The sequence below is a fragment of the Arthrobacter sp. P1_A5 genome, assembly GCF_056406825.1.
Genome location: NZ_JBFTZL010000013.1, coordinates 1 through 43259, shown reverse-complemented (window position 1 = coordinate 43259; position 43259 = coordinate 1). Strand labels below are relative to the sequence as shown.

Here is a 43259-nt window from a genome sequence, read left to right as displayed (position 1 = left end):
CCTCTCGGCGGTGCCGTCCTTCCGCCCGTCGGTGGCCGCCTGGGCGCGGACGGCCGCGGCGGTCGCCCAACGCCACCCGGAGGGTGTGCCGTCGCTGGGGATTCCCACATGGTTTTACGGTCATGAACCACCGAACTTCTTCGCCACGCATGTGGCCAAATACTTCGCGAATGCCATCCGGGAAGCCATCCTGCTTGAACTGTGCAACGGCGGGATCGTCTTTTTGCCGGGTTCGGGCGGCACGGTCCAGGAGATCTTCCAGGACGCCTGCGAGAACTACTACGCCGCCCCGGAAACCGTCACTCCCATGGTCCTGGTGGGGCACGAGCACTGGCTGCGGCGATTCCCGGCCTGGCCCCTCTTGCAGAGCCTGGCGTCCGGGCGCCGGATGGAGGGAAGGATCTTCCTGGTCGATACGGTCGAAGAAGCCCTGGAGGCGCTGGAGCGCTAGGGGGTCAGAGATCCTTGCGGCACTGGGCGTGGCCGAGCTCGTAGAGTCCGTTCAGGTCGCCGGCGGCAAGCCCGTCCGGGGCTCCGATCTCGGGGTACATCAGCTGGGCCGGGTCATCGACATGCTCCAGGCCCATCACATGGCCGAGCTCGTGCAGGATCACGGCCGTGGCATAGGCCGCTCCCTCGGAGCGGTCCAGGTCTTCCGCGAGTTGCGGGGCGTCCAGCTCCAGGCTGCCGGTGACGAAGCTTTTGGGGCCGTCGCCGAAACTGAAGTGTGTGCTTCCGCCCGTGCCGATCACCGGGCCTTTGAGCTGCGGTGCCTGCTCCGGGGTGGTCCAGGCGATCAGCAGCGGCGCCCACCGGTCCCCGTAGAGATCCTTTTGGTAGGGCGCACGTGTGGGCGAGGGGGCCTCGGACGTGGGGCCGTCATTGATGAAKGTGATCCCGGTGGCCTCGGAGATCGTCCGGATCGAGTCGTCCACGAGCCGCTCGGCACCCGGCGGGGCCAGGGCGGCATTGATGACGTAGTGCAGCGGGCGGCACGGCGAGTAACCCACCGGAGTGCCGTCGTCATTCGTTGCGAGGAACTTGTACGAGGTGCTGGCGGCCTCCGGTTTCCGGGCCGCGCCGAGGGGGTGGTCCTGCTCCTCGAGCCCGGGCGGGGGAGTGTCCGTCCGGTCTTCGCCGGCCGGCACGGCAGGCTGGCCGGATTTCTGGCCAACCTGCGGCTGTGCCTGCAGGTCACTGCCTGCCTTGTTTTCTGCACTGTGCCCTGCGTTGTTCCCCGTTCCTCGGGAGACCTCGAAGAGGCCCGTGAACCTCGGATCGCCGTAGACGAGTCCGGCGGTGAGGAAGGCGCCGGCGGCGATCACCGCCGCGGCGGCGAGGTTCCTGATGATCCGCAGCGCGGTGGCTGGCCGGCTGTGCCGAGGTCCGCGGTCCCGAAATTCAGGGCCGTCCACTAGCCAACCACGGCGCCGAAGGCCATGCCCAGCAGGTACGTCACGCCCGCGGCACCCATGCCGATGGCCAGCTGGCGCAGGCCACGGGCGGCGGGCGAGGTACCGGAGAGCAGGCCCACCACGCCGCCGGTAAGCAGCAGCGCCAAGCCGACGAGGGACGCGGAAACCACCAGTGCGGCGAGTCCTGTCATGCCCAGCAGGAAGGGAATGATGGGCACGATCGCGCCAGAGGCGAAGAAGCAGAAGCTCGACGCCGCCGCGCCCCAGGCGGTGCCGACCGCCTCGTGCTGGTCCTCGCTTTCGGGCAGTTCCGGACGCAGGGACAGGCTGGGATCGCAGTCGCAGTCCAGCAGGCCCATCCGCTCCGCGACGCGGTGCTCGGCGGCCTCCCGGGACATGCCGCGGGCCAGGTAGACGAGCAGGWGTTCGTTGTGCTCGATATCGAGCAGCGGCGCCGCCGCCAAGGTGATCTGGGTGGGTCGGGTCGCGGCGAGGAGCTCCCGCTGCGACCGCACGGAAATAAACTCGCCGGCCCCCATGGACAGTGCGCCGGCCAGCAGCCCGGCGACGCCGCTGAGGAGTACCACCTGGCTGCCCACGCCCGAGGCCGCCATGCCCATGACGAGGGACAGGTTGCTGACCAGCCCGTCGTTGGCGCCGAAGACGGCGGCGCGGAACGTTCCGGCCAGCCGGTTGCGGCCCCGGGTGGCCAGCCCGCGGACCACTTCTTCGTGGATCTGCTCGTCGGCGACCATGGCCGGGGTGGCGAAGGATTCGGTGGCGTACGGGGAGCGGCTCTCCGCCCGCTGGGCCAGGGCCAGGACGAAGACCGAGCCGAAGTGCCGGGCCAGGAAGCCCAGGAACCGGCTCCGGAGTGAGGCATGCCGGTCCTTGCCGGCGTGATCGCCCAGCAACTGGAGCCAGTGCGCTTCATGGCGTCCCTCGGCCTCGGCCAGCGCCAGCAGGATGGCGCGCTCCTCCCCGGCGCGGTTCTGCGCCAGGTCCCGGTAGACGGCCGCCTCGGCACGTTCATCGGCGAGATACTGTCGCCAGCGCTTGATGTCCGCTGCGCTGGGCGCTGCGCTCGCGTCTGTTGCGGGCGAGGGGCTCGGTGCGCTGACCGGAGCGGCAGTGGAGAGAGCCGCCCCGGGGGCAGCAGAGGCGTCCGGCGAGGCAGGGCGCGGGTCCGTATCGCGGACCGAAGAGGGCTGTGTCGGGTGGTGCTGCGAAGAATCGTTGCGGTCCGATTCGGTGTGCTGAGACACGAAAAACTCCTGGGTTTGGTCGGGCGTGGTCCGGCCCCATTGCGACTCCAGACTACCCCGTATTTCCGCGCTTTTCCGGCTGGCAATCCTCAGTGGAAAGTTTAGGGAGGCCGTAACTGCCCGGCTCCGGCGGGCCCGCCCGCAGCCGCTTTCCGGCAGCAATTGTGAGCCCTTGACCGCCCGGGTCCGCGGTGTTCGAATGAAACCCAGGGCGGGCTCCCCGGGGCCTTGCCGCCACCGAAGCCGCATGGAGGTTGCATCATGGAGAGCACCGCATCACATCCCATCCAGCCGGCCCGGGAGTCACTCGAGTCCGATCCCGCCTACGACTACGCCGAGGACGCGCCCGTCAGTGATGCCGCGGAGACCGAGGACGAGGAGCTTCTCGAAGAGGCCGACCGGCTCGTTCCTTTGGACGCGGAAGACTTCCTGGGCGACGAGAAGCCGGTGGTGCCCGTGGAAGGTGAGGAATTCCTTGCGCCGGAGGAAAATGAGTGATCCTCCCGCGGCCCGTTAAGGTGCCTAAAGGCCGACGGCGGCGCCCCCGAAAGGGGAGCGCCGCCGTCGACCTTTAACTCGCGGTCTAGACCCTGCCGGGCCTGGGCCCTAGTGCGTGAGGGCCGGGACCTTTTCTTCCTCGGCCGCGCCGCCGGCGACACGCCGGCGCCAGTTCTGCATGACCGCGGGATCCGTCGGCTTGGTCAGCAGCGAGACCGCGATGTAGACGACTGCGGAAGCCGCCAGGCCGTAGTAGATCGGCTCGTTGGCGTAGATGCCGTCCAGCGGAACCTCGGCGTTGATTTCCAGGATAATCATGGTGCCGAGCGTGATGACTGAGCCCACCGCCATGGACGCCGCGGCGGCGACGCCGGTGCCGCGCTTCCAGACCAGGCCGCCAAGGATGGCCACGAGCAGGCCGCCAACCAGGATGTCGTACGCAATGGTCAGGGCCGCGACAACGTCCTTGGTGACGATGGCGATCACGATTGCCACGACGCCCAGGCCCAGGAYCCACATGCGGTTGGCCTTGACGTCGTGTTCCGGGTTGTCGGTGTCATCGGTGTTGACCGTCTTGCCGAACCAGCCGGCAACGAACGGCAGCACATCGGCGCGGGCCACGGTGGCGGCCGCGATCAGGGCGCCGGAGGCGGTGGACATCATGGCAGCGACGGCGGCGGCCAGCACGAGGCCGCCGATGCCGATGGGCAGCAGGTGGGTGGCGACCTCGGCGTAGACGACATCCTTGCCCAGGGCCTTGACGTCGATCTGCGGCAGGGCCACCCGGGCGCCGAGGCCGATCAGGGCGCCGGCAGCGCCGTAGAGGATGCAGTAGATGCCGGCCGTGGCGCCGCCCCAGCGGGCAACTTCAGGTGTCTTGGCGGTGAACACACGCTGCCAGATGTCCTGGCCGATCAGCAGGCCGAGGGTGTAGACCACAAAGTACGTGATGATCGTCTGGGCGCCGATGCCGTCGATCTGGAAGAAGGTGGCGTCCACCCGGCTGCGGATCCCGTCGAGGCCGCCGGCGGCGTTGAGCGTGAACGGCAGCATCAGGAAGAAGATGCCGACCGTCTTGATGACGAACTGGACCTGGTCGGCCAGCGTGATGGACCACATGCCGCCGATGGTCGAGTACACCAGCACGATGGCCCCGCCGACGGCGATCGCGAGGGCGCGGTCCCAGCCGAAGAGCACCACGAAGATGGTGGCGTAGGCGCCCGTGGAGGTGGCGCAGAGCATCAGCGTGTAGGCAAGCATGACGATGCCCGAGGTCTGCGTGGCGTTGCTGCCGTAGCGCAGGGTCAGCATCTGGGAGACGGTATAGATCTTCAGCTTCTGGATGGTGCTGGCGAAGAGCAGGCTCAGCAGCAGGACGCCGGCGCCGATTGCGACGACGAGCCACATGCCGGAGATGCCGAACTTGTAGCCCAGGCCCACGCCGCCGACGGTCGAGGCACCGCCCAGGACGACGGCGGCCATGGTTCCGGTGTAGAGGAACGGGCCGAGGCGGCGGCCGGCGACGAGGAAGTCGCTATTGTTCTTAGTGCGGGACTTGCCCCACCATCCGAACGCCAGCATGGCGGCCAGGTACACCACCACGATTGCGATGTTGACGAAAGTTGCGTCCATATAAAGGCTCCTTGGAGCTGGTTGACAGCGGATGCGGGCCTGCCGGGCCTCAACAGTATGTTCGGCAAGGCCGCTGCTGCGGGAAGTGGTTAGAGGAGGATTTCCGTCGGAACCCCCCGTATTGCCTAATAGGCAACACATGTTGCCAAAGAGTATGTTGTGACGCCGGTAACAGTCAAGACGCAGGGCGTGGTGCCGCCGCTTCCGCGTCACGAAGGCCCGCTCCCGCTAGGATTGCTCCAATGATGGGGCCAAGCGGCCGGCCGTGAAAGGTTCCTAAATGAAGGCTCTACCAGTTGAACCGAGCAATGTTCCCGTTGCCATCGGTTCGCGGATCCGCGCGGCCAGACAGTCCCAGCGGCTCACGATTGAACAGGTCGCAGACGCCACCGGGCTCACCAAGGGATTCCTGAGCCGGGTCGAGCGGGATCTGACCTCGCCCTCGGTTGCTTCCCTGGTGACGCTGTGCCAGGTTTTGTCCATCTCTATCGGCGACCTCTTCGCCGCACCCGAAACGCACCTCACGAAGCAGAATGAAGGCCCCCGAATCTCCCTCGGCGGCGAGGGGATCGTCGAGCGGCTGCTGACCGCGCGCTCCGAGCGCCGCGTCCAGATCATCCAGGCCGTGATCGAGCCGCGCGGGCGCGGCGAGTCCGAGCTCTATGCCGTGGACTGCGACGTCGACGTCCTGCATGTGGTCAAGGGCAGCATCCGCCTGATCCTCACCAATGAGGAATTCGAGCTCAGCGCCGGGGATACCGTGACGTTTCCCGGCCGGGAACCGCACACCTGGGTCAATCCCACGGACGACGCCGTCGAGGTGCTGTGGGTGCTCGTACCCGCCGCCAGCCGCTGAGGGCATGAACGCATCCGCAACCACCGCAAAAGTATCCGCACGGCGCACGCCGGAGATACACAGGACGAGCCGAAGCCGCTCGCGTCATCAACTGGGGGATCCATGAACCGCAACAACGTCTTTCTGTCCCTGGCCCTGGCCGCCGCGCTCGCGGCCGCCCTTGGCCTGAGTTCGTGCGCCGCCGCGGGCCAGCGGGCCGGCGAAACGGCAAGCGGCCCCGCCGGTGAAACCGCGGCCCCGGCGCAGCAGGAATCCGGCGCGGCCGCCACGACCGCCTCCTCCGCCGCTTCGGCCCTGCCCTCGGCTGCCCMGAGCGCCTCCGCTACCCCTGTCCCGGCCGCGCCCACGGCCACGGCCAGCGCGGTGGCCGGCGTGAAAACCTTCACCTTCCCGGACGGGCACCTCTCCTTCTCCTATCCGAGCGGCTGGTCCGTCCGGTTGGTGGGTTCGCCCGGGAACGCGGCCAAGCTGCGCGGCGTGCAGGCGGTCATCGCCGACGCCACCGGCAACGAACTGGCTTCCGTCACCAGCAGCACCAGCGCCAGCAACGCTTCCGGCCCGGTGGCCCGCACCGTGCTGGACACCGCTCCGGTGCCGGGGCTGAAAGATGTGGACGGCGAGCAGCTGGCCTTTGGCTTCGCGTTCGATTCCCTCGCCGACCAGTCCGATTTCCACATGAGCGTCCGCAAGCAACGCGACTTCGCACCCGCGGTCTCTGACTCCGGTTCCGCCTACGTCAGCTTCGCCAACGGCGGGGCGGAAGCCAAGGTGCTCTTTGGCAGCCCGGCGTTTGCCTCCGTCGACGCCGCCAAAGCCTGGATGACCACGGAGCAGTACAGCCAGCTCAAGCGCCTGCTGCTCACCCTCAAGTACAGCTGACGTCCCTTTCCTTGATGAGATCGGCCACGGTGAGACGTACGTCACATCCCGGCAATCTGCCCGAAACGGCAATTTAATGCCCGGAGCCGGCGCGTAACGTGCCCGCAAGAATGGGAAAGCCTTCCCGAAACACGCCGTGAGTAGCGTCAACTGCGGGGGGACGCTCGTCAGTCCCAAACGTCACATGGTCTCGCCGCATCGGCGCCCTCGGAGCGCCGGCACTCGAGGAAGGCTCCCGCTATGAAGTTCTCTGTGCTTGCAGTAGGAATGGCAACGGATCCGCAGGTCCTTGACCCCGGATCGACCGCTTGGATGCTCACGGCATCCGCTCTGGTCCTCCTGATGACCCCCGGTCTTGCGTTCTTCTACGGCGGGCTCGTCAGAATGAAGTCCGTCCTCAACATCATGATGATGAGCTTCGGCGCCATGGGCGTTGTGGGCGTCGTCTGGGCCCTGTGGGGCTATGGCCTGGCATTCGGCCCGGATGCGCTGGGAGGATTCGTCGGGGACCCCTTCACCAACTTCGGCCTGAGCGGGCTGACCACCAGCATCGGCTCCAAGGCGGCAGGCCTGCCGGACATGATCTTCGTCGGCTTCCAGGCCACGTTCGCCATCATCACCGTCGCACTGATCAGCGGCGCGGTGGCCGAGCGCGTCCGGTTCGGCCCCTGGCTCCTCTTTGCGGCCCTTTGGGTCACGCTCGTTTACGCGCCGATCGCGCACTGGGTCTGGGGCGGCGGCATCTTCGGACCTACCGGCATCATCGGCAGCAAGATCTCGGCCCTCGACTTCGCCGGCGGCACGGTGGTCCACATGAACGCAGGCATTGCCGGACTCATGCTTGCCGTGGTTCTGGGCAAGCGGCTCGGCTTCATGAAAGACCCCAACATCCGTCCGCACAACCTGCCGTTCGTGATGCTCGGCGCAGGGCTGCTCTGGTTCGGCTGGTTCGGCTTCAACGCCGGTTCGGAACTCGCCGCCGACGCCACGGCCGCCCTGGCCTGGACCAACACGCTGCTCGCCACCAGCGCCGCCCTGCTGGGCTGGCTGCTCGTGGAGCGGCTTCGCGACGGGCATGCCACCTCGCTCGGCGCCGCCTCGGGAGCCGTCGCGGGACTCGTGGCGGTCACCCCGGCCTGCGGATTCATCGACCCCATCGGCGCCATCCTGATCGGCGTGATCGCCGGTGCCGTCTGCGCGCTCGCCGTCGGGCTGAAGTTCAAGATCGGGCTCGACGACTCCCTGGACGTCGTGGCCGTGCACTTCGTCGGCGGCCTGTGGGGGACCCTGGCCCTCGGATTCTTCGCGCTGCCGTCCACCAAGACGGCCGGCGGCCTGTTCTACGGCGGCGGCCTGGCGCAGTTCTGGCCACAGATTCTCACCGCCCTGATCGTCACGGCATGGAGCGCCGCCATGACCACGCTGATTGGCTTCGCGATCCACAAGAGCATCGGCATGCGCGTTTCCGAGGCCGACGAGCTCTCCGGCATTGACGTGACGGAGCACGCCGAAACGGCGTATGAACTCCTCATGGTCGGCGGCAGCTTCCACCCCGGTGACCCGCATGCCCGGACTGATGCGGCCGAGGCCCACGCCGGGACCCCGGCCGGGACCCAGGCCGAAGTCCCAGCCGGGACCAAAGCCGAGGCCGAGGGTGAGGCCGTCCGCGGCAGGGTATCGTCATGAAGCTCGTCACGGCGATTGTGCGGCCGGAGCGGGTCGCGGCCGTTAGCGCGGCCCTGGAGCGGGCCGGGGTCAACGGCCTGACCGTGAGCCAGGCCAGCGGCTACGGCCGGCAACGGGGCCATACCGAGGTGTACCGGGGCGCCGAATACAGCTCGGACCTGCTGCCCAAGGTGCGGCTCGAAGTCCTGGTCGACGAGGGCGCCCTCGGTGCCGTCATGGCTGCCATTGAAGAGGGCGGGCGCACGGGCCGCTTCGGCGATGGCAAGATCTGGATTATCGAGGTGCGAGACGCCGTCCGCGTCCGCACGGGGGAGCGGGGCGCGTCGGCCATCGCCTGAAGTCGTTGGTAAACAAATGATGCGCAATACGAAACTTCGAGTGTATGATGGCTGTCACAACCGTCGGTCAATCCTCGAAGGAGAGGCTTCTTTTGGAAGAGCTGCGCATCGAGGCCAATGGCAACCTTGGCCCCATCGATTCATCCCGCGTCCCACGCTACGCCGGGGCTGCCACATATGCCCGCCTGCCGCGCCTGGACCAGGTGGCCAAGGCGGACGTCACGGTGGTCGGCGTGCCGTTCGACACCGGCGTCTCCTACCGCCCCGGCGCCCGCTTCGGGGCCAACCACATCCGTGAGGCCAGCCGTCTGCTGCGGCCGTACAACCCGGCCTGGGACGTCAGCCCCTTCGAGAACATCCAGGTTGCCGACGCCGGCGACATGGCGGTCAACCCCTTCAACATCAACGACGCCATCGAAACGATCCAGCAGAACGCCCTGGACCTGACGGCGTCCGGCAGCAAGCTCGTCACCCTCGGCGGCGACCACACCATCGCCCTGCCGCTGTTGCGCGCCGCCGCCGAGCGCGCCGGCGGGCCCATTGCCATGCTGCACTTCGACGCGCACCTGGACACCTGGGATACCTACTTCGGCGCCGAGTACACCCACGGCACACCCTTCCGCCGCGCCGTCGAGGAAGGCATCCTGGACACCGAGGCCATCAGCCACATCGGCACCCGCGGTCCGCTCTACGGCAAGAAGGACCTCGACGACGACCACCGCTTCGGCTTCGGCATCGTCACCTCCGCCGACGTCTACTACCAGGGCGTCCTGGAGACGGTCGCAAAGGTCCGGGACCGGATCGGCAACCGCCCGCTCTATATCTCCGTGGACATCGACGTCCTTGACCCCGCCCACGCCCCGGGCACCGGCACGCCGGAAGCAGGCGGCATCACGAGCCGCGAGCTGCTGGAAATCATCCGCGGGTTCCGCGGCATGAACCTCGTCGGTGCCGACGTCGTCGAGGTCGCCCCGGCGTACGACCACGCCGAGATCACCGGTGTGGCGGCAAGCCACGTCGCCTACGAACTCGTGACACTGATGGCGGACCGCGCCGTCGAAGGGGACCGCTTCGGCAGCCCGAACGGCTACGCTGCCCAGGCCCTCGGCCAGGAATCCCACCGCCCCGCTGGCTTCGGCTCCCCTGTGGCATCGCCGGTGGCTTCGCGATGACCGGCGTGCGCAACGGCGGGGACCTCGTCGTCGAGACCCTTGAGGCGCTCGGCGCCAAGACGGTCTTCGGCATCCCGGGCCAGCACGCCCTGGGCCTGTTCGACGCGATGGGCCGCGGGAACCTGCACTTCGTCTCCTCCCGGGTTGAAAACAACTCGGCCTTCGCCGCCGACGGCTACTCCCGCGCCACCGGCGAAGTCGGCGTGCTGTTCCTGTCCACCGGTCCGGGCGCGCTGACGTCCCTGGCCGGGCTGCAGGAGGCTTACGCCACCGGAGTTCCCATGGTGGTCGTGGCCAGCCAGATCCCGCTCGAGGGCCTTGGTGCCCGGCGCAAGGGCATGCTGCACCAGCTCGATGACCAGAAGGCCTCGGCCGCGAACGTCACCAAGTCCCAGCGGCTGATCCAGCACGCCTCCGGCATCCCCTCGGCCATCCAGGATGCCTGGACCGAGGCGATCTCCTCGCCGCAGGGCCCCGTGTGGCTCGAAATCCCGCAGAACGTCCTGCTGGACCCCATCATGGTGCCTCCCGTGGAGGACGCCCTCGCCGAAGCGGCCGACAACCCGCCCCGCGTGGAGCTGGTCCGCGAAGCCGTGAAATGGCTCTCGACGGCGGAACGTCCCGCCATCATCGCCGGCGGCGGCACCCGCCGCGGCCATGCCGAAAAGTCGCTGCTCTCGATTGCGGAGAAGCTGCGGGCGCCGGTCATCTGCACCCCGGGCGGCAACGGCGCGTTCCCGTGGAGCCATGAGCTCTCCCTGCAGTCCTGGATCGAAGACCAGTACATGACGGAGGTGCTCGAGGATGCCGACGTGCTGATCGTCATCGGCTCCTCCCTGGGCGAGGTCACCTCCAACTACTTCACCTTTGAACCTCGCGGCCGGATCATCCAGATCGACGCCGAGCCCCGCGTCCTGGAGTCCAACCGCCCGGGACTGGGCATCCGGGCGGACGCCGGCCAGGCCCTGGCCGCCCTCGACGCAGCCCTGACTGAACCGCACGGCGAACGCGCCGACTGGCACGGCACGGCTCCCGAGGTGCTCGTCAAGGACACCCTGGCCAAGGTCAAGGCCCGGCTCGAGTCCCAGGACCTCGGCAAGGAACTGAAGTTCATGGCCGACATCCGCGAGGCCGTTCCCGCGGCCATGCAGACGTTCTGGGACATGACCATCTCGGCATACTGGGGCTGGAGCTGCTGGGATGCCCGCGACGGCCAGTTCCACTCCGCGCAGGGCGCCGGCGGGCTGGGCTTCGGCTTCCCCGCGGCGATCGGCGGCGCCGTCGGGCTTGAAACCACCGGCACTTCCGCCGGCGCATCTGCCGGCGCATCTGCCGGACACGCCAGAGTGCTGGCCGTCTCCGGCGACGGCTCGGCGATGTACTCCATCTCCGAGCTCGCCACCGCCAAGCAGCACAACGTCCCGGTCACCTGGCTCATTGTGGACGACGGCGGCTACGGCATCCTGCGCGAATACATGGTCGGCGCCTTCGGCAAGGCCACGGCCACGGAGCTCGCCCGCCCCGACTTCGTCAAGCTGGCAGAGTCCTTCGGCGTCCCGGCTGTCCGGGTTTCTCCGGAGGACGTCGGGGACGCCCTGAAGGCGGGCTTCGCCGCGGACGGCCCCAACGTCGTCGTCGTCGAAACGCTGCTCCAGATGTTCGGCCCCACCCACATGGCCACGTAGCCGGACCAACACCACAGCAGCGCCGCTGCACAGTGCGGACCGGCCGGGTCTGCCCCTCACCGCGAGGGGCAGGCCCGGCCGGTCCGCGTTTGCTATTTAAGGGTCTTTCGGGGCCGCGCGGCACCTCCCACGAGAGAGTTAGTTTCCCGAAGTAACCATTTTCGTATATAGTTGCCTAGGGCAAACAAAAGAGGGGTGTCCATCATGTCAGTTGAATCCAACGCTGCAGCCAGACTCGTCTACCAGATCTTCGATCTCCAGCGCGCGGTCCGTTGCGTTGCCGCCGCCAGTCTGCGCGGGCAGGACACCGGAGTGGCGCTTCAGGGCGTTCTGCGCTTTGTGGGGGAGGGCGAATCCCGGGCCACGCATCTTGCGGAGCGGCTCGGCGTCAGCGCCCCGGTCCTCAGCCGGCACATCGCCGACCTCGAAGAGCACGGCTATGTGGTCCGCCGGCCCGACCCGGAAGACGGCCGCGCGCAACTGATCGCGCTGTCCGCCGCCGGCACGGAGAAACTGCGTGCCATCGAGGACCAGCGGACGGCCACCATCCAGGACCTGCTGCAGGACTGGAGCCAGGATGACGTCGAACTGACGGCGCGCACCCTCGAAAAACTTGCTGAGTCCCTCAGGACCTCAGCCCGGGCAACGACGGCCGGATCCACGAATACGACCGAAATTGTTGAGGAGTAGATATATGGCTAGCCACGCCGCCGCCACAGGGCCGTCCCCGGCCCCGTCGGACGTTGCGCAGGGGGCATCCCGCGCATCCCAGACCGCCGCAGAACCTGTGGCGATGACCCACCGCCAGATCATGGAGGCCCTCACCGGCCTGCTGGCGGCGTTCTTCACCGCCATCCTGAGCAGCACGATCGTCGCCAACGCGCTGCCCACCATCATGTCCGAACTCAAGGGCACCCAGACGGACTTCGCCTGGGTGATCACCGCCGCGCTCCTGGCCAACGCGGCAACCACCCCGATCTGGGGCAAGCTCGCGGACCTCTTCAACAAGAAGGTCCTCGTCCAGCTGAGCATCGTGATCTTCGTGGCGGGCTCCGTTATGGCCGGCCTGTCCGAGACCATCCCGCTGCTGCTGACCGCCCGTGTCATCCAGGGCATCGCCATGGGCGGCCTCACCGCCCTGGCCCAGGCCATCATCGGCTCCATGATCCCGCCGCGCGACCGCGGAAAGTACTCCGGCTACATGGGCGGCGTCATGGCCGTGGGCACGGCAGGCGGCCCGCTGCTCGGCGGCTTCATTGTCGACAGCCCGCTGGGGTGGCGCTGGACCTTCTTCGTCTGCGTCCCGCTCGCGGTGGTCGCACTCATCCTGCTGCAGGTCACCCTCAAGATCCAGCACGTCAAGCGCCCCGCCAAGATCGACTGGCTCGGCTCCATCCTGTTGACGTCCGGCGTCAGCCTGCTGCTCATCTGGGTCTCCTTCGCCGGCAATCCCGACTACTACGACTGGTGGTCGTGGCAGACGGTCGCCATGGTGGGCGGCGGCATCGTGCTCCTTGGCCTGCTCGTGCTGGTGGAATCCAAGGTCGCCCAGCCGATCATCCCGCTCAAGATCATCTCTGAGCGGACCACCGCCCTCGCAATCCTCGCCTCGGTGGCCGTCGGAGTGGGCATGTTCGGCTCCTCGACCTTCCTTGGCCAGTACTTCCAGGTGGCACGCGGCGCCACCCCCACCGAGGCCGGCCTGCTCACGCTGCCCATGATCGCCGGCAACCTCATCGGGTCGGTCGCCTCCGGCATGCTGATCAGCCGCACCGGCAAGTGGAAGCGGTACCTCGTGGCCGGCGCCATCTTGCTGATCGGCGGCCTGGGCCTGGCCGGCAGCATGGACCACACCACTGACCTGTGGCTGACCGGTATCTACACCGCCATCCTCGGCGTCGGCCTGGGCCTGCTGATGCAGAACCTCGTCCTCGCCGTCCAGAACACGGTCCAGGCCAAGGACATCGGCACGGCCAGCGCCTCTGTGGCCTTCTTCCGGTCCGTCGGCGGTGCGATCGGCGTCTCGGTCCTCGGCGCCGTGCTGGGCAACCGGGTCAAGGAGCTCGTCGTGGAGGGGCTGGCTTCGGCCGGCATCCAGGTTCCCGCCGGATCCGCGGGGGCCAGCATGGACCTCAAGGACATGCCGGCACCGATCCGCGACATCATGCGGGCCGCCTACGGCGACGCGATCGCCGAGGTCTTCCTGATCTCCGCAGTTGTCGGCCTCGTGGCGCTGGTGGCCATCCTGTTCATCAAGGAACGCCCGCTGCGCCGCACGGTCGACGTTCGGCCGGAACCCGCCGAAATCGCAGGGGACGCCGCGGATGCCGGGATGGCCGCGATGGCCGGTGCTACGGCCCCGGCTCTGGGAAACACGGGTTACACCAGGACCACAGGGAACGACGCCGTCGGGGCAGCGCCGTCTGCCGGAACCGGCATCGTTGACCTGGACCGGGAATTCATCGAGGTGCTCAGCCGGGACCGCGCCGAATCCCGCTTCCCCGATGCCGCCCGCCAGCGGACCCGGACCTTGGTGGCCGAGGACCGGCCCGAGGCCGCCGACGTCGTACCTGTGATGCTCCAGACCCAGCAGCTCCTCGCGGAGCAGCAACTGCTGCTGGCGGACGCCCTGCGCGCCGTGCACGAGCAGGCCGCCGAGCAGCGTGCGATCGCCACGGAACAGGCCCGGGTTGCCGGGGAGCTCACGGCCCTGCGCCGGCAGCTCGCCAAGCAGCGCAAGATGCAGCGCGCGGCTGCCGACTACATCGCCACCCACGGCCGGCACCGGACCGGGTAGCGCCGGCTCACAGTACCGGACCGCTGAGGCTCCGCGGCCGCCCGAGGGGGCGGCTGCGGGGCCTTCGTGCAGCAAGACGGTTGCGGGGGGAGACCACAGGAGCCGCCTAAGTACGCCGTTTGGATGATATTCAGCTCCCGATGTTCCTCCCGGACGAGGGATTTCGTAGAGTTGGGTGGCTAAGGCTGTCGGTCCCATGGGCTAGTCTCCAATCAGCCTTCCAATAAACTTCACTATTTAGCTCTCCCCATACTTTGTTCTCCCCATAATTTGCTCTCCCCAAATTTGGTCTCCCTATAATTCAGTCTTCGTAAGGACTCGTGGGCATGCTCGTTACCCTCATGCGGCGCTATTCCAAGCCGTATCTGCCATACATCGCGGCTGTGGTCATCTTCCAGCTGGCCTCGACCATCGCGGCTCTGTACCTCCCCAGCCTCAATGCCCAGATCATCGACGAGGGCGTCTCCCGCGGCGACACGGACTACATCTGGCGCACCGGCGGCGTCATGCTCGGCGTCGCGCTGATCCAGGTGGCCACCGCGATCGCCGGCGTCTACTTCGGCTCGAAGGCGGCGATGGCGTTCGGCCGGGACCTGCGCCGCGGCGTGTTCCGCAAGGTGAGCAGCTTCTCGGCGCGGGACGTCAACCTCTTCGGCGCCCCCACCCTGATCACCCGGGGCACCAACGATGTGCAGCAGGTCCAGATGCTCATGCTCATGGCACTGAACTTCATGGTGGCCACACCCATCATGTGCATCGGCGGGATCTTCATGGCCCTGCGCGAGGACCTCAACCTGTCCTGGCTCGTCTGGGTGTCCGTGCCCCTGCTCGTGGTCGTGGTGGGCTACCTCGTGGTCCGCCTGATGCCGCTCTTCCGTTCCATGCAGGAGAAGATCGACCGGCTCAACGGTGTCCTCCGCGAGCAGATCATCGGCATCCGCGTGGTCCGGGCCTTCGTGCGCGAACCCCACGAGGCCGAGCGCTTCGGCGCGGCCAACCAGGACCTCACCGACGTCTCGCTGAAGATCGGTTCCCTGTTTGTGCTGATGTTCCCCGCCATCGGCATGATCCTGCACATCTCCACGGCCGCTGTGCTCTGGTTCGGTGGCCAGCGCGTCGACGCCGGCGAGATGCAGGTCGGCTCTCTGACGGCCTTCCTCCAGTACCTCCTGCAGATCCTCATGGCCGTCATGATGGGCACCTTCATGGCCATGATGATTCCCCGCGCCTCGGTCTGCGCCGACCGGATCGGTGAAGTGCTCGACGTCGAGCCTTCCATCCACGAATCGCTCACCCCGGTGACGCCTGCGGCAAAGGCCGGCCGCGTCGAATTCCGCAACGTGACCTTCGCCTACCCTGGCGCTGAAGCTCCCGTGCTCAGCAACATCAGCTTTACGGCCGAGCCCGGACAGACCGTGGCGATCATCGGCTCCACCGGCGCCGGCAAGTCCAGCCTGCTGGCCCTGCTCCCGCGGCTGTACGACGCCGAGTCGGGCGAGGTCCTGCTCGACGGCGTCCCCGTCACCCAGCTGGACCGCGCCGAGATCACGCAGCGCGTGGCCATGGTGCCGCAGCGGCCCTACCTGTTCTCCGGAACCATTGAGCACAACCTGCGCTTCGGCAAGCCCGAGGCCACGGACTCGGACCTGTGGGAGGCACTGACGGTCGCCCAGGCCGCGGAGTTCGTGCGCGAAAAGAAGGGCGGCCTCGCAGCGCGGATCGCCCAGGGCGGCACCAACGTCTCCGGCGGCCAGCGGCAGCGGCTGTGCATCGCCCGCGCGCTCGTCACCGAACCCAAGGTCTTCCTGTTCGACGACTCGTTCTCGGCCCTTGACGTCGCCACCGACGCCAGGCTCCGCCGGGCGCTCAAGGCCAAGACGGCCGATGCCACAGTGATCATCGTCGGCCAGCGGGTGTCCACCATCGCCGATGCGGACCAGATCCTCGTGCTGGACAACGGCAGGATCGTGGACCGCGGAACACATGAGGAACTGTTGGAAAGCTCCAGCACCTACCAGGAAATCGTCGAATCCCAGCTGAGCGCGGAGGCAGTGGCATGAGCACCAACGAGAAAGTCTCCAGCACGCCGGCCACCGCAGCCGGCCAGGCCGCTGCCGATACGGACGCCACCGACCTGATCGAAGATGACTTCATCGAGGAGGAGTACACGCCCGGCGAGGCCGACGGCGGCATGTTCGGTGCCGTGCCGGCCAAGAAGGCCCAGCACTTCTGGCCCTCGGCCAAACGGCTCATGGGGCTGCTGAAGCCCGAGCGCGCCGGTATCACCGCCGTGCTCGCCATGGTGACGGTCGCCGTCGTCCTCAACGTCATTGCCCCGAGGATCCTGGGCCAGGCGATGGACGTGATCTTCGCCGGAGTGGTCGGCAAGCAGCTCCCGGCCGGGGCCACCAAAGAACAGTTCATCGAAGGACTGCGCTCCCAGGGCCAGGACAACTTTGCCGACATGCTCGCCAAGATGGACGTCGTGCCGGGCGCCGGCATCGATTTCCAGAAGCTCGCGTTCCTCATCAGCGTGGTGCTGGTGATGTACTTCGTGGCCAACATCTTCCTCTGGCTCCAGGGCTATGTCCTCAACGTGCTGGTCATGCGCGTGGTCCGCACGCTGCGCGATGACACCGAGAAGAAACTCAACAAGCTGCCGCTGAACTACTTCGATACCCGCCAGCGCGGCGACATCCTTTCCCGCGTCACGAACGACGTCGACAACATCCAGCAGGCGCTCCAGCAGGCCTTCGCCCAGCTCGTGAACTCGGCCCTGACGGTCATCGGGATCGTGATCATGATGTTCATCGTGTCGTGGCAGCTGGCCCTGATCGCGCTCGTCGCCCTGCCGCTCTCCGGCGTGGCAGCCGGCATCATTGGCGCCCGCAGCCAGAAACTCTTCGCCGCCCAGTGGAAGAACACCGGCGAGCTCAACGGCCAGATCGAGGAATCGTTCTCCGGCCATGACCTCGTCCGCGTGTTCGGCCGCGACGCCGACATGCTGGCCCGCTTCGACGAGCGCAACGAGGAACTCTACAAGGCCAGCTTCGGAGCCCAGTTCGTCTCCGGCATGATCATGCCGGTCATGCAGTTTGTCTCCTACCTCAGCTATGTCGGGATCGCCGTCGTCGGCGGACTGCGCGTGGCCTCGGGCAGCATGAGCCTGGGCGACGCCACGGCGTTCATCCAGTACTCACGCGAATTCACCCAGCCGCTGGGCCAGATGGCCGGCATGGCCAACATGCTGCAGTCCGGTGTCGCCTCCGCCGAGCGGGTCTTTGAATTCCTCGACGCCGACGAACAGGACGCCGAGACCGCCACCGAGCACCTCCCGGCCAAGACCGACGGGCACGTCGAGTTCAAGCACGTCACCTTCAGCTACACGCCGGACAGGCCGCTGATCGAAGACCTGTCCTTCACGGCCGAACCCGGACACACGGTGGCGATCGTGGGACCGACCGGGGCGGGCAAGACCACCCTCGTCAACCTCGTGATGCGCTTCTACGAGCTCAACTCCGGCGGCATCACCCTGGACGGTGTGGACATCACCCGGCTGAGCCGTTCGGAGCTGCGCGCCAAGGTGGGCATGGTGCTGCAGGACGCCTGGCTGTTCGGCGGAACCATCTACGAGAACATCCGCTACGGCAAGCTGGACGCCACCGAAGAACAGATCATGGCGGCGGCCAAGGCCACGTTCGTGGACCGCTTCGTCCGGGCGCTGCCGGAGGGCTACAACACGGTGATCGACGAAGAAGGCAACAACGTCAGTGCCGGCGAAAAGCAGCTGATCACCATCGCCCGGGCCTTTGTGGCGAACCCGTCGCTACTGATCCTGGACGAGGCCACGAGTTCCGTGGATACCCGCACCGAAGCCCTGGTCCAGAAGGCCATGGCGGCGCTGCGGACGGAACGCACCAGCTTCGTCATCGCCCACCGCCTCTCCACCATCCGGGACGCGGACACCATCCTTGTTATGGAGGACGGGCAGATCGTCGAGCAGGGCCGGCACGCCCAACTGCTGGCCCTGCAGGGCGCGTACTACCGGCTGTACATGTCCCAGTTCGCCGGCGAGGACGCAGACTCTGCCGTGGCGGATTCCGCGGAGGACGCGACGGCGGTGCACAGCTGAGCGCCGCAGGCCCCGCCGGGAAGAGCACAGCCGGCGGGCACGGGCCCGGCAGGGAGAGCGCAGGCACAGCCGCGGGCCCCGCCGGCAAGGGTGCAGCCGCTGGGGAGAACACATCCACGGAGCCCTGGCGCCTCGAGGTGGGCGTGCCGATGCGCTGGAGCGACATGGATGCCTACGGGCACATCAACAACGTCCAGATTGTCCGGATCCTCGAAGAAGCACGGATCGCGGCGTTCGGCCCGCCCCGGGGGCCCGGGCTGCCGGGAACCGAACCGCTGGTGCCGCTCTTCAATGAAATTCCGGAAGGGACGCTGGCGCTCGTGGTGGAGCACAAGATCAGGTACGTCAGGACCCTTGAGTACCGGAACGTGCCCGCCGTCGTCCAGTTGTGGATCGGCGCGGTCAAGGGCGCCAGCTTTGACATCCACTACCTGGTGCAGGATCCCGTCACGCGCGAGGACTGCGTCCGGGCCACGAGCCATCTCGCCTTCGTGGACGAGGCAACCGGCCGGGTTCTGCGGCTGACGCCCGAACAGAAGGACCGGCTGGCCCCCTACACCCCTGCCCACCCGGTCCAATAGCCTCTACCACGGTGCCGGTAGGGCTCCTAGAATGAACAACTCCGACGCTAAAAGGAGGCGTGGTCGTTGTGAACATGGGCCAGAACATGCACAAGAAGCACACCCGCAAGAAGAAGTGGAACGAACTCTCGCCGATTGCACGGTTCGGAACCATCGCCGCTGCCATCGTCCAACTCTCGCTGCTGGTCGCGGCCCAGACGGACATCAGCCGACGCCCGTCTGCGCAGATCCGCGGCAGCAAGGCCATGTGGCGGCTTGCCACGCTGGTGAATTTCATCGGTCCGGCCACGTATTTCACCTTCGGCGTGAAGCGCCGGCCCGGCGCGAAACCGAGTCTGCTGCCCGCCCGTCCGTAATCTACTGGCCGGTAGTTTGGGGTCGGCGTTAAATGGGCGCGTTCAGTTTAAGCCTGTAAATTGAACGTATGACCCCAACCAAGAAGCCTGCCCTGCACCGCGCCCTCGGTATCTCCAAGGAGATTGAAGACGCGGCGTGGTTTGTGCTGGGCCCGGGGTTGCTCGGCAAGGCGTCCCCCCTGGACGGCCGCACCAAAACGTGGTCCGTCCAGGCTGCCGCGGAGTTGCTGGAACGCCTCGAACGGGGCGTTCCAGATCCCAAGGCGCCGATGATGACCAACCTGCGCCAGAACCTGGAAGACGCCACCCGCGGGGCGAAGCAACTGGCCGTGGAGCTACTCTTCCTCCAGTCCCTGCCGCTGGCCCACGAGGTCAAGTCGCTGAAGGTCAAGCGGGCCCGCGTCGCCGAGGCGGCATCCTGGCTGGAGCCTGCGATGGAGCTCCCCGACGAGCTCTACGCGGGCATGACGGACCACGGCGTGATCCGGGACCGCACCGCCGAATTCAACTGGACCATCTGGGACCACCTGAAATGGCTCTGCCGCTTCGTGCAGCACGTCGCACAGCGGCCGGCCCACGTCGTCCAGGCCGCGGTCAAGGATCCGCTGGCCTTCCACCGGCTGGTCGCCGGCACCCCGGATGACCAGCCGGCCATCCGCCGCAGCATTGAGTTCCTGGTCTGGCCCAGCTACTTCGAACCCGTGGTGGCCGATGTCGAACGGCAGGAGATCCGCGACGCCTTCGCTTCCCTCGTGGGCGGGGCCAAGGGGGACAGCGACGAGGACATTTCGGCGGACATCCACCGGATCCGCCTGCACCTGGACCAGCAGGCCGGGCAGCGGATCGACTGGTACTCACGCCAGCTGGTGAGCCAGTGGCGGAAGGTCGGCGACCCCGGCCGCCGCGCCTGGCTCCTGCGCACCCACCACGACAACGCCGAGCTGCTGGGGGAGTGGCGGGACGAGGAAGCGGTGACGCTCGACGTCGAACACCTCCGCCTGCTGGACCCCGGCGTCACCGCGGGGCTGGTCCAGAACGCCGTTGACGAGGACTACAAGCACCTCGGCTACGTGGAGCGTGAGGACACCAAGACCGCAGTCTTCGCCTTCCTGACCGTCATGAAGCCGGGTGACCTTGCGCTCTACCAGAGCTCGGGCAAGGTCCGGATCGGCGTGGTCCTCGGCGAACCCGAGCATGCCAAAGACAACCGCCAGCTCCGCCGCAAGGTCCGCTGGTTCGATGAGGAACACGACGCCACCGGCCTGCCCCGCCACGTGCAGCGCCAGCTGACCACCTCCGGCAACATCGTGGACATCACCCGCGTGATCCAGGCGCTCGAGGCGCTGCTGCCGGCTGAAGCGGAAGCCGAGGACGGCGACGGCGCCGCGCCGGATGCCGCCGTCGAACCGGCCTGTGACGGGTTCCGGCCGCTGACGCCGGAGTTCGCCGCGTCCCTGCACATGGACCTGGAGCCGCTGCAGGAAATCGCCGAACTCCTCGAGGAGAACCGGCAGCTGGTGCTCTACGGTCCGCCGGGAACCGGCAAGACGTACCTCGCCAAACACCTCGCCGCCGAGCTCGCCGGCGACACCACGGACGAGCGGGTCAAGCTGGTCCAGTTCCACCCGTCGTACGCCTATGAGGATTTCTTCGAGGGATTCCGCCCGGACAAGACGGACGAGGGACAGGTCTCCTTCAAGCTCGTGGCGGGACCGCTGCGCCGGCTCGCCGAGGAAGCGGCCAAGCCCGGGAACGAGAGCAAACCGTACTTCCTGATCATCGACGAGATGAACCGGGCCAACCTCGCCAAGGTGTTCGGCGAGCTGTACTTCCTGCTCGAATACCGCGACGACCGCATCTACCTGCAATACAGCCCCAACGAGCCGTTCACCCTGCCGGACAACCTTTACATCATCGGCACCATGAACACCGCGGACCGGTCCATCGCGATGATGGACGCGGCCATCCGGCGGCGGTTCTCCTTCATCGAGCTGCACCCGAAGACGGAACCCGTGAAGGGCTCGCTGCTGCGCTTCCTCCAGGCCCGCGACCTGGACACGACGCCGGCCCTGCTGCTTGACGCTTTGAACGACGCGATCGACGAATGGGACCGCGACCTCATGATCGGGCCCTCCTACTTCATGAAGAAGTCCGCSCAGACGCCCAAGGGCCTGAGCAGGATCTGGAAATACGAGCTCATGCCGCTGCTGGAGGAGCACTATCACGGGCAGCTCAACCGCGCCCAGCTCGAGGAACGGTTCGGACTGGAACAACTCCTGGGCCGCCTGGCGCATGCCTAGGCTGGCCGGGGACGCCGTAGCGCTGGACCGCAGTTCGTCGGACCGCAATGCCTCTGACCATCGGGGTTCATCCGGAGGCGGTCCGGCCGGGCGCGGTTCATCCGGACGGGGTTCATCCGGACGGGGTTCATCCGGACGCGGTGCGGCGGAGGCCTGCCGGCACATTGTCCTCGACGAACTCTCCGCCGGCGTCGTGGAGCGGCTTGATCCGGACACTGCCGCCTACGTCAACGCCAGCGGCCTGGCGAAGGCCTCGCCGATGGGCATGGGCCTGTACCGGGTCGAACCGGTGGGGACCGTCGGCTCCGTGCGCACTCCCGCCGTGCAGCTGGAGGTGCGACCGAAGGGTCGGCTCGGTCTGAGCCGTTTGCTGTTCCTGCTCGGCTACGCGGGGGACCAAGGGTTCCGGGACGATTCTGTCGCCGCGGTGGAGCACACTGAACTTTGGAGCGCCCTGGCCGAATCCCTGGCGCAGCTCGCTGACCGGGCGCTGAGCCGCGGCGTGCTGCAGGGGTATCTCATGGTGGAAGAATCCCTCCGGACCGTCAAGGGCCGGATCCGGATGTCGGACCAGATTTCCCGCCGGCCCGGCATGCTGGTTCCGCTGGAAGTCTCCTACGACGAGTTCACCGAGGACATCGCGGAGAACCGGATTCTGCGCGCCGCACTGGAACGGATGTCCCAGGTGCCGCGGGTTCGGCCGGAAGTCCTGAGCCGCCTGCGCCAGCTCAAGGGAAAGCTCGACGCCGTGACGCGCCTTCAGTCCGGCGCGCCGCTGCCGCAGTGGCGGCCCAGCCGGATGAACACCCGTTACCACGCCGCTCTCCGGCTCGCCGAACTGATCCTGCGGAACGCGTCGGCGGAGGCCGGCGACGGCAAGCAGCAGTCGGCGTCGTTCGTGGTGGACATGGCAAAGGTGTTCGAGGACTTCGTGGGAACAGCCCTGCGCGAAGCCATGGCCGCCTACCCCGGGGAAATGCGGTTGCGCTACAACGCCCTGCTGAACGAGGCCGTCCGCGACTCGGACCGCATTGTGGTGCAGCCCGGTGCCGTCCACTTCCTCGGCGGCCGGCCCGTGATGGTGTACGACGCCAAGTACAAGGCCGCGGCCGACGTCGGCGCGTCCCTTTCGGGCGACCACTACCGGATGCTGGCCTACTGCACATCCTTGCGGGTGCCGACGGCGTGGATCGTTTACCCAGGAGCCGGGGAAATCAWGCTGCGCCGAATTCTCAATACCGACATCGACATTGTCGAGTTCCCGCTGGATCTGTCGCTACCGCCCTCGGAAATCCTGGCCGCCGTGGCAGATCTTGCCCAGCAGTCGTGGGGCGAAGTGCTCCGGCAGGCCAGTATCGACAGGTCCGCCGGCTAGGCGGATTCCTGCTGGTCGGCCACTGTCCGCAAATGTTCCAGGAGCGCCTTTTCCGGCTGGCCCGGGTTGTTGGCGACGTGCCACTGGAGTTTCTCCCGCACGTCAGCTTCTTCCGGGTTGGTGCCAGCCAGAACCTCATCAATGATCGAGGCCGCCTGCCGGCGCAGCGGCTCCAGATCCGGGTTCGCTCCGCGGAGCGGGCGGGCCCGGAAGCCGTGGAGCCTCGTGTGGCCGAGGCGACGGAACGGCAGAACTGTGGGGCTGGAATCTGTGGGGCTGGAATCTGCGGGACTGGAATCTGTTGGCGCAGCAGCCGTTTCGGGCTGGTCGTTGGACATCAGCAAGTGCGGCATCGTGCGCTCTCCCGTGTTTGCAGTACGCGTTGGTACTGACCGAATAATGCCTATCGCCCCCGGAGTCGAATATTAGCTGAGGTCGTTCAGCCTGCACCGGAGGTGGGCCGCGCGACACGCGGGGCGTTGCTGCTCAGCGAAGGTCCTCAGGAGGGTTCGTCCCGGGCCGGGCTGTGCAGGAAAGGACTGTGGCGGGGAGGGCCCTGGAGGAAGGCATCGAGGCGGAGCTCCAACGCCGATCGGTCCTTCAGTTCGCACTCCCACACGGTGAGGACTTCCCAGCCATCGAGTTCGAGCTGAAGCCGCTGGGCGGCGTCGCGGTTCCGGGTGCGCGTGCGCTTGGTTTCCCAGAACTCGGCGTTTGCTTGGGGTGCGTGCTGGCCCACCCGGCAGTCGTGGAAATGCCAGAAGCAGCCGTTGACGAAGATGACTTTGCGGCGGCCGGCGAAGACGAGATCGGGGTTGCCCGGGAGTTTGCCGCCGCTCGCGGTGCCGTGCAGGCGATAGCGGTATCCCTTCGCGTGCAGTAGCCTACGGACCAGCATTTCCGGCTTGGTGTTCTTGCCCCGGATCCTGGACATGTTCCAGCTGCGCCGCTCCGGAGTCAGCTTGTCCGCCATTGTTTAAGTCTAGGCGGGTGCCAAGTCCTGGCGCCGGCCAGCAGCCGCCGGGCAGCAGCCTCGGGGCGCGGGTCTGAAGCGGACCGGGGGTGGCGGACCGGGAATTGCGGGTCGGGGAACTGCGGGCGGTAACCGCCGTCGGGCGTTAGATTTCCCGCTCCGGGTGTTCGCCGAACTGGAAGTGGCGTCCGCTGAGCGACGTCGGCGTAATTTCGACGTAGAAGTCCTTCAACGTCGGAACCCACGGTTTCAGCCCGAGGGCCTCGGCGTCGGCGATGTCCGCCGATTGGTCGAGCACGCGTGCAGTGCCGCGCAGGACTACTGACCATGCTTCCTCGGACAGGATCCCGTCGGTTTCGAAGAGCACCTTCGAGTTGATGGTGAGCTCGGCCAGTTTGTTTCCCGGGGCGGTGCGGAGGAACAGTTTCCGACCGCTGGCCGCGTAGTTCACCGGGAAAATGTCCGGTTCTCCGGCCACGGTGACCACGAGCCTGCCGTGCTTTGTAGCCTCAATCAATGTCCAGGCTTGGTCGTCGTCCAGTGTGAGGATCGGATTGCCGTCTTCGTGTTCGAACATCATGGGTTCATTGTTCTGAATCGGGCGGTCGCTGGCTAGGGGCTAAAGGACTGCCGGGGTGTTCTGTCGGTCCGACAGGCGGGCACATGCTACCTGTGGATAATTTTGACCGGCAAAATGTGATCTCAGTTACCCTTAAGCCACAAATTGGCTTCAATCGTCTTGATTTTCTATCGGGGGAGTAGCTGACCATGACATCTCGCACTTCGCTTTCCGGTCCCTGGCGAGCCTGTGCGGTCGCTTGGGTGTCGATCTCCCTGATGTCGGCCACAGCGTGCAGCGGGGGTGGAACGCCGACTCCCGGATCCCCAACTGCTGCTTCGCAGAGTCCCTCAGGGCCGGCCACCCCGAGCGCAACTCCAACACCTACTGCCAGCTACAAGCCCGCCGACGCGACCGGCAAGGCGCAGAACGTGCCAGTACCCGAGTTGCCGGAAGCTGCGAAGGCGGAGACGAAGGAAGGGCTGGAGGCGTTTGCGCGGTACTGGTTCGTGTTGCTCAATTATGGATATGAAACTGGAGATACTTCGAGGCTCGACGCGATAACAAGTTCCCAATGTCGCGCCTGCGAAAGGGCCAAGGCCGTAATTTCAGGGTGGCACGAGGGTGGGCGATGGCTCGCAGGCGGTAAGGTTCAAACACCCTCGGTCAGCACAACGTTCAAGGTTGCACCGGATGGCAACTATCAGGTAGCGATCCAAGTCTCGCAGCAGGCGCTTTCCTATTACAACGCCGATGGCACACTGCAGCAGGCAGCGGCCAAGCCAGAAGATACCGGCAACCTCATGCTCGCTGTGTTTAAACGTGGGGCTTGGTACGTCAACAACATTCAGCCGATCGTCGGCTAGCACGATGCGTCGGTTGTTGTGGGGCCGAGGCCCTGCTATGGCGATGTTGTTTCTCATTTTTGTCGGGACGCCTATTTCCGCACGAGCCGAAGGCCAGCCACCACCTATCGTCGGTAATTGGGGTGACGACACCGTTGATGTCGGCGGCTGGCTGGTCGACCCGTCGACGGGGCGGTTCGTATGGTCGCAACCCGGATCTGTATCTGCAGACCCCTTCCAGTACAAATACGAGCTCCAGTGCCATTTGGGCGGAGGTGACTTTGATGGGGATTGTCTTGCAGTCCTCGTCGATTGCAAGAACGGTCCCGGCGGCAAAGAAGGTATTCCGGTCGTTTGGCTGAAGGCGCCGGCCGGAATCGCGAACCCGACATGGTCATTTCACTCCGGCCCAACGTGCCTCTTCGATCCCCGGCCGGCGGACTTGCTGCCCCGAATTGCCGCACTGATCCAGAGGGAGTTCCAGCGGCTTCCGATAACTGCGGGACTGTCTACAGCCCAACCCAGCCCCAACACGCTCCGGGGTGCCGAGACCAATTTCTTCGCCAGCGCCGCAGATCAGCAGTTCGACATCACAATCCTGGCCCAGGCCGTCCACGTCACCGCTAAGCCCGTGCAGTACTCCTGGAGCTATGGCGACGGGACCTCGCTCGGCCCACAAACGGTGGCCGGCGGACCGCTTCCGCAGGATCGCTGGGGCGAGAAGACCCTGACGAGTCACGTGTACACACAAACCGGCGACTTCCCGGTGGTTTTGACGACGCATTTCCAGGGAACCTACTCCGTCAATGGCGGACCGCCGCTGCCCATCCCCGGCCAAGGGCAATTCAGCTCGCCGCCGCAGACCGTCAGTGTCTGGCGGACGATCACCAGGAACTACGCAGACACGTGCCTGCAGAATCCCCAAGGCCAAGGCTGCCCCGGGGTCGCCCCGCCGCCTCCCTAGTCCGTGGCTAGGCTCGCAATTCCCGGTCCACCCGTTCCATCCGGGCATTCACGAGCTGGCAACGCGGGTCGTCCGGCCCCAATTGCGCAGCCACGGCAGCCGCAGTCGCCGTATCGAAGGACCCCATGTCGCTCGTGCACCACTGCAGCATCAGCCGGGCATCACCGCTTGACCGGACGGAAGCTCCCACGGCCGTGTTGAGCTCGTCGCGCATGAACCCGATCGCCAGATTGACCGAACGGGTGAGCAGTGTTGCCGGGTACGCCGCGAACGCCTCGGCAACCCGACCGCCCCGCAGGTGACCGGCCACAACGGAAGCGTCGGTCACGACGTTGAGGGTTGAAGAGAATCGGTAGGGGTTCGCTTCCAGGATATCTCCCAGAACGGCGCGGATCCGGTGCATCTCGGTCCGGATCGCCGCGCCGGTGCCCGCATCGCCATGGATCTCGTACGCCAATTCTTCGGCACTCCAGCCCTGATCACGCGAGGCCAGAAGGGCCAGGATCTCGGCGCGGCGCACAGTCAGCGGACGGCTGATGCCGCCGTCGACTGCCGCGGATGGCGCGTCCCCCAAGAGCCGCAGCACGAGCTGGGGTCGGGCGCCGCCGTCGCGCACTGCCCGCTCGCCACGGGGTGCCCGCTGCCCCGAGTGACCGATGCCGCCGTCGGGAAACGGGGCCGATTTCAGCAGCTCCTCTGCGAGCCGCACTCCGCAACGCACCAGCCGCAGGCTGTCCGGTGTGACCGATTCGAACGGGCCAGAGACGTCCAGGACGCCGACGATGTCGCCGGTCAAAGGGTCGCGAATGGGGGATGCGGTGCAAGCCCAGTCATGGTGGGTCCGCACGAGGTGCTCGGCCGAGAAGAGTTGCGCCGGGGCGCCGGTCACCAAGGCCTCGCTGATGGCGTTGGTGCCCACCCCTGATTCGGACCAGTCGGCGCCCTCCACGAACTCCAGCGAGTCCGCGAGCCGCAAGGCCTGCTTGCTGCCGACGCGCCACAGCACTTCGCCCTCGTGGTCGGTCACGATCAGCAGATGGCGTCCGGTCGCGGTCTCATCGGCCAGAAGCTGTGACAGCGCAGGCATCACCGCAGCCAGCCGATGGCCGGCGCTGAGGGATCGCGCCTCGGAGACTTCATGCCGGTGCAGAGGCCGGTGCTGGTCCGGATTGATGCCCAGTGCCAGGGAACGCTGCCAAGACTTGATAAGCGACGGCGAGAGGTGCGGATCCGGAATGCCCGAAATCGTGGTCTCGTGCGCCGCCCGGAGTATTCGGGCGTATTCCGCCGGTGCAGAAAACCTGAGGTCCGAGGGATGCGTGATGGGGCCGTTGCCCTGCCGCATGCTCATTCTCTCAACTCGCCCTCGAATCGTCGCACCCGGCCGGGTCCCTGCCGCCGTCGGCCAACCTGCGCGCCCGCCGACAGCTTGAGAGCTCCGTGTAACCCGATTGTAACCCCCTGCGACATTTACTTGTGATGCGGGTCACTGCGTGGTCTACGCGCCACGCAACGGGAGCGGCCCCCTGTCAGCAATGGAAAGAGGAAACATGCCTGAGACACCAAACGGCGTCGTCGGGGCGTGGCTGGCGCAGTTCGATGAGGCACTGCGCAGCCACAACACGGACGCCGCACTGGAACTTTTCGACGACGACTCGTACTGGCGCGACTTCGTCTCCTTCACCTGGAACCTCAAGACGCTGGAGGGCAAAGAGGACATCCGGCGCATGCTCGAGACGACCCTGGACGACGTGCAGCCCAGCAACTGGATCCTCGCCGAGGACGCCACCGGGGACGCCGCCAATGCCGAGGCCTGGGTGAACTTCGAGACCGCCCAGGCCCGGGGCTACGCCCATCTGCGCCTCCGGAATGGCAAATGCTGGACCCTGCTCACCACCATGCAGGAACTGAAGGGCTTTGAGGAAAAGAAGGGCCCCAACCGGGACAAGGGGGTCGCCCACGAGATCACCAAAGGACGCAAATCCTTGCTGGAACTGAAGGAGGAGCAGGAGGCGAGGCTCGGCTACGAAGACCAGCCCTACACCGTCATCATTGGCGGCGGCCAGGGCGGGATCGGGCTGGGCGCGCGGCTGCGGAGGCTCGGAGTGCCCACCATCATCATCGAAAAGAATGAGCGCGCGGGTGACTCCTGGCGTAACCGCTACAAGTCCCTCCACCTGCACGATCCGGTCTGGTACGACCACCTGCCCTACATGAAGTTCCCCGACGACTGGCCGGTTTTCGCGGCCAAGGACAAGATCGGCGACTGGCTGGAAAACTACACACGGATCATGGAACTGAACTACTGGTCCAAGACCGAGTGCACCAACGCCCGCTTCGACGAAACGTCCCAGGAGTGGGTGGTGGAGGTGATGCGCGACGGCGAACCGGTCACCCTGCGCCCGAAGCAGCTCGTCTTCGCCCTGGGTGTATCGGGGTACCCGAGCGTCCCCACGTTCGACGGCGCCGAGTCCTTCCTGGGGGAGCAGTACCACTCGTCCAAGCACCCGGGCGGTGGCGACTGGACCGGCAAGAAAGCCGTGGTCATCGGCTCCAACAATTCGGCCCACGATATCTGCGCCGACCTTTGGGAACACGGCGCGGACGTCACCATGGTCCAGCGGTCCTCGACGCATATTGCCCGCAGCGAATCCCTCATGGACCTGGCTCTCGGGGGGCTGTACTCCGAAGAGGCGCTGGCCAGCGGCGTCACCACGGAGAAAGCCGACCTGCTGTTTGCCTCCTTGCCGTACCGGATTCTGCCCGAAGCCCAGATCCCGGTCTATGCGGAGATGGCCCGCCGGGACGCGGAGTTCTACTCCCAGCTCGAGGCTGCCGGCTTTGATCTGGACTTCGGCGTTGACGGCTCCGGCTTGTTCCTGAAGTACCTGAGGCGCGGCTCCGGCTACTATATCGACGTCGGCGCCTCGCAGCTGATCATCGACGGCCGGGTCAAGCTGGCCAATGGCCAGGTCAGCAAGATCACCGGCAACTCCGTCGTGATGGCCAACGGAACGGAGCTGGATGCCGACGTCATTATTTACGCCACGGGGTATGGGTCGATGAACGGCTGGCTGGCTGATTTGGTCTCGCCCGAGGTGGCGGACGCCGTCGGCAAGTGCTGGGGGTTCGGATCGGATACGCCGAAGGACCCGGGGCCGTGGGAGGGGGAACTGCGCAACATGTGGAAGCCCACCAACGTGGAGAACCTGTGGATCCACGGCGGCAACCTGCACCAGAGCCGGCACTATTCGAACTATCTTGCCCTGCAGCTCAAGGCCAGGATGGAAGGACTGCCGACGCCGGTCTTCGAGCTGCAGCCCACGCATCACACGCGCTAACCGCACGCGCTGACTCACGGGGTCGTGACAATCTCAGCCACGGCCACCAGACTGGGGCTACGGCCCCGCTGTGAAAATCCAACCTCAATTCCGTGGATGCGCCTGACCGGGCGCATCCACGGTCCTGGACTGCGAAGGTGAAACACCATGAAAGCAGCACGATTCCACGCCCGCGAGGATCTCCGGATCGAAGACATTCAAGAGCCGGAGCTGCGACCGGGAACGGTGAAGATCGCCGTGGCCTGGTGCGGTATCTGCGGCACAGACCTCCATGAATTCCTGGAAGGACCCATTTTCACCCCGCCGCCCGGCCACCCCCACGGGCTCACCCAGGAGGCCGCCCCGGTCACCCTCGGCCACGAGTTCTCCGGCACCGTCGAGGAACTGGGGGAAGGCGTCAGCGGTCTGGCCGTTGGAGACAACGTCGTCGTGGAGCCGTACTACGTCTGTAATGAATGCGGTCCCTGCCTCAGCGGCCACTACAACCTGTGCACCAAGTTGGGCTTCATCGGCCTGGCGGGCGGCGGTGGCGGCTTGAGCGAGAAGATCGTCGTCGACACCCGGTGGGTGCACTCTGTCGGCGCCATCCCCCTGGACGAGGCCGCCCTGATCGAACCCCTTGCGGTGGCGTATCACGCCGTCGGCCGGAGCGGCGTCAAAGCCGGGGACGTCGCCGTCGTCGGGGGTGCCGGACCCATCGGCCTGCTGACCGCCGCGGTCCTCAAAGGCATCGGCGTCACCACGATCGTTACAGAGCTGTCGGCCGCCCGCAAAGACAAGGCGACTTCGTCCGGGGTCGCGGATCACGTGCTYGATCCGAGTGCCGAGGACGTCAAGGCGCGCGTGCTGGAACTGACCGACGGTGCGGGGGCCGATGCGGCGTTTGAATGTGCCGGTGTGAATGCGGTGCTGGACACCATGCTCGACGTCGTGAGGCCCGCCGGCGTCGTCGTCAATGTCTCGATCTGGGGGCACCCGGCCACGGTCGACATGCAGAAAGTGGTGCTCAAGGAAATCGACCTGCGCGGCACCATCGCCTACTGCGGCGACCACGAAGCCGCCATCAGGCTTGTCCAGGAAGGAAAAGTCGACCTGAAACCCTTCATCACGGGGCGGATCGCCTTGGACGACTTGGTGGACAAGGGGTTCGACACGCTGATCAACCACAACGACACCGCGGTGAAGATCATAGTCCACCCGTAGTGATCCGAGTCTCACGCGGGAATAGTTGCAGACGCCTCGCAGTTGCCGCCAGTGAACCCATTCACTGCGAAAGGAATTGCGCATGCTGTTTTCCCCGATGACCCTCGGCGAGCTGGAACTGCCCAACCGGCTCGTCATGGCGCCGCTGACCCGTCTCCGTTCCGGCCAGGAAGGTATCCCGGGGCCCCTGGTTGCCGAGCACTACCGCCAGCGCGCCTCACTGGGCCTGATCGTCAGCGAGGGCACCTATCCGAGCCCGGCCGGGCGCTCGTACCCGGGCCAGCCCGGCATCGTCACCCCGGACCAGATTGCCGGCTGGAAGAAGGTCACGGACGCCGTTCACGCCGAAGGCGGCCGGATCTTCGCGCAGATCATGCACGGTGGCCGGGTTTCACATGAGGACATCACCGGCGGCCACCAGGTAGTTGCGCCGAGTGCCATCGCCGTCGAGGCAGAGACCCGTACGTCCAAGGGCAAGCAGGCGCACCCCGTGCCGCATGCCCTGACCACCGACGAACTGCCCGGCGTCCTGCAGGAAATTGTCCAGGGCTCGCGGAACGCGATCGAGGCAGGGTTCGACGGCGTGGAGCTGCACTCTGCCAACGGTTACCTGTTGCACGAATTCCTGGCGCCGTCGTCGAACCAGCGTGACGACATCTACGGCGGCACGCCCGAGAACCGGGCGCGCTTCGTGATCGAAGTTGTGAAGGCTGTGGTGGAGGCCGTGGGCGCCGAACGCGTCGGTATCAGGATCTCGCCGGAGCACAACGTCCAGGGTGTCACCGAACTGGACGCCGCAGATGTTCGTGAGACGTACCGCTTGCTGGTGGATGCTATTGCGCCGCTGAACCTGGCCTACCTGAGCATCCTGCACAAGGATCCCACCGGCGAACTGGTCCAGGACCTGCGTTCACGCTTCAACGGCGCCTTCCTCGTCAATACCGGATTCGGCGTCATCACCACCCGGGATGAGGCCATCTCGCTGGTTGCCGACGGGCACGCTGACGCCGTCGTCGTCGGACGCCCGGCCATCGCAAACCCGGACCTCGCCCGCCGCTGGCGCGAAGGCCTGCCGGTCAACGAGCCAAACGCATCCACGTTCTACGCCGACGGCGCCGAGGGCTACACCGACTACCCGGCCTACCAGAACTAGGGCCATCTGCGGCGCGGTGACTCCCGCGGAGCCGCGCAGCGCACGCTCGGTTGGACATGCTCAGCCGCAGCCACGACCAGTGGGCAGAATGCMATTCTGCCCACTGATCGCATTTAACAATGAGCATGTCCCTCGCCGGGCAGGTCCGAGACAGGATGCGCGAGTCACAGGGCCGCGCCCGCTGCCGGACATGTGCCGCGATGATCTGCACGAGAGAGCATGTTCCTCGCGGCGCATCATGGCCATGGGAATGCCCGGCGGCCGCCGCGGCCAATGGGCAGAATGCCATTCTGCCCATTGGCCGCGCCTAACAATGAGCATGTCCCTCGTCGGTTGGGCCTAAGACTGGACATGTGCCTCGCTGGAATGTGCGGGTGGGCATGTCCCGTCCTGCACATCGGGGCCACCGGGACATGGTCCCTCGACGAATTGGCCACTGGACATGTCCCGTGGCTGGCGCCGGGACTGGGCATGTCCCCCGTGGGCCCATGACGCGGAGCGAGGGGCATGTCCAGCGGTGGGGGCGGCAAATGGGCATGCCCCGAAGGGGGCCTCTCCGTGCCTGGTCCTATAGGATCTGAAGATGCAATTAGCTTCCACCGGCAGCCATTCTGAGGGGCGCCCCGCCGGCCGCCCCGTCAGCCGGCAGGTCCTGGCGGACCACGTCTATGAGGAACTTCTGGCGTCGCTGATGGATGGCCGGCTGGAACCCGGAACCGCGGTCAGCATCGACGGGACCGCCCGGGAACTCGACGTCTCGCCCACCCCCGTGCGGGAGGCGCTCGCCAGGCTGGAACACACCGGGATGGTGCGCCGCGTGGCCCTTAAGGGCTACCGGGTTGCTCCGGTGTTCACCCGGGAAGACTTCGCCGAGCTTATGGAAGCCCGGCTCGCGATCGAACCTGTGAACGCCCGCCTGGCGTGTGCCCGGCTGACCACCGGCCACCTGGCCGAATTGGAACGGGCAGTCGCCGATCTCAAGGACGCACCGCGCGGGCCCTCGTTCGCCGAGTTCCGCGGCTACCTCGAGGCCGACGAGCGGTTCCACCGGCTGATCGCGGAGCAGACGGGCAACCAGTTCATGGTGGCAGCCTATGCCGCCCTCGGCGGGCAGATTCAGCGCTTCCGCCTGTTCGGGGGAGTGGGGATCACCGACGCCGACCATGCGATCGCCGAACATCAGGCCGTCCTGGATGCCTTGGCGACGGGCGACCCGGAGAAGGCCGCAGCCGCAATGGCCGAGCACGTGCAAAAGGTGCGCGGCCGCGCCATCGCGGACGCTCCCGCGGAATAAGCCTCGCTTCCCAGGCTGACGCGCGCGGGTCCAACACCGCGTAACAGTGCGCCGTACCCGCTTCTGCGCCCTCTTTTTTGTGACCCCCTTCACAGCTGATCGAAGACCCTATAGGATCTTCGATTGTGACGGCTACGGTGCCGGCATGGGGAGTCACAAGGGAGTGAAGAGTGCAAACAGAAACTTTGGCCGCAGGGCCCAAGGAGTCCGCAACACGCCGCACCATCAAGAATCTGCGGTGGTGGATTCTCGGCTGGGCGCTGGCCGCCRGCATCATCAACTACATGGACCGCAGTGCGATCTCCATCGCCGCGCCGCAACTGATCAAAGACTTCGGCATGACCCGGACGGACATTGGCCTCCTGGGCACCGTGTTCTCCTGGACCTACGCTTTTGCCCAGCTGCCCGCTGGCTGGCTCGTGGACAAGCTGGGCGCCCGACGGATGTACTTCCTCGCAATCGCGGGCTGGAGCATCGCGACCGCGCTGATGGCCGTCGGCACCAAGATGTGGCAGTTCGTCACGTTCCGCTTCCTGCTCGGCATCACCGAGGCCCCCAACGGGCCGGCGTCGGCAAAGCTCACCGCCGACTGGTTCCCCCGGGCCGAGCGCGGACAGGCCACCGCCATCTGGGACAGCGGTTCCAAGTGGGGACCCGCCATCGCGCCGCCCGTCCTGACCGCCATCATGCTCGCGTTCGGCTGGCAGGCCATCTTCCTCTTCCTCGGCGCCGCAGGCATCGTGCTGGCATTGGCCTTCTTCCTTTACTACCGCGCTCCCGAAGAGCACAAGCGCATCAGCGCGAAGGAACTGGATTACATCGAAAGCCAGCGCACCACCCAGCTCCTGACTGCCAAGAAGGTTTCGTGGCTCGGACTCTTTAAGCACCGCCAGATCTGGGGCATGATGGCCGGATTCTTCTGCGTCATTTGGATCTGGAACATCTTCATCGTCTTCCTGCCGCTCTACCTGCAGGAAGAACGCGGTGCCAGCATCGCCAGCTCCGGCTGGCTTGCGGCTGTCCCGTACCTCGGCGCAGCCATCCTCGGCATCACCGGCGGCTGGGTCATGACGCGCTACTCGAAGAAGGCCGGCCGCGATCCGCTGCTGGCCAAGCGCCACGTGATGTCCATTGCAGCGGTTGCCGCCGGCATCTTGATCTGCCTCATCCCGTTCGTAGATTCCCTCCCGCTCGCCATCGCTGTCATGACCGTGGCACTGGGCTTCGTCGCCACCATGCAGGCGGCCGCGTGGGCCATGCCCGGCGACATCGTGGACAACTCACAGGTTGCCTCCGTCGGTGCCATCCAGAACTTCGGCGGCTACTTCGGCGGCGCCTTTGCCCCGCTGCTGACCGGTGTGATCGCCGATGCCACCGGCTCCTACGCGCCGTCGTTCGTGATCGGCGGCGTCATCGCCGCCCTGGCCGCAGTGGCGTACACCGTGCTGGTCCGCGAACCCATCAAGGACAAGACCGCAGCAGCGCAGACAGAAAGCCGAACCGACGCATGAGCACAGCAACAAATGCATTGACGACGACGGCGGTCGCCACCACGGCGGCCGCCCCGGCGGCGGGAACCACCACCGCGGGCACCGCCCGCTCGCCGTTCACCGTGGCCGTCACGGCCGACGCCGCGCGGCCGGACGGAAGCTCCATTCACGGGGACCTGCGGCTGCAGCGGCTCAGCGAGCATGGCATCAGCTGGAGCGTCCTGCCCAGTTACACAGACCCGGTTCCGCTGGCCGACCTCGCCGGGGTTCAGGCCGTGCTGTCCCTGGGGCACATCGCCTTCGATTCACGCACCGTGGACCACGCCCCGGACCTGAGGCTGATTGCCCGGTTCGGGGCCGGCTACGAAACCATCGACTTGGACGCCTGCACCCGCGCCGGCATCGTTGTCACCAACACCCCGGATGCCATCCGGCGGCCGTTGGCGGTGGCGGGACTGACGCTGCTCCTGGCGCTCTCGCACAAGCTCCTGGCCAAGGACAGGCTGACCCGGACCTCTGACTGGGCGCAGCGCGAGCACTACCGCGGCGCGCCGCTGGTGGGCCAGACGGTCGGCATCGTGGGCTTCGGCAGTGTGGGCGCTGAGCTCGCCCGCCTCCTGGCCCCGCTCGGGGTGAAAGTCGTGGGCAACAACCGCAGCGGCCGCCACGCGGAGGCCGCCGGACTCGGCGTCGAACTGCTGGGCCTGAATGAGCTCCTGGAGCGCTCGGATTACGTTGTGCTCTGCGCCGCGCTGACACCGGCGACCGAAAAACTGATCGGTGCGGCCGCGTTGGCGCGGATGAAGCCAAGCGCCTACCTGATCAATATCGGCCGCGGAAAGCTCGTGGACACGGATGCCCTCCGGGACGCCCTGCGGGAGGCCCGGATCGCCGGCGCCGGCCTGGACGTCTTTGAGCCGGAACCCCTGCTTCCCGACGACGAGCTCCTGACCTTGGACAACGTGGTGCTTTCCCCGCATTCCCTGTGCTGGACCGAGGACTTCACGCGGGACGTCGCGGCCAGCGCCATTGGCTCGATCCTGGCGGTCGCGGCAGGGGAGCGCCCTGCCAACGTCCTGAATCCGGAGGTCTTCGCGACAGCGGCCTTCGCCGCGAAACGCTCGTAACCCGGGGGTGTGACCTTGACAACATCCCTCTAGATAGTAAATCCTATAGGAAACAGGATTCCACGAAGGAGTGAACCCATGGCCTATACAGCCGAAAACTGGCCCATCACCGCAGCGCTCCTGCAGTTCCCGGGGACCGACGCGCAGGGCAACCACATCAACGACGCCGACGCCTCCGCCTGGGCCGAGGTCCTCACCGAGGTCAAGGACGCCGGCTTTGCCAATGCCGACCTCACGGACAGCTGGGTCCGCCCCGGTGACCTGAGCTCGGCGCGGCTCGCCGAGTTCAAGCAGACCGCGGACAACGTCGGCATCGGCATCCCCGTCATCTCGGCCATCCGCCGCAGCGTGATCGAGGAAGGCAACTGGGAAGCGAACCTGGCGTACAGCCACCGCACCATCGACGCCGCCGCCGAGCTGGGCTGCGAGGTCGTCTCGTTCGGACTGCACCAGGCCATCACCGCCGAGCAGCAGAAGCAGCTCTGGTTCTGGACCGTCGAAGGGTACAAGGACCCGGTAGGGGACAAGGAAACGTGGGGCAAAGCTGTGAGCCGCCTGCGCGACCTCGGCCAGCACGCGGCCGAGGTCGGCGTCCTGCTCTCGCTTGAAATGTACGAGGACACCTACCTCGGCACCGCTGATTCTTCCGTTCAGCTGGTCCAGGACATCGGCCTGGCCAACGTCGGCATCAACCCCGACATCGGCAACCTCATCCGGCTGCACCGCCCGATCGAGGACTGGCGCGAGATGGTCGCCAAGACCCTCCCGTACTCCAACTACTGGCACATGAAGAACTACATCCGCGACGAGGACGTCGCCCGGGACACCTACGTGGCGATGCCGGCCCCGATGGAAAGCGGCCTCATCAACTACCGCGAGGCGTTCAAAACCGCGCTCTCCGTCGGCTTCCAGGGCATCCTGTGCACCGAGCACTACGGCGGCGACGGCCTCAGCGTCACGGCCAGCAACCAGGACTACCTCCGCCGCCAGGTCCTGCCGAAGACCGACGGCTACGCCCTCGGCGCGAGCCAGGTGGCCCAGGGCCGGCAGTTGCCGGCAGCCACGGCACTCGCCAGCGCCTGAACGGGCGCCTGAAGCCAGCTTCTGAACTCAGCGCCTGACCGGGCGCCGACACCGGCGCGTGGTGCGGCCGTCAAGCCACTTGGGGGGGGCGGCCGCACCACCCACCTCAACCCACAGCATTAGTTCTCCAACACGGATTCAATGAGGAACCATGACCCAGATCTTCGACAATCCCGCTGATTTCGCGGATGAGGCACTGGACGGCTTCGTTGCGGCCAACCGCGGCTACGTGGCCCGAGTCGACGGCGGCGTCGTCCGCTCCACCGAAGTCCCCTCCGGGCAGGTGGCCCTGGTGGTCGGCGGCGGCTCCGGGCACTACCCGGCCTTCGCCGGCCTCGTCGGGCCCGGCCTGGCCACCGCCTCGGCCTGCGGCAACATGTTCGCCTCGCCCGCGGCCGGCCAGGTCTACCGCGTGGCCAAGGCCGCCAACRCCGGCGGCGGCGTGCTGCTGAGCTACGGCAACTATGCCGGCGACGTCCTGCACTTCGGCCAGGCCCAGCTGCGCCTCAACGCCGAAGGCATCGAAACCCGCACCGTCCTGGTCACCGACGACATCGCCAGCGCCCCGCTGGAGCAGATCGAGAAGCGCCGCGGCATCGCCGGGGACCTGACGGTCTTCAAGATCGCCGGCGCCGCCGCAGAGGCGGGACTGAGCCTGGACGACGTCGAACGGCTGGCCATCCGGACCAACTACCGCACCCGGTCCCTCGGCGTCGCCTTCGACGGCTGCACGCTGCCCGGCGCGGAGGCCCCGCTGTTCTCTGTCCCCGCGGGGCACATGTCCCTGGGCCTGGGCATCCACGGCGAACCGGGCATCTCCGACCACCCCATGCCCACCGCCTCCGAACTGGCCGAACTCCTGGTCAGCCGGCTCCTGGCCGACAAACCGGACGACGCCGGCACCCGCGTGGTCGCAATCGTCAACGGCCTCGGCACGGTCAAGTACGACGAACTCTTCCTGCTGTTCGGCAAGATCGAGATGCTCCTCACCGCCGCCGGGCTCACCGTCGTCGAACCCGAATGCGGCGAGCTCGTCACGAGCCTGGACATGTCCGGACTGTCCCTGACCCTGCTGTGGCTGGACAAGGAACTCGAACAGTACTGGGCCGCCCCGGCCGACACCCCGGCGTTCCGCAAGGGAAACCTGGCACCCCGTGCCCGCCGCGAACTCGCGGGTCCGGACGCCGAAGAGACCGCCGACGTCGAACGGCCCACCGCCGCGGCGGCAGCCCTCGGCCGGCTGGCCGCCGACTTCCTCGGCCAGGCGCGGGACGTGGTGGTCGAGCATGAGGAAGAACTGGGCCACCTGGACGCCGTCGCCGGCGACGGCGACCACGGGATCGGCATGCGCCGCGGCGTGGACGCGGCAGTCACCGCGGCCGAACAGGCTGCCGCGAACGACGGCGGCGCCTCGCCGTCGCGGGTCCTGACCGCTGCGGGGGAGGCCTGGAGCGAACGCGCCGGCGGGACCTCGGGTGCGCTCTGGGGCTCGGCGATCATCGCCGCCGGACAGGCCCTGGGCAACCAGGACAGCTACAGCGGCGAGGACGCGGCCGCCGCGGTCACGGCCTTCGTGGATGCCATCACCGCGCTCGGCAAGGCCGAGCCGGGGGACAAGACCATGGTGGACGCCCTCTTGCCGTTCCAGGACGCTTTCCTCACCGCGTTCGACGCCGGCACACCAGTGGCCGGTTCCCTCGCCGCGGCGGCGGCCGCCGCCACAGCCGCCGCAGAACGGACCGCCGGGCTGCGTCCGCTCAAAGGCCGGGCCCGCCCGCTCGCCGAGAAGAGCCTCGGCCACCCCGACCCCGGAGCGGTGTCCTTCGCCCTCATCGCGACCCGGATATCCACCCACACCGACACCGCAGACACAGGATCCCGGCCCGGCACCCCCGAGCCGGCGGAACAAGGAGCACAAGCATGAGCACAGCAACAGGCTGGCGCGTGGTCATCGGCAACGATGAGGCCGGCGTCGAATACAAGAACGCGCTGAAGGCGCTCCTCGAAGCCGACCCCCGTGTGGCGTCCGTGCAGGACGTGGGAGTCGGCGCCAACGACTCCACCGCTTATCCGCACGTCGCCGTCGACGCGGCCCGCAAGATCGCCGACGGCGACGCCGACCGGGCGCTGCTGATCTGCGGCACCGGCCTGGGCGTGGCGATCGCGGCCAACAAGGTCCCCGGTATCCGCGCCGTCACGGCCCACGACAGCTACTCGGTGGAGCGGTCCGTCCTGAGCAACAACGCCCAGGTGCTCACGCTGGGGCAGCGCGTCATCGGGCTGGAACTGGCCAAGAAGCTCGTGGGTGAATGGCTGAGCCACCGCTTCGACGAAAACTCTTCCTCCGCCGCGAAGGTGGACGCCATCTGCTCGTACGAACCCGAATACACGAAGGCAGTCTGAATATGACCGAATCAACAGCAACCGCAGCCGCCATCAACGCCGCCCGCAAGATCGCCGTCGTCGGCTCCGGCTACATGGGCGGCGGGATCGCGCAGGTCCTCGCACTCGGTGGCGCCCGGGTGGCGCTCGCGGATGTGTCCGCGGAAGTGGCCCAGAAGAATTACGAGCGGCTCCTGGCCGAATCCGACGAATTCGTTGCCGCCGGGCTGTTCCCGGAAGGCGCCACCGCAATCCTGAAGGAAAACCTCTGGCCCGCCAAGGACATCGAGGAGGCCGTGGCGGACGCCGACTTCATCGAAGAAGCCGTCCCAGAGGTCATCGAGATCAAGCACCAGACCCTCGCCCGCATCAGCGCGGCCGCCCGCCCGGACGCCATCATCGGSTCCAACACSTCCACGATCTCCATCGCGGASCTSTCCSAGCCGGTSRCCAAYCCGGAGCGCTTCCTSGGCGTGCACTTCTCCAACCCGTCCCCGTTCATCCCGGGCGTTGAAATCATCCCCCATGCCGGCACCTCGGCCGCCACGGTCGGCGCCGTCCGCGACCTCGTGCACGCGGCCAACAAGCAGACCGCCGTCGTCAAGGACGTCACCGGCTTCGTGCTCAACCGGCTCCAGTACGCGCTGTTCCACGAGGCCGCCCAGCTGGTGGAGCAGGAGATCGCGACCGCGGAGGACGTCGACACCCTGGTCCGCACCACCTTCGGCTTCCGGCTGCCGTTCTTCGGGCCCTTCGCCATTGCCGACATGGCCGGGCTGGACGTCTACAACTTCTGCTACAAGTCCCTCCAGACCGATTTCCCGGAACGGTTCGCGACGCCGAAGATCCTCACCGACCTGGTGGAGGCTGGAAAGCTGGGCACCAAGACCGGAGCTGGCTTCCTCAACGTCCCGGCGGAGCGCACGCCGGAACTGATCGCCTACCGGAACAAGGCGTACGTGGCCATGCAGAAGCTCATCGACGAGCTCGGCCCCGCCCCCATCAGCTGATTCCGCATCTTCCTCTTTCACTTCAGGAGCCTTCCCATGAGCACTTTCCCCACAGAACGCACCGCCATCATCACCGGCGCCGTGTCCGAGCGCGGCATCGGCCGCGCCACCGCCAGCTACCTGGCCGCACAGGGCTGGAGCATAGGCATCATCGACCTCGATGACGCCCTCTGCAAGGCGGCGGCCAAGGAACTGGCAGCCGAGCACGGCGTCAAGGCCTTCGGCGCCGGCGCCAACGTTTCCGACGAAGGCTCGGTCCGCGCGGCAATCGACGCCATCGAGGCGGAACTGCCGCAGATCGTTGCGCTCGCCAACGTGGCCGGGGTCAGCTCTCCGGTGCCCTACCTGGAACTCGACGCCGCCGAATGGGACCGGGTGCTGAACATCAACCTCAACGGCGTCCACTACGCCACCCGCCGCGTCGCAGAATCAATGGTGAAGAACAGGATCGGGCGCATCGTGAACATCTCCTCGGTCTCCGCGCAGCGTGGCGGCGGCACCTTCTCCAAGACGCCGTACTCCGTGGCGAAAGCCGGCGTGATCGGCCTGACCCGGGCCACGGCCCGTGAACTGGGCGAATACGACATCACGGTCAACGCCATCTCACCCGGGCCCATCGACACCGACATCATGGGCGGCACCCTCAGCGAGGAACGCAAGGACGAACTCACCAAAGACCTCGTGGTCAACCGGGTCGGTTCCACCCGGGACATCGCAGCAGCCATCGCCTTCCTCATCAGCGAGGACGCCGGCTATATCTCCGGCCAGACGCTGAATGTGGATGGCGGACTCTACATGCACTAAGGAAGAAGCCTCGTGGCCCAACACAGCCAAACCCCCGCGTCCGGATTCGCAGCCTGGAGCAAGGGACGGAAGATCTACCTCGCCGTCGGGATCCTGGCCTGCGCGGCCGGCGTTCTGATGATGGCGTTTTCGCGCTAGTTTTCTCCGGCCGGATCCGGCCTGGCCTGCCTTGGCCGGGCCGGATCCGGCGTGGCTGGGCCCGATCCGGCGCTCTCCACGCAACTGATTCACCCCACTGAGTTACACCACTGATTGCTCGACGAGGAGTTTTTTTGATGACCGTAACAACAACGTCCACTCGGGACCTACTGGAGACACCGGTCCTTAAATCGGCCATCTCCAAGGCCTCCCGGCGGCTCATGCCCATGCTGGTCATCCTGTACGTGGTGGCCTTCCTGGACCGCACCAACGTGGGCTTTTCCGAGGCGGCGCTGGGCGTGGACAAGGGCATTAGTGCCGGCGCATTCGCCCTGGGTGCCGGGATTTTCTTCATCGGTTACGCACTGTTCGAAATCCCGAGCAATCTGCTCCTGACCAAATTCGGCGCCAAGGTGTGGCTGGCCCGGATCGCCATCACTTGGGGCATCGTCTCGGCCTGCTTCGCGTTCGTCCAGGGCGAGACGTCCTTCATCATCCTGCGCTTCCTGCTGGGCGTCACCGAGGCCGGGCTGTTCCCCGGCGTCATCATGTTCCTGGCCGCATGGTTCCCCAACAAGGTCCGCGTCAAGATGTTCGCCATCTTCTACCTGGCCCAGCCGTTCTCCCAGATGCTGGGCGCGCCGCTCTCCGGCTGGCTGATCAACATCGGCGATCAGGTCCCCGGCGTCCAGGGCTGGCAGGTCATGTTCTTCGTCGAAGGCATGTTGGCCGTCGTTGCCGGCATCGCCGCCTACTTCTTCCTGATCAACAGCCCGCAGGACGCCAAGTTCCTGGACAAGGACGAGAAGAACGCGCTCCTGGAGGTCATGGCGCTCGAGGACACCGTCAAGGAAGAGTCCGGGCCGCACGGCGTCCTGGCCGCCATGAAGAACGGCAAGGTCTGGTACTTCACCGTCATCTACTTCTGCCTGCAGATCGCCGTCTACGGCGTCACCTTCTACCTGCCGCAGCAGGTCGCCCAGCTGACCGGCCAGAAGGTGGGCATCGCCGTCGGCCTGATGGCAGCCATCCCGTGGTTCTTCGGCATCTTCGCCTGCTACTTCATCGGCAAGGCAGCGAACACGGTGATCCGCCGCCGGGTCTGGGGCACCGGCCTATTCATCTCCACCGGACTCTGCATCTTCGGCTCTGCGTGGGCCGGCGCCAACCACATTCCGGCGCTCGGCATCATCTTCATCACCCTCGCCGTGTGCTCGTTCCTCTCCATCGGCCCCATCGCGTGGTCCTACCCGACGGCGTTCCTCACCGGAACCGCCGCGGCCGCGGGGATCGGCCTGATCAACTCGCTCGGTAACCTCGGCGGCTTCGTCGCGCCGATCCTGCGCACCTCGGTCAACCAGATCACCGCCTCGGACACCGGGACAATGGGCGTCTACGCCCTCGGCGTGCTCCCGTTCCTGGCAGCGGCCATGATGTTCGCGACCCGCCGCTTCAAGAACAAGGCCGACGAGCTGCTGGAGCAGTAAAGGCCCCCGGCCTCACTTCCAGCGCGACGTCCAGCCCCCATCCACTGGATCCAGCAGAAAGCACCAACACATGCAGCAGAGCCCCGGCAGCCAGACCTCCAACACCCGCATCCTGGTGGGGGTCAGCACCAAGATGTACCTCGGCTACCGGGACAGCCTGGACTGGCTCGAGCGGCTGCAGCACGAAGTGGACACCCGCCCGGCCCTCGCGGCCGGGCGGGTTGTCCCGTTTGTCATCCCGTYCTTCCCCGTCCTGCCCGCGGCGGCCCGGCTCCTGGCGGGTTCGCCGCTGCTCCTTGGTGCGCAGAACTGCGGCTGGGCGGATGGGCCCTGGACCGGGGAAGTGGCCCCGTCCATGCTCGCGGAACTCGGCGTCCGGCTCGTGGAGGTCGGCCATGCCGAACGCCGGCGGCACTTCAACGAGGACGACGCCATGATC

Annotated in this window: 38 protein-coding genes and 1 pseudogene; 32 read left to right on the top strand and 7 right to left on the bottom strand. The window is 66.7% G+C overall.

The features are described from left to right. Positions 1 to 451, top strand: a pseudogene (locus AC1D1S_RS04740) (LOG family protein); the annotation flags it as partial. 4 nt (positions 452 to 455) lie between these two features. On the opposite strand, the gene AC1D1S_RS04735 reads toward AC1D1S_RS04740, so the two are convergent. After that, on the bottom strand, positions 456 to 1415 hold the full coding sequence (locus AC1D1S_RS04735; protein WP_476993855.1) for a matrixin family metalloprotease: 960 nt from the start codon (positions 1413 to 1415) through the stop codon (positions 456 to 458). Then, the gene (locus tag AC1D1S_RS04730) at positions 1415 to 2680 is read right to left on the bottom strand and encodes a VIT1/CCC1 transporter family protein (RefSeq protein ID WP_476993854.1); all 1266 of its coding nucleotides are present in this window, start codon (positions 2678 to 2680) and stop codon (positions 1415 to 1417) included. Before AC1D1S_RS04730 ends, AC1D1S_RS04735 begins: the two co-directional genes overlap by 1 nt. 261 nt (positions 2681 to 2941) lie before the next feature. On the opposite strand from AC1D1S_RS04730, the gene AC1D1S_RS04725 reads away from it, so the two are divergent. Then, positions 2942 to 3178, top strand: a complete 237-nt coding sequence (locus tag AC1D1S_RS04725; RefSeq protein ID WP_028275624.1) for a hypothetical protein — start codon at positions 2942 to 2944, stop codon at positions 3176 to 3178. Positions 3179 to 3286: 108 nt separating this feature from the next. Here the strand turns inward: AC1D1S_RS04725 and AC1D1S_RS04720 are convergent, their stop codons facing one another. Next, positions 3287 to 4810 (bottom strand): sodium:solute symporter family protein, encoded by a 1524-nt coding sequence (locus AC1D1S_RS04720; RefSeq protein ID WP_476993853.1) that lies wholly within the window; start codon positions 4808 to 4810, stop codon positions 3287 to 3289. A 280-nt stretch (positions 4811 to 5090) separates the two neighbouring features. Here AC1D1S_RS04720 and AC1D1S_RS04715 point away from each other — a divergent pair, with 280 nt between their 5' ends. The 14 genes from AC1D1S_RS04715 (at position 5091) to AC1D1S_RS04650 (ending at position 22967) form a co-directional block, all read left to right on the top strand. Continuing rightward, entirely contained in the window at positions 5091 to 5666 is a 576-nt protein-coding gene (locus tag AC1D1S_RS04715; RefSeq protein WP_028275626.1) for a helix-turn-helix domain-containing protein, read from the top strand. Between the two features lie 102 nt (positions 5667 to 5768). Beyond that, entirely contained in the window at positions 5769 to 6545 is a 777-nt protein-coding gene (locus AC1D1S_RS04710) for a hypothetical protein (RefSeq protein ID WP_476993852.1), read from the top strand. Between the two features lie 240 nt (positions 6546 to 6785). Next, complete coding sequence (locus AC1D1S_RS04705; protein ID WP_476943290.1) at positions 6786 to 8231, top strand: ammonium transporter; 1446 nt, start codon at positions 6786 to 6788, stop codon at positions 8229 to 8231. Further along, on the top strand, positions 8228 to 8569 hold the full coding sequence (locus AC1D1S_RS04700) for a P-II family nitrogen regulator (RefSeq protein ID WP_230007931.1): 342 nt from the start codon (positions 8228 to 8230) through the stop codon (positions 8567 to 8569). The genes AC1D1S_RS04705 and AC1D1S_RS04700 overlap by 4 nt, the downstream gene beginning before the upstream one ends. 92 nt (positions 8570 to 8661) lie before the next feature. Further along, a complete protein-coding gene (speB, locus tag AC1D1S_RS04695) occupies positions 8662 to 9741 on the top strand; it encodes an agmatinase (protein WP_476943288.1) in 1080 nt (359 codons plus the stop codon). Further along, complete coding sequence (locus tag AC1D1S_RS04690; protein WP_476946512.1) at positions 9738 to 11426, top strand: thiamine pyrophosphate-binding protein; 1689 nt, start codon at positions 9738 to 9740, stop codon at positions 11424 to 11426. The genes speB and AC1D1S_RS04690 overlap by 4 nt, the downstream gene beginning before the upstream one ends. 204 nt (positions 11427 to 11630) lie before the next feature. Next, a complete protein-coding gene (locus AC1D1S_RS04685; protein WP_476946513.1) occupies positions 11631 to 12116 on the top strand; it encodes a MarR family winged helix-turn-helix transcriptional regulator in 486 nt (161 codons plus the stop codon). A 103-nt stretch (positions 12117 to 12219) separates the two neighbouring features. Then, entirely contained in the window at positions 12220 to 14223 is a 2004-nt protein-coding gene (locus AC1D1S_RS04680; protein WP_476946532.1) for an MDR family MFS transporter, read from the top strand. A 326-nt stretch (positions 14224 to 14549) separates the two neighbouring features. After that, positions 14550 to 16283: an ABC transporter ATP-binding protein gene (locus AC1D1S_RS04675; RefSeq protein WP_476946514.1), complete on the top strand. Its 1734-nt coding sequence runs from the start codon at positions 14550 to 14552 to the stop codon at positions 16281 to 16283. Continuing rightward, positions 16280 to 18355 (top strand): ABC transporter ATP-binding protein, encoded by a 2076-nt coding sequence (locus AC1D1S_RS04670; RefSeq protein ID WP_476946515.1) that lies wholly within the window; start codon positions 16280 to 16282, stop codon positions 18353 to 18355. The genes AC1D1S_RS04675 and AC1D1S_RS04670 overlap by 4 nt, the downstream gene beginning before the upstream one ends. A gap of 149 nt (positions 18356 to 18504) precedes the next feature. After that, entirely contained in the window at positions 18505 to 18936 is a 432-nt protein-coding gene (locus tag AC1D1S_RS04665; protein WP_243181568.1) for an acyl-CoA thioesterase, read from the top strand. A 59-nt stretch (positions 18937 to 18995) separates the two neighbouring features. Continuing rightward, complete coding sequence (locus AC1D1S_RS04660) at positions 18996 to 19292, top strand: membrane protein (protein ID WP_028275636.1); 297 nt, start codon at positions 18996 to 18998, stop codon at positions 19290 to 19292. A gap of 68 nt (positions 19293 to 19360) precedes the next feature. After that, a complete protein-coding gene (locus AC1D1S_RS04655; RefSeq protein WP_243181567.1) occupies positions 19361 to 21592 on the top strand; it encodes an McrB family protein in 2232 nt (743 codons plus the stop codon). Continuing rightward, positions 21585 to 22967, top strand: a complete 1383-nt coding sequence (locus tag AC1D1S_RS04650; RefSeq protein ID WP_476993851.1) for a 5-methylcytosine restriction system specificity protein McrC — start codon at positions 21585 to 21587, stop codon at positions 22965 to 22967. The genes AC1D1S_RS04655 and AC1D1S_RS04650 overlap by 8 nt, the downstream gene beginning before the upstream one ends. On the opposite strand, the gene AC1D1S_RS04645 is transcribed toward AC1D1S_RS04650, so the two are convergent. The 3 genes from AC1D1S_RS04645 to AC1D1S_RS04635 all read right to left on the bottom strand — a co-directional run bounded on the left by AC1D1S_RS04645 (position 22964) and on the right by AC1D1S_RS04635 (position 24520). Continuing rightward, positions 22964 to 23320: a hypothetical protein gene (locus AC1D1S_RS04645; protein WP_243181565.1), complete on the bottom strand. Its 357-nt coding sequence runs from the start codon at positions 23318 to 23320 to the stop codon at positions 22964 to 22966. The genes AC1D1S_RS04650 and AC1D1S_RS04645 overlap by 4 nt on opposite strands. A 146-nt stretch (positions 23321 to 23466) precedes the next feature. Next, positions 23467 to 23940, bottom strand: a complete 474-nt coding sequence (locus AC1D1S_RS04640; protein ID WP_243181564.1) for a very short patch repair endonuclease — start codon at positions 23938 to 23940, stop codon at positions 23467 to 23469. A gap of 145 nt (positions 23941 to 24085) precedes the next feature. Continuing rightward, positions 24086 to 24520: a pyridoxamine 5'-phosphate oxidase family protein gene (locus AC1D1S_RS04635; RefSeq protein WP_028275641.1), complete on the bottom strand. Its 435-nt coding sequence runs from the start codon at positions 24518 to 24520 to the stop codon at positions 24086 to 24088. 188 nt (positions 24521 to 24708) lie between these two features. On the opposite strand from AC1D1S_RS04635, the gene AC1D1S_RS04630 reads away from it, so the two are divergent. Together AC1D1S_RS04630 and AC1D1S_RS04625 are read left to right on the top strand one after the other, a co-directional pair. Continuing rightward, entirely contained in the window at positions 24709 to 25365 is a 657-nt protein-coding gene (locus tag AC1D1S_RS04630; RefSeq protein ID WP_476993850.1) for a DUF6318 family protein, read from the top strand. Between the two features lie 37 nt (positions 25366 to 25402). Then, positions 25403 to 26308 (top strand): PKD domain-containing protein, encoded by a 906-nt coding sequence (locus tag AC1D1S_RS04625; protein ID WP_476993849.1) that lies wholly within the window; start codon positions 25403 to 25405, stop codon positions 26306 to 26308. A gap of 7 nt (positions 26309 to 26315) precedes the next feature. Here AC1D1S_RS04625 and AC1D1S_RS04620 read toward each other — a convergent pair whose 3' ends face one another. Beyond that, the gene (locus AC1D1S_RS04620) at positions 26316 to 27653 is read right to left on the bottom strand and encodes a helix-turn-helix domain-containing protein (RefSeq protein WP_243181561.1); all 1338 of its coding nucleotides are present in this window, start codon (positions 27651 to 27653) and stop codon (positions 26316 to 26318) included. Between the two features lie 205 nt (positions 27654 to 27858). Here AC1D1S_RS04620 and AC1D1S_RS04615 point away from each other — a divergent pair, with 205 nt between their 5' ends. The 14 genes from AC1D1S_RS04615 to AC1D1S_RS04550 all read left to right on the top strand — a co-directional run. Beyond that, entirely contained in the window at positions 27859 to 29649 is a 1791-nt protein-coding gene (locus AC1D1S_RS04615; protein WP_476993848.1) for an NAD(P)-binding domain-containing protein, read from the top strand. Positions 29650 to 29796: 147 nt separating this feature from the next. Then, on the top strand, positions 29797 to 30852 hold the full coding sequence (locus AC1D1S_RS04610) for a 2,3-butanediol dehydrogenase (protein ID WP_476993847.1): 1056 nt from the start codon (positions 29797 to 29799) through the stop codon (positions 30850 to 30852). 82 nt (positions 30853 to 30934) lie between these two features. Continuing rightward, entirely contained in the window at positions 30935 to 32005 is a 1071-nt protein-coding gene (locus AC1D1S_RS04605) for an alkene reductase (RefSeq protein WP_028275646.1), read from the top strand. A gap of 583 nt (positions 32006 to 32588) precedes the next feature. Next, positions 32589 to 33299, top strand: a complete 711-nt coding sequence (locus AC1D1S_RS04600) for a GntR family transcriptional regulator (protein ID WP_243181557.1) — start codon at positions 32589 to 32591, stop codon at positions 33297 to 33299. A gap of 170 nt (positions 33300 to 33469) precedes the next feature. Beyond that, entirely contained in the window at positions 33470 to 34810 is a 1341-nt protein-coding gene (locus tag AC1D1S_RS04595) for an MFS transporter (RefSeq protein WP_476993846.1), read from the top strand. After that, a complete protein-coding gene (locus AC1D1S_RS04590; protein ID WP_476993845.1) occupies positions 34807 to 35916 on the top strand; it encodes a 2-hydroxyacid dehydrogenase in 1110 nt (369 codons plus the stop codon). The genes AC1D1S_RS04595 and AC1D1S_RS04590 overlap by 4 nt, the downstream gene beginning before the upstream one ends. A 78-nt stretch (positions 35917 to 35994) precedes the next feature. Further along, positions 35995 to 36999 (top strand): sugar phosphate isomerase/epimerase family protein, encoded by a 1005-nt coding sequence (locus tag AC1D1S_RS04585; protein WP_028275649.1) that lies wholly within the window; start codon positions 35995 to 35997, stop codon positions 36997 to 36999. Positions 37000 to 37150: 151 nt separating this feature from the next. Then, a complete protein-coding gene (gene dhaL, locus AC1D1S_RS04580) occupies positions 37151 to 38923 on the top strand; it encodes a dihydroxyacetone kinase subunit DhaL (RefSeq protein WP_476993844.1) in 1773 nt (590 codons plus the stop codon). After that, on the top strand, positions 38920 to 39402 hold the full coding sequence (locus AC1D1S_RS04575) for a ribose-5-phosphate isomerase (RefSeq protein WP_018775886.1): 483 nt from the start codon (positions 38920 to 38922) through the stop codon (positions 39400 to 39402). The genes dhaL and AC1D1S_RS04575 overlap by 4 nt, the downstream gene beginning before the upstream one ends. Before the next feature lie 2 nt (positions 39403 to 39404). Continuing rightward, entirely contained in the window at positions 39405 to 40391 is a 987-nt protein-coding gene (locus AC1D1S_RS04570; RefSeq protein ID WP_476993843.1) for a 3-hydroxyacyl-CoA dehydrogenase family protein, read from the top strand. A 36-nt stretch (positions 40392 to 40427) separates the two neighbouring features. Beyond that, on the top strand, positions 40428 to 41195 hold the full coding sequence (locus tag AC1D1S_RS04565) for an SDR family NAD(P)-dependent oxidoreductase (RefSeq protein WP_476943273.1): 768 nt from the start codon (positions 40428 to 40430) through the stop codon (positions 41193 to 41195). 12 nt (positions 41196 to 41207) lie between these two features. Next, on the top strand, positions 41208 to 41333 hold the full coding sequence (locus AC1D1S_RS04560; protein WP_476993842.1) for a hypothetical protein: 126 nt from the start codon (positions 41208 to 41210) through the stop codon (positions 41331 to 41333). A gap of 137 nt (positions 41334 to 41470) precedes the next feature. Next, on the top strand, positions 41471 to 42820 hold the full coding sequence (locus AC1D1S_RS04555) for an MFS transporter (protein ID WP_028275652.1): 1350 nt from the start codon (positions 41471 to 41473) through the stop codon (positions 42818 to 42820). Positions 42821 to 42890: 70 nt separating this feature from the next. Continuing rightward, positions 42891 to 43259, top strand: a 369-nt coding sequence (locus AC1D1S_RS04550) for a triose-phosphate isomerase (protein ID WP_476993841.1), incomplete at its 3' end; no start/stop codon positions are given.

What these genes read in the sequence shown, in the direction of transcription:
- AC1D1S_RS04615 (WP_476993848.1), top strand. Translation starts at nt 27,859, where the DNA reads ATGCCTGAGACACCAAACGGCGTCGTCGGGGCGTGGCTGGCGCAGTTC.
- AC1D1S_RS04680 (WP_476946532.1), top strand. Translation starts at nt 12,220, where the DNA reads ATGACCCACCGCCAGATCATGGAGGCCCTCACCGGCCTGCTGGCGGCG.
- AC1D1S_RS04600 (WP_243181557.1), top strand. Translation starts at nt 32,589, where the DNA reads ATGCAATTAGCTTCCACCGGCAGCCATTCTGAGGGGCGCCCCGCCGGC.
- AC1D1S_RS04590 (WP_476993845.1), top strand. Translation starts at nt 34,807, where the DNA reads ATGAGCACAGCAACAAATGCATTGACGACGACGGCGGTCGCCACCACG.
- AC1D1S_RS04685 (WP_476946513.1), top strand. Translation starts at nt 11,631, where the DNA reads ATGTCAGTTGAATCCAACGCTGCAGCCAGACTCGTCTACCAGATCTTC.
- AC1D1S_RS04675 (WP_476946514.1), top strand. Translation starts at nt 14,550, where the DNA reads ATGCTCGTTACCCTCATGCGGCGCTATTCCAAGCCGTATCTGCCATAC.
- AC1D1S_RS04700 (WP_230007931.1), top strand. Translation starts at nt 8,228, where the DNA reads ATGAAGCTCGTCACGGCGATTGTGCGGCCGGAGCGGGTCGCGGCCGTT.
- AC1D1S_RS04725 (WP_028275624.1), top strand. Translation starts at nt 2,942, where the DNA reads ATGGAGAGCACCGCATCACATCCCATCCAGCCGGCCCGGGAGTCACTC.
- AC1D1S_RS04635 (WP_028275641.1), bottom strand. Translation starts at nt 24,520, where the DNA reads ATGATGTTCGAACACGAAGACGGCAATCCGATCCTCACACTGGACGAC.
- AC1D1S_RS04585 (WP_028275649.1), top strand. Translation starts at nt 35,995, where the DNA reads ATGGCCTATACAGCCGAAAACTGGCCCATCACCGCAGCGCTCCTGCAG.
- AC1D1S_RS04670 (WP_476946515.1), top strand. Translation starts at nt 16,280, where the DNA reads ATGAGCACCAACGAGAAAGTCTCCAGCACGCCGGCCACCGCAGCCGGC.
- AC1D1S_RS04705 (WP_476943290.1), top strand. Translation starts at nt 6,786, where the DNA reads ATGAAGTTCTCTGTGCTTGCAGTAGGAATGGCAACGGATCCGCAGGTC.
- AC1D1S_RS04605 (WP_028275646.1), top strand. Translation starts at nt 30,935, where the DNA reads ATGCTGTTTTCCCCGATGACCCTCGGCGAGCTGGAACTGCCCAACCGG.
- AC1D1S_RS04565 (WP_476943273.1), top strand. Translation starts at nt 40,428, where the DNA reads ATGAGCACTTTCCCCACAGAACGCACCGCCATCATCACCGGCGCCGTG.
- AC1D1S_RS04555 (WP_028275652.1), top strand. Translation starts at nt 41,471, where the DNA reads ATGACCGTAACAACAACGTCCACTCGGGACCTACTGGAGACACCGGTC.
- AC1D1S_RS04630 (WP_476993850.1), top strand. Translation starts at nt 24,709, where the DNA reads ATGACATCTCGCACTTCGCTTTCCGGTCCCTGGCGAGCCTGTGCGGTC.
- AC1D1S_RS04715 (WP_028275626.1), top strand. Translation starts at nt 5,091, where the DNA reads ATGAAGGCTCTACCAGTTGAACCGAGCAATGTTCCCGTTGCCATCGGT.
- AC1D1S_RS04665 (WP_243181568.1), top strand. Translation starts at nt 18,505, where the DNA reads ATGCGCTGGAGCGACATGGATGCCTACGGGCACATCAACAACGTCCAG.
- AC1D1S_RS04575 (WP_018775886.1), top strand. Translation starts at nt 38,920, where the DNA reads ATGAGCACAGCAACAGGCTGGCGCGTGGTCATCGGCAACGATGAGGCC.
- AC1D1S_RS04645 (WP_243181565.1), bottom strand. Translation starts at nt 23,320, where the DNA reads ATGCCGCACTTGCTGATGTCCAACGACCAGCCCGAAACGGCTGCTGCG.
- AC1D1S_RS04690 (WP_476946512.1), top strand. Translation starts at nt 9,738, where the DNA reads ATGACCGGCGTGCGCAACGGCGGGGACCTCGTCGTCGAGACCCTTGAG.
- AC1D1S_RS04640 (WP_243181564.1), bottom strand. Translation starts at nt 23,940, where the DNA reads ATGGCGGACAAGCTGACTCCGGAGCGGCGCAGCTGGAACATGTCCAGG.
- AC1D1S_RS04620 (WP_243181561.1), bottom strand. Translation starts at nt 27,653, where the DNA reads ATGCGGCAGGGCAACGGCCCCATCACGCATCCCTCGGACCTCAGGTTT.
- AC1D1S_RS04625 (WP_476993849.1), top strand. Translation starts at nt 25,403, where the DNA reads ATGGCGATGTTGTTTCTCATTTTTGTCGGGACGCCTATTTCCGCACGA.